This window comes from Nostoc sp. DedSLP04 (genome assembly GCF_034530775.1).
Lineage (GTDB): Bacteria > Cyanobacteriota > Cyanobacteriia > Cyanobacteriales > Nostocaceae > Nostoc.
Window position 1 is genome coordinate 1 of sequence record NZ_JAVRCL010000007.1, and the last position, 57,671, is coordinate 57,671.

Annotated in this window: 54 protein-coding genes and 1 pseudogene (1 of these 55 running past the window's edge); 37 read left to right on the top strand and 18 right to left on the bottom strand. The window is 41.4% G+C overall.

The annotated features are described in order from the left end of the window. Positions 1-204: 204 nt before the first annotated feature. Positions 205-1,020, bottom strand: a complete 816-nt coding sequence (locus tag RMX89_RS05880) for a basic amino acid ABC transporter substrate-binding protein (protein ID WP_322688257.1) — start codon at positions 1,018-1,020, stop codon at positions 205-207. Positions 1,021-1,151: 131 nt separating this feature from the next. On the opposite strand from RMX89_RS05880, the gene RMX89_RS05885 reads away from it, so the two are divergent. Next, the gene (locus RMX89_RS05885) at positions 1,152-2,351 is read left to right on the top strand and encodes a PLP-dependent aminotransferase family protein (RefSeq protein WP_322688258.1); all 1,200 of its coding nucleotides are present in this window, start codon (positions 1,152-1,154) and stop codon (positions 2,349-2,351) included. A 179-nt stretch (positions 2,352-2,530) separates the two neighbouring features. On the opposite strand, the gene RMX89_RS05890 is transcribed toward RMX89_RS05885, so the two are convergent. The 3 genes from RMX89_RS05890 to RMX89_RS05900 all read right to left on the bottom strand — a co-directional run bounded on the left by RMX89_RS05890 (position 2,531) and on the right by RMX89_RS05900 (position 4,825). After that, on the bottom strand, positions 2,531-3,157 hold the full coding sequence (locus RMX89_RS05890) for a J domain-containing protein (RefSeq protein WP_322670449.1): 627 nt from the start codon (positions 3,155-3,157) through the stop codon (positions 2,531-2,533). Positions 3,158-3,421: 264 nt separating this feature from the next. Next, the gene (locus tag RMX89_RS05895) at positions 3,422-4,030 is read right to left on the bottom strand and encodes an ATP-dependent Clp protease proteolytic subunit (RefSeq protein ID WP_322670450.1); all 609 of its coding nucleotides are present in this window, start codon (positions 4,028-4,030) and stop codon (positions 3,422-3,424) included. A 132-nt stretch (positions 4,031-4,162) separates the two neighbouring features. Then, positions 4,163-4,825 carry an ATP-dependent Clp protease proteolytic subunit gene (locus RMX89_RS05900; RefSeq protein ID WP_322670451.1) on the bottom strand — a complete coding sequence of 221 codons (663 nt, stop codon included), beginning with the start codon at positions 4,823-4,825 and terminating at the stop codon, positions 4,163-4,165. A 238-nt stretch (positions 4,826-5,063) separates the two neighbouring features. On the opposite strand from RMX89_RS05900, the gene RMX89_RS05905 reads away from it, so the two are divergent. The 3 genes from RMX89_RS05905 to RMX89_RS05915 are packed head-to-tail and all read left to right on the top strand — an operon-like array spanning position 5,064 to position 8,033. Further along, the gene (locus RMX89_RS05905; protein ID WP_322688259.1) at positions 5,064-6,320 is read left to right on the top strand and encodes a VWA domain-containing protein; all 1,257 of its coding nucleotides are present in this window, start codon (positions 5,064-5,066) and stop codon (positions 6,318-6,320) included. Further along, positions 6,317-7,597 carry a VWA domain-containing protein gene (locus RMX89_RS05910; RefSeq protein WP_322688260.1) on the top strand — a complete coding sequence of 427 codons (1,281 nt, stop codon included), beginning with the start codon at positions 6,317-6,319 and terminating at the stop codon, positions 7,595-7,597. Before RMX89_RS05905 ends, RMX89_RS05910 begins: the two co-directional genes overlap by 4 nt. A 43-nt stretch (positions 7,598-7,640) precedes the next feature. Continuing rightward, positions 7,641-8,033: a hypothetical protein gene (locus tag RMX89_RS05915; RefSeq protein ID WP_322688261.1), complete on the top strand. Its 393-nt coding sequence runs from the start codon at positions 7,641-7,643 to the stop codon at positions 8,031-8,033. An 80-nt stretch (positions 8,034-8,113) separates the two neighbouring features. On the opposite strand, the gene RMX89_RS05920 is transcribed toward RMX89_RS05915, so the two are convergent. Further along, positions 8,114-8,836, bottom strand: a complete 723-nt coding sequence (locus RMX89_RS05920; protein ID WP_322688262.1) for a hypothetical protein — start codon at positions 8,834-8,836, stop codon at positions 8,114-8,116. Between the two features lie 298 nt (positions 8,837-9,134). Next, positions 9,135-9,299, bottom strand: coding sequence for a hypothetical protein (locus RMX89_RS05925; protein WP_322688263.1), 165 nt, complete (start codon positions 9,297-9,299; stop codon positions 9,135-9,137). A gap of 116 nt (positions 9,300-9,415) precedes the next feature. Here RMX89_RS05925 and RMX89_RS05930 point away from each other — a divergent pair, with 116 nt between their 5' ends. Next, entirely contained in the window at positions 9,416-9,802 is a 387-nt protein-coding gene (locus RMX89_RS05930; protein WP_099101545.1) for a VOC family protein, read from the top strand. 106 nt (positions 9,803-9,908) lie between these two features. On the opposite strand, the gene RMX89_RS05935 is transcribed toward RMX89_RS05930, so the two are convergent. Then, positions 9,909-10,478 carry a hypothetical protein gene (locus tag RMX89_RS05935; protein ID WP_322688264.1) on the bottom strand — a complete coding sequence of 190 codons (570 nt, stop codon included), beginning with the start codon at positions 10,476-10,478 and terminating at the stop codon, positions 9,909-9,911. Positions 10,479-10,756: 278 nt separating this feature from the next. On the opposite strand from RMX89_RS05935, the gene bioU reads away from it, so the two are divergent. Beyond that, a complete protein-coding gene (gene bioU, locus RMX89_RS05940; protein WP_322688265.1) occupies positions 10,757-11,776 on the top strand; it encodes a (S)-8-amino-7-oxononanoate synthase BioU in 1,020 nt (339 codons plus the stop codon). A 216-nt stretch (positions 11,777-11,992) separates the two neighbouring features. Continuing rightward, on the top strand, positions 11,993-12,901 hold the full coding sequence (locus RMX89_RS05945; RefSeq protein WP_322670528.1) for an alpha/beta fold hydrolase: 909 nt from the start codon (positions 11,993-11,995) through the stop codon (positions 12,899-12,901). A gap of 86 nt (positions 12,902-12,987) precedes the next feature. Here RMX89_RS05945 and RMX89_RS05950 read toward each other — a convergent pair whose 3' ends face one another. Next, a complete protein-coding gene (locus RMX89_RS05950) occupies positions 12,988-13,353 on the bottom strand; it encodes a BON domain-containing protein (RefSeq protein ID WP_322670464.1) in 366 nt (121 codons plus the stop codon). A gap of 270 nt (positions 13,354-13,623) precedes the next feature. On the opposite strand from RMX89_RS05950, the gene ilvN reads away from it, so the two are divergent. From ilvN to RMX89_RS05965, 3 genes are all read left to right on the top strand, one after another. Beyond that, complete coding sequence (ilvN, locus tag RMX89_RS05955) at positions 13,624-14,142, top strand: acetolactate synthase small subunit (protein ID WP_322670465.1); 519 nt, start codon at positions 13,624-13,626, stop codon at positions 14,140-14,142. Positions 14,143-14,303: 161 nt separating this feature from the next. Next, positions 14,304-14,606 (top strand): type II toxin-antitoxin system Phd/YefM family antitoxin, encoded by a 303-nt coding sequence (locus RMX89_RS05960; RefSeq protein ID WP_322688266.1) that lies wholly within the window; start codon positions 14,304-14,306, stop codon positions 14,604-14,606. Beyond that, positions 14,581-14,895 (top strand): Txe/YoeB family addiction module toxin, encoded by a 315-nt coding sequence (locus RMX89_RS05965; protein WP_322645488.1) that lies wholly within the window; start codon positions 14,581-14,583, stop codon positions 14,893-14,895. Before RMX89_RS05960 ends, RMX89_RS05965 begins: the two co-directional genes overlap by 26 nt. Positions 14,896-14,906: 11 nt before the next feature. On the opposite strand, the gene RMX89_RS05970 is transcribed toward RMX89_RS05965, so the two are convergent. After that, positions 14,907-15,149: a YbjN domain-containing protein gene (locus tag RMX89_RS05970; RefSeq protein ID WP_322684541.1), complete on the bottom strand. Its 243-nt coding sequence runs from the start codon at positions 15,147-15,149 to the stop codon at positions 14,907-14,909. Between the two features lie 183 nt (positions 15,150-15,332). Further along, the gene (locus RMX89_RS05975; protein ID WP_322688267.1) at positions 15,333-20,231 is read right to left on the bottom strand and encodes an eCIS core domain-containing protein; all 4,899 of its coding nucleotides are present in this window, start codon (positions 20,229-20,231) and stop codon (positions 15,333-15,335) included. A 917-nt stretch (positions 20,232-21,148) separates the two neighbouring features. Here RMX89_RS05975 and RMX89_RS05980 point away from each other — a divergent pair. The 4 genes from RMX89_RS05980 (at position 21,149) to RMX89_RS05995 (ending at position 22,528) form a co-directional block, all read left to right on the top strand. Beyond that, entirely contained in the window at positions 21,149-21,481 is a 333-nt protein-coding gene (locus RMX89_RS05980) for a hypothetical protein (RefSeq protein WP_322688268.1), read from the top strand. A 130-nt stretch (positions 21,482-21,611) separates the two neighbouring features. Further along, a complete protein-coding gene (locus RMX89_RS05985) occupies positions 21,612-21,812 on the top strand; it encodes a hypothetical protein (RefSeq protein WP_322688269.1) in 201 nt (66 codons plus the stop codon). A gap of 190 nt (positions 21,813-22,002) precedes the next feature. Beyond that, a complete protein-coding gene (locus RMX89_RS05990; RefSeq protein WP_322688270.1) occupies positions 22,003-22,194 on the top strand; it encodes a hypothetical protein in 192 nt (63 codons plus the stop codon). Positions 22,195-22,327: 133 nt separating this feature from the next. Further along, positions 22,328-22,528, top strand: a complete 201-nt coding sequence (locus tag RMX89_RS05995) for a hypothetical protein (protein WP_322688271.1) — start codon at positions 22,328-22,330, stop codon at positions 22,526-22,528. Positions 22,529-22,895: 367 nt separating this feature from the next. Here the strand turns inward: RMX89_RS05995 and RMX89_RS06000 are convergent, their stop codons facing one another. Next, positions 22,896-24,713 (bottom strand): calcium-binding protein, encoded by a 1,818-nt coding sequence (locus RMX89_RS06000; RefSeq protein ID WP_322688272.1) that lies wholly within the window; start codon positions 24,711-24,713, stop codon positions 22,896-22,898. A gap of 262 nt (positions 24,714-24,975) precedes the next feature. Between RMX89_RS06000 and RMX89_RS06005 the strand changes: the two genes are divergently transcribed. Continuing rightward, entirely contained in the window at positions 24,976-25,392 is a 417-nt protein-coding gene (locus RMX89_RS06005) for a DUF2809 domain-containing protein (protein ID WP_322670472.1), read from the top strand. Continuing rightward, entirely contained in the window at positions 25,370-25,597 is a 228-nt protein-coding gene (locus tag RMX89_RS06010; protein WP_322670473.1) for a DUF167 domain-containing protein, read from the top strand. Before RMX89_RS06005 ends, RMX89_RS06010 begins: the two co-directional genes overlap by 23 nt. Positions 25,598-25,720: 123 nt before the next feature. On the opposite strand, the gene RMX89_RS06015 is transcribed toward RMX89_RS06010, so the two are convergent. Then, positions 25,721-26,332: a glutathione S-transferase family protein gene (locus tag RMX89_RS06015; RefSeq protein WP_322670474.1), complete on the bottom strand. Its 612-nt coding sequence runs from the start codon at positions 26,330-26,332 to the stop codon at positions 25,721-25,723. Positions 26,333-26,529: 197 nt separating this feature from the next. On the opposite strand from RMX89_RS06015, the gene RMX89_RS06020 reads away from it, so the two are divergent. From RMX89_RS06020 to RMX89_RS06035, 4 genes are all read left to right on the top strand, one after another. Further along, on the top strand, positions 26,530-27,231 hold the full coding sequence (locus RMX89_RS06020; protein WP_322688273.1) for an SOS response-associated peptidase: 702 nt from the start codon (positions 26,530-26,532) through the stop codon (positions 27,229-27,231). 107 nt (positions 27,232-27,338) lie between these two features. Further along, positions 27,339-27,860, top strand: coding sequence for a photosystem I assembly protein Ycf3 (locus tag RMX89_RS06025; protein ID WP_322670476.1), 522 nt, complete (start codon positions 27,339-27,341; stop codon positions 27,858-27,860). An 83-nt stretch (positions 27,861-27,943) separates the two neighbouring features. Then, positions 27,944-28,234: an Asp-tRNA(Asn)/Glu-tRNA(Gln) amidotransferase subunit GatC gene (gatC, locus tag RMX89_RS06030; protein ID WP_292856937.1), complete on the top strand. Its 291-nt coding sequence runs from the start codon at positions 27,944-27,946 to the stop codon at positions 28,232-28,234. 71 nt (positions 28,235-28,305) lie between these two features. Beyond that, positions 28,306-28,566, top strand: a complete 261-nt coding sequence (locus RMX89_RS06035) for a MoaD/ThiS family protein (protein ID WP_322670477.1) — start codon at positions 28,306-28,308, stop codon at positions 28,564-28,566. A gap of 82 nt (positions 28,567-28,648) precedes the next feature. Here the strand turns inward: RMX89_RS06035 and RMX89_RS06040 are convergent, their stop codons facing one another. The 3 genes from RMX89_RS06040 to RMX89_RS06050 all read right to left on the bottom strand — a co-directional run bounded on the left by RMX89_RS06040 (position 28,649) and on the right by RMX89_RS06050 (position 32,095). After that, complete coding sequence (locus RMX89_RS06040) at positions 28,649-29,506, bottom strand: lysophospholipid acyltransferase family protein (protein WP_322684531.1); 858 nt, start codon at positions 29,504-29,506, stop codon at positions 28,649-28,651. A gap of 391 nt (positions 29,507-29,897) precedes the next feature. Beyond that, positions 29,898-30,377, bottom strand: coding sequence for a hypothetical protein (locus tag RMX89_RS06045; RefSeq protein WP_322688274.1), 480 nt, complete (start codon positions 30,375-30,377; stop codon positions 29,898-29,900). A gap of 281 nt (positions 30,378-30,658) precedes the next feature. Further along, positions 30,659-32,095, bottom strand: coding sequence for a carotenoid oxygenase family protein (locus RMX89_RS06050; RefSeq protein WP_322688275.1), 1,437 nt, complete (start codon positions 32,093-32,095; stop codon positions 30,659-30,661). Between the two features lie 517 nt (positions 32,096-32,612). On the opposite strand from RMX89_RS06050, the gene RMX89_RS06055 reads away from it, so the two are divergent. The 11 genes and pseudogenes from RMX89_RS06055 to RMX89_RS06105 all read left to right on the top strand — a co-directional run bounded on the left by RMX89_RS06055 (position 32,613) and on the right by RMX89_RS06105 (position 46,001). Further along, positions 32,613-32,777: a hypothetical protein gene (locus RMX89_RS06055; protein WP_322688276.1), complete on the top strand. Its 165-nt coding sequence runs from the start codon at positions 32,613-32,615 to the stop codon at positions 32,775-32,777. An 893-nt stretch (positions 32,778-33,670) separates the two neighbouring features. After that, positions 33,671-33,961 carry a hypothetical protein gene (locus RMX89_RS06060; protein ID WP_322688277.1) on the top strand — a complete coding sequence of 97 codons (291 nt, stop codon included), beginning with the start codon at positions 33,671-33,673 and terminating at the stop codon, positions 33,959-33,961. 514 nt (positions 33,962-34,475) lie between these two features. Further along, positions 34,476-34,733: a hypothetical protein gene (locus tag RMX89_RS06065; protein ID WP_322688278.1), complete on the top strand. Its 258-nt coding sequence runs from the start codon at positions 34,476-34,478 to the stop codon at positions 34,731-34,733. 92 nt (positions 34,734-34,825) lie between these two features. Beyond that, positions 34,826-35,083 carry a hypothetical protein gene (locus RMX89_RS06070; protein WP_322688278.1) on the top strand — a complete coding sequence of 86 codons (258 nt, stop codon included), beginning with the start codon at positions 34,826-34,828 and terminating at the stop codon, positions 35,081-35,083. A gap of 92 nt (positions 35,084-35,175) precedes the next feature. Beyond that, positions 35,176-35,433: a hypothetical protein gene (locus RMX89_RS06075; RefSeq protein ID WP_322688279.1), complete on the top strand. Its 258-nt coding sequence runs from the start codon at positions 35,176-35,178 to the stop codon at positions 35,431-35,433. Between the two features lie 682 nt (positions 35,434-36,115). Next, positions 36,116-37,555, top strand: a complete 1,440-nt coding sequence (locus tag RMX89_RS06080) for an NHLP bacteriocin system secretion protein (protein ID WP_322688280.1) — start codon at positions 36,116-36,118, stop codon at positions 37,553-37,555. Positions 37,556-37,710: 155 nt separating this feature from the next. Beyond that, positions 37,711-37,923, top strand: a complete 213-nt coding sequence (locus RMX89_RS06085; protein ID WP_322688281.1) for a hypothetical protein — start codon at positions 37,711-37,713, stop codon at positions 37,921-37,923. A 263-nt stretch (positions 37,924-38,186) separates the two neighbouring features. Next, positions 38,187-40,469: pseudogene (locus RMX89_RS06090) on the top strand (NHLP family bacteriocin export ABC transporter peptidase/permease/ATPase subunit); the annotation flags it as partial. Between the two features lie 90 nt (positions 40,470-40,559). After that, positions 40,560-43,508, top strand: coding sequence for an NHLP bacteriocin export ABC transporter permease/ATPase subunit (locus RMX89_RS06095; protein WP_322688372.1), 2,949 nt, complete (start codon positions 40,560-40,562; stop codon positions 43,506-43,508). A 444-nt stretch (positions 43,509-43,952) separates the two neighbouring features. After that, positions 43,953-45,506 (top strand): GTP-binding protein, encoded by a 1,554-nt coding sequence (locus tag RMX89_RS06100; RefSeq protein WP_322688282.1) that lies wholly within the window; start codon positions 43,953-43,955, stop codon positions 45,504-45,506. Between the two features lie 75 nt (positions 45,507-45,581). Next, a complete protein-coding gene (locus tag RMX89_RS06105) occupies positions 45,582-46,001 on the top strand; it encodes a hypothetical protein (RefSeq protein ID WP_322688283.1) in 420 nt (139 codons plus the stop codon). Between the two features lie 198 nt (positions 46,002-46,199). Here RMX89_RS06105 and RMX89_RS06110 read toward each other — a convergent pair whose 3' ends face one another. Continuing rightward, positions 46,200-46,694, bottom strand: coding sequence for a GFA family protein (locus tag RMX89_RS06110; RefSeq protein WP_322688284.1), 495 nt, complete (start codon positions 46,692-46,694; stop codon positions 46,200-46,202). A gap of 378 nt (positions 46,695-47,072) precedes the next feature. On the opposite strand from RMX89_RS06110, the gene RMX89_RS06115 reads away from it, so the two are divergent. The 3 genes from RMX89_RS06115 (at position 47,073) to RMX89_RS06125 (ending at position 51,899) form a co-directional block, all read left to right on the top strand. After that, the gene (locus tag RMX89_RS06115) at positions 47,073-47,567 is read left to right on the top strand and encodes a quercetin 2,3-dioxygenase (protein ID WP_322688285.1); all 495 of its coding nucleotides are present in this window, start codon (positions 47,073-47,075) and stop codon (positions 47,565-47,567) included. Between the two features lie 357 nt (positions 47,568-47,924). Then, positions 47,925-49,601 carry an alpha/beta hydrolase gene (locus tag RMX89_RS06120; RefSeq protein WP_322688286.1) on the top strand — a complete coding sequence of 559 codons (1,677 nt, stop codon included), beginning with the start codon at positions 47,925-47,927 and terminating at the stop codon, positions 49,599-49,601. Positions 49,602-50,147: 546 nt separating this feature from the next. Further along, positions 50,148-51,899, top strand: coding sequence for a serine/threonine-protein kinase (locus RMX89_RS06125; RefSeq protein ID WP_322688287.1), 1,752 nt, complete (start codon positions 50,148-50,150; stop codon positions 51,897-51,899). Between the two features lie 163 nt (positions 51,900-52,062). On the opposite strand, the gene RMX89_RS06130 is transcribed toward RMX89_RS06125, so the two are convergent. Next, complete coding sequence (locus tag RMX89_RS06130; RefSeq protein WP_322688288.1) at positions 52,063-52,803, bottom strand: SDR family oxidoreductase; 741 nt, start codon at positions 52,801-52,803, stop codon at positions 52,063-52,065. A 225-nt stretch (positions 52,804-53,028) separates the two neighbouring features. Between RMX89_RS06130 and RMX89_RS06135 the strand changes: the two genes are divergently transcribed. Beyond that, the gene (locus RMX89_RS06135; RefSeq protein ID WP_322688289.1) at positions 53,029-53,985 is read left to right on the top strand and encodes an aldo/keto reductase; all 957 of its coding nucleotides are present in this window, start codon (positions 53,029-53,031) and stop codon (positions 53,983-53,985) included. 59 nt (positions 53,986-54,044) lie between these two features. Here RMX89_RS06135 and RMX89_RS06140 read toward each other — a convergent pair whose 3' ends face one another. Further along, a complete protein-coding gene (locus RMX89_RS06140; protein WP_322688290.1) occupies positions 54,045-54,701 on the bottom strand; it encodes a class I SAM-dependent methyltransferase in 657 nt (218 codons plus the stop codon). Between the two features lie 402 nt (positions 54,702-55,103). On the opposite strand from RMX89_RS06140, the gene RMX89_RS06145 reads away from it, so the two are divergent. Then, complete coding sequence (locus RMX89_RS06145; RefSeq protein ID WP_322684482.1) at positions 55,104-56,186, top strand: peptidoglycan-binding protein; 1,083 nt, start codon at positions 55,104-55,106, stop codon at positions 56,184-56,186. A 561-nt stretch (positions 56,187-56,747) separates the two neighbouring features. Then, a protein-coding gene (gene ftsH4 / locus RMX89_RS06150) for an ATP-dependent zinc metalloprotease FtsH4 (RefSeq protein WP_322688291.1) crosses the window boundary here: on the top strand, positions 56,748-57,671 show its 5' portion. It continues 954 nt past the right edge of the window; only the first 924 of its 1,878 coding nucleotides appear in the window; its start codon is at positions 56,748-56,750; the stop codon falls past the right edge of the window.

Consider the following 57,671-nt stretch of genomic DNA (forward strand, 5'->3'; position numbering starts at 1 on the left):
CTGGGGACTGGGGACTGGGGACTGGGGACTGGGGACTGGGGACTGGGGACTGGGGACTGGGGACTGGGGACTGGGGACTGGGGACTAGAGACTGGAACTGGGAAATAATTTTTCTACTATCCAATCTCCAATGCCCAATCCCCAATGCCCAATCCCCAATCCCCAATGCCCAATGCCCAATGCCCAATGCCCAATGCCCAATTATCAAGAGTCTGGCAATTGTGGAGGTTCAGCGTCAAACCATTTTTGATAAATTTGCTTATAAGTGCCATTGGATAACAAAGTTGCTAAACCTTTGTTAATTGCATCCAAATGCGGTGAATCTTTGGGCGTAGCAATCCCGTAGTATTCTTGGGTAAGCAAATCCGCAACAACTTTGATGCCTTTGAGTTTGCCATTTTTAATCGCATACAAAGTAGCGAAAGCATCGCTAACCACAGCATCAACGTTGCCATTGAGTAAGTCTTGGAAAAATTCTGGCCCAGAATTAAAAGTACTAATTTTGGCGTTGGGGATGGTTTTGGCAAAATCTGCCCCAGTGGAACCAATTTGGACAGCAATTTTTTTACCTTTGAGACTATTGAAGTCTTTAATATTTTGATTGTCTTCGCGGACAGCGATCGCAAGTCCGGCTTTAAAATAAGGTCGTGAAAAAGCAATTGTTTTCAGGCGTTCGGCGGTAATTGTGATTCCACTAATTGCTGCATCAACTCTTTTAGCTTGCAAAGTTGAGATCGTGCCATCAAAGGGCAGACTTTCAAACTGGATCGTAAAATCTGCTACTTTAGCGATGCCTGCGGCGGGCGACGCCAACGCATTCATCAAATCAATATCAAAACCTGCTAACTTCCCGTCAGCTGTTTGAAATTCAAAAGGGACAAAGGTGGGGTCTGTGGCCACCTTGAGAATTTTAACATCTGGGCTAGTAGTGGGATATAAACTTTGACAGGCAATAATTAGTAGTAGGCAGCCTAAGCTTAGAATTAGCTGCTGCCACTTGAAGTTAATTAATTTCACCATAGTAATTTTGTTCTAGCAACCAATTTTTATGATACTTGTCAAGATGTTATAAGAAAGAATACATACGTATGACTTTTTGCTAATTGCCTTTGTGTGTGTTCTATATTCTGACTCTCAATTTTTAATCGCTTATGGCTTCTACCACTTCTGCTTACCAAATTGCTGATTTGTTCGCCGAAAGAGCTAGAAATCTGACACCACCAACTTACGGCACTGAGTTAACCAAAATCATCACCGTCAGCTTTGCCTATGGTCTGGCTGACCCAATTCTCTTTCCTCATGCTGATTTGTCTGCTGCAAGTGCTGCTGTACTGGCAGAAGAAGCTCCGCTCGCTCTCAATTACGGGCCACCTTCAGCCCAACTTTATGAACAAATAATCCTCCGCTTGCAGGCTCAAGGAATCCCTGCCGATCGCGATCGCGTGATTATTGGCTACGGTTCAGGTCAGATTTTGGGCTTGCTACCAGATGTGTTTGTTGAACCTGGTGATGTGGTAATTGTGGAAGGGCCAACCTTCTTGGGAGTAGTTAATAGATTTGTCCAGGCTGGCGCCCGCCTGATTACCATTCCTGTAGATGAGATGGGAATGGATGTAGATGCGTTAGAAGAAACTTTAAGCGACTTGAAAAAACAGGGGATTCGACCCAGGTTTATTTACACTATCCCTACTTTTCATAATCCCACAGGCTCTACTATGCCGTTATCTCGTCGCCAAAAACTGGTAGCGTTAGCGGCTGAGTATGGCGTGTTGGTGGTAGAAGACGATGCCTACAGCGATTTGCGCTTCCAAGGTGAAGTTATGCCATCCTTGGCAAGCCTTGACAAGGATGGGTGGGTGTTATACGTGAATACCTTCTCGAAAATCATTGCGCCTGGTATCCGGCTAGGCTGGGCTTGTGGCGATCCAGCAATTATTGAGCGGTTGGCAATGTTCAAAAGTGAAGGGCCTGTGGGGCCGTTTGTCAGCCATGTGGTTGGTCGCTACTGTGCTACAGGCAAATTAGATTATCATATTCAGGAGCTAATCGCCTACTACAAACATAAATGTAATTTGTTGTTGGAAGCGATCGCTCAGGAGTTTCCCACTGATGTAGTTGCTTTGCGACCAAGTGGTGGGTTTTATGTGTGGTGTAAATTGCCGTCAGACATCAGCGCCAAAGCACTCTTAACTGCTGCCAATGAACATGGCATCAGCTTTCTCCCAGGAACTCGCTGCTACGCCAATGGACAGGGAGATGATGCCATCAGGTTAGCTTTTAGCTTTCAACCAACTAAAAAGATTGTCGAGGGAATCGCTACCTTGGGAGCAGTGCTACGTGGATGGCGGTAATTCGTAATTCGTAACTCGTAATTCGTAATTTGTAATTCGTACCTCGTTCCCAGTCTCAGACTGGGAATGCTCTTTGAGAGGCTCCCACCTCCTATCTTAGTGGTAGCAGCCCAATGAAGACCATTTCCTTTTTACAACCTGGAAATGAGATTTTGGTTTTTAATAAATTTTGTAAATCTTTAAAAAATTTGCTCCAAGCGCTGAAAATCGCGCTGGACTTCATACCAGAGACTTTTATTATGAGGGTCTGTTTTCAAAGCTTTTTTAAGATAAATTCTGGCTTTGAGTAGTTGTTTTTCGGAAATTAGCGCCCGTCCCCAAATTTGATAGGCGATCGCTAACCATTGACGAACTTCTGCATCTGTTGACAAACGATCTGCTAAAGCTTCCGCCAGGGCGATCGCTTGCGGAAATCGTTTTTCTTGCAAAAATCGCTGCAATTGCTCATAAGTCTTCCACTTCAGCCGTTCTTCTATTTCCAACAGATTAGGCGGCTTTGGTTTCCCTGATTCTTGACTTGTCACCGTTGTTACTGGTGTTTTCTGCCTATGCGTTGCCTTAGCGTCATCACGCCCACCAGATGTTGATACCTGAGTTGAATGTGCCACAGTTTCCTCTGGTAGTACCACTGTCATCAGGAGTTTGTACGCTTCTGTCAAGGCAATAAACTTATCTTTGGCTTTGTTGTCATCTGGGTTGATATCGGGATGATATTGCTGCGCCAGTCGTCGGTAAGACGCTTTGATGTCAGCAAAAGAAGCTCCCGATCTTAAACCTAGTAAACGGTAGCAATCTCCAAGATCCATCTTGAGCTATCAGCTATCGAATATTTAGCTATTGGCTATTATCTGTCAGTATCAGCTTCAAGCCCGGACTATTAATGATAAGGGCTAATTTTCTATTTTAAAGTTCAATGTTGACAGTTTGTTTATAAAAGGGCATTGGGCATTGGGCATGGGGCATGGGGCATGGGGCATTGGGCATGGGGCATTGGGGAATTAATTATTCTTCCTTGTTCCTCTGCTCCTCTGCTCCTCTGCTCCTCTGCTCCCCTGCCCCCTACCTCCCTACTAACCAGCTACTACAGAGGTTCGTTCTTCAATCACACGGTCAATTAAACCGTATTCTTTTGCCTCTTCGGCAGACATGAAAAAGTCACGATCCATATCTTTTTCAATTTTTTCTATGGTCTGACCTGTTTTATCAGCATAAATGCCATTGAGCTGGTGACGAATCCGCAGAATCTCTCTAGCTTCAATTTCGATATCGGTTGCTTGTCCACGGGTACCACCTGAAGGCTGGTGAATCATAATCCGTGAGTGAGGCAATGCTAGGCGTTTGCCTTTGGTGCCAGCAGCCAGCAGGAAAGACCCCATTGAAGCAGCTAAACCCACGCAAATAGTCACTACATCTGATTTTATATGTTGCATGGTGTCAAAAATAGCCATGCCAGATGTAACCATTCCACCGGGAGAATTGATGTATAAATAAATGTCTTTACCTGGATCGTCTGAGTCCAGATACAGCATTACAGCGATAATTTGATTGGCAATTTCATCATCAATATCACGCCCCAAGAATATAATCCGTTCTCGGTAAAGGCGATCGTAGATGCTAATCCAATCTGTATATTGTCCACCGGGCATCCGGTAAGGAACTTTAGGAACGCCTATAGGCATAATTTACTCCGTTTTTAATTAGTCAGTCATTAGTCATTGGTCATTGGTCATTGGTCAATTGGTTGTTAACATTAATAATTTTTGGTTATTAACATAAGGACAAAGGACGAATGACAAAGGACAAAAGATAAATTAAAGAACACTGGCAGGAAGTGGAGGATTGGCGAGTTCTTCTTTCTCAAAAACCCGGTCAATTAAACCGTATTCCTTCGCTTCATAGGGTGTTAAATATAACAACCGATCCATGTCTTTAGTAATTTTTTCTGGAGCCTGTCCAGTGGTGCGATGTAAGATATCAACTAACGCCCCTTTATTTACCAAAACTTCCCTGGCGCGAATTTGAATATCCGTTGCTTGACCTTGGGCGTAGCTCTTGGGCTGATGCAGGATAATCGAGGAGTGAGGCAAACTAGCGCGGCAACCTTTTGTACCAGCACTGAGAAGCATCGCTGACATTCCCATCGCGGAACCGACGCAGATGGTGTGGATAGGAGGCTTGATATATTTCATGGTGTCATAGATGGCGAAGGCTTCGGTTTCAAAGCCAATGGGTTCGCCACTGTAACCGGAAGTGCCGGTGGAGTTGATATAGATTTTAATCGGTTTTTCGGGGTCGTCGGATTGCAAAAACAGCAATTGGGCCACGATCAATTCCGTGACAGCAGGCACCAGTGGCATCCCAATATAGACGATTCGCTCCTTCAATAAAAGGGAAGGTAAATCTGGCGGTGGTGTCCGGTAAAAGTTATCGCCGTAATATGGGGCTTGAACAGCCTTGATTGGGGAATTGTCCATAGCAACTGATCGCCTGAAACTATGCCGTTAACTGTAATACATCCTAGCGCGATGCACGCTTCCCTCAAGGTGCGGATTTCTCCCTAATGCTGAAGGTGGCTTCGCATCTGCCAACGCTTGGCTTCTAAGATATTCTGATTATATTAGTGTATTTGTGTTGGATAGGTTTTCCGTAGAGCTAAAGTGGTGCTTTGAAGTTATTTTTTAATATGTATATCCTGAATAGGGACTCTGAGTTATGAAGGTTAATTTGCAGCCTGCCTTGAATGATGGTAATTTGGACGCAAATCAACTGAACAGTCAACGTCAGTTGGGAATTTCGATTTCGGCGATCGCAGAAAATCAAGACCGTCATGTACCCCTAAATTTATGCTTAATTCTCGATCATAGTGGTTCGATGAATGGGCGATCGCTAGAAACGGTAAAAAAAGCAGCGAATCGTCTGGTGGATAGACTTAACCCTGGCGATCGCCTGAGTGTGGTAGTTTTCGATCACCGTGCCAAAGTCTTAGTACCCAGTCAAAGTATCGAAAATCCAGAGAAAATCAAACAGCAAATCAATCGCCTAGCCGCCGATGGGGGAACTGCAATTGATGAAGGGCTGCGCTTGGGGATTGAAGAGTTGGCGAAGGGAAAAAAAGATACTGTTTCCCAAGCTTTTTTATTAACCGACGGTGAAAATGAACACGGTGATAATAATCGCTGTTTGAAATTTGCCCAATTGGCTGCTAGCTATAATTTGACTTTAAATACTTTGGGATTTGGTGACAACTGGAACCAAGATGTTTTAGAAAAAATTGCCGATGCTGGCTTAGGTACTTTATCTTATATTCAAAAACCCGAACAGGCAGCCGAAGAGTTTAATCGCCTGTTTAGCCGCGTTCAAACAGTGGGATTAACTAATGCTTATCTGTTATTCTCTCTGATGCCCCATGTCCGGTTAGCGGAACTTAAACCCATCGCCCAAGTTTCCCCAGACACAATCGAGTTACCACTGCAACAAGAAGCTGATGGACGTTTCGCTGTGCGATTGGGAGATTTAATGAAAGATGCAGAACGGGTAATCTTAGCTAATATTTATTTGGGACAATTGCCAACAGGTGAACAAGCGATCGCTAATGTGCAAGTCCGCTACGACGATCCAGCCGCTAACAAAGTAGGTTTAGTTACACCAAATATCCCAGTTTATGCCCATGTAGTCAAAAATTACCAAGCAGACCCGAATCCCCAGGTGCAACAGTCTATTTTGGCATTAGCGAAGTATCGCCAAACTCAGTTAGCCGAGACGAAATTACAACAGGGCGATCGCTCTGGTGCGGCGACAATGTTACAAACGGCTGCGAAAACTGCTTTGCAAATGGGAGATACTGGGGCGGCAACAGTGTTGCAAACTTCTGCTACTCAGCTGCAATCTGGTGGGGATTTATCTGAAAGCGATCGCAAGAAAACCAGAATTGTCTCCAAAACAGTTTTGCAAGATACCCCTCCTCAATGAAAGTTAAATTGCTCTCGGCGTTAAATGACAATAATGTTGATGTGGCTCAAACAAGTAGCCAACGTCAATTGGCAATGACGATTTTTGCGATTGCTGGTGAGTCCGATCAAAATCTCCCCCTAAATCTCTGCTTGATTTTGGATAGAAGTGGTTCCATGCATGGACATCCAATTAAAATGGCGATCCAGGCGGTGGAAGGTTTAATCGATCGGTTGAAAGTAGGCGATCGCATCTCGGTTGTAGCTTTTTCTGGCACTGCGGAAGTCATTATCCCCAACCAAGCGATTGAAGACCCCGAAAGCATCAAATCTCAAATAAAAAGCAAACTGACTGCTAGCGGCGGTACTGCGATCGCTGATGGTTTGGAATTGGGAATTACAGAACTGATGAAGGGCACAAGAGGCGCTGTTTCTCAGGCGTTCCTGCTGACGGATGGACATGGTGAAAGCGGTTTGCGGATTTGGAAGTGGGATATAGGGCGAGATGACAATAAGCGCTGTCTGAAACTGGCGCAAAAGGCTGCCAAACTTAACCTAACTATTAACACTTTCGGATTTGGCAATAGCTGGAATCAAGATATGCTAGAAAACATTGCCGATGTCGGTGGTGGGACTCTAGCTTATATCGAACGTCCCGAACAAGCTGTGGAGCAATTTAGCCGACTGTTTGGACGGATTCAATCGATTGGGCTAACTAATGCTTACTTGCTGTTATCTTTAGTGCCCAATGTCCGACTAGCAGAATTGAAACCCGTTGCTCAAGTTGCCCCAGACACAATCGAGTTACCTGTGGAAACTGAAGCTGACGGTAGCTTTGCTGTGCGTTTGGGAGATTTGATGCAGGATGTAGAACGGGTAGTTTTGGCGAACATTTATCTGGGACAATTGCCAGAAGGTAAACAAGCGATCGCTCATCTGCAAATTCGTTATGATGACCCGTTGGTTAACGAACAAGGTTTACTTTCGCCCTTGATGCCGGTGTATGCAGATGTAGTGCGGGCGTATCAACCGACATCTAATCCCCAGGTACAACATTCTATTTTAGCATTAGCGAAGTATCGCCAAACCCAGTTAGCCGAGGCGAAATTGCAACAAGGCGATCGCACTGGTGCAGCAACGATGTTGCAAACGGCTGCTAAAACAGCTTTACAAATAGGAGATAAAGGTGCAGCAACAGTGTTGCAAACTTCCGCTACTCGCTTGCAAGCTGGGGAAAAACTTTCCGAAGCAGACCTTAAGAAAACTAGGATTGTATCAAAGACTGTTTTACAGGAATAGTAAAAATCCAGCTTAAGGTAATGGATGGTTGAGATGGACAAGTATGATTCATATCCGTTTTAGTGACGACCATTATGGCGGTGAGATTGATCTATCAGGTACACCGGGAGATTTGAGAAGCATTCGCCAATCGATTCTTGAATTCCTTCAAGCTCAGAATGTGCAAGTTTGTATTCCTGTCAATGAACTTGACCCAGCACCTTATGATTCTTGTTTAAATTCGTTACTCATTCGTAAGAGTGATTGTTCTCTCAAGGTTATGGTTGATGGCAGTTCTTTAAAGATTGAAGGAACACCAGAGAAACTAGAAGTGTTTGCAGACTGGTTTAATTTTGACACTAGTACAGAATCAGGCTATCATCACCACTTTGACTACTACGAAGGAAATGAGTGGGTTGATCCTGCCTCAGTTTCATTAATAATCTCAGTTCAGTAATGTGTACATCGGCAACCGAGCAGACGTGCAATAAAGTTACTAATTGCAGAATACCTGTATTTTTTAATTTGTGGAGTTAGTTAAATCGGTAATACTTGTGTTGTTTCAGGAGGGCATTTAACTACACCATTTATGTATTCTGGACGCGATGGTACACGCCCAAATTCATTACTTCTACAGACAATACTTATTAGTTTCACTTGCTTGTTCCCAGGAATGCGAACTGCAAAGCTCGCTCCAACATACCACCTAAGTTCAAAGCCAAACATACCACCACAGTCGTCTTGAACGCCATAGCTATAAACAGCATCAATGGTTGTCTTAGAGAGAATATTAGTATCTGTTTTAGTATAGTACTGATAACATATTTGTGTTCCAAAAATTGGTGGAGATGAGCCATAGTTAGTTGCTGGTTCGTCAGGAGGTATAAAAAATATTTTGTTCTTTAAGAAGTAGTTTCTTTGAGTTTTAACTTTAGATATAATTTGCTTTTCTGCTTCTTCCTCCAGTCTTGATATTTTTTTATCCATTGCCTTATTTTCATCTTCTTTCTCACACCCACCAACAAAGAAACTCAGCAGAATAATGCTAAAAACTAAAAATTTTAGAGAAGGGTAAATAAATTTATTAGTATAATTACAAATCGGTTGTAACTTTCCTAAGTGTCGCAGATGCTTCAATTTTTCCAACATAAAGTAATGGGTTGAAAAGTTAAATCTAACTACGTGACAATAGTAATCTCTAGGTATTAAATCTATATCGTAAAGAATACCTGAAAGATTCTTGCTGAATGAAGCTTGCAAGCTAACGGCTCAACGATAGATCAACATGAATGCGGAAATTACTTAAATAAACAAGCAAACTGGGGTTTGAGAAAGTAAAAGCTCTTTTTACTTGCGGAAAACACCAAAATGAGAAAGCAGACTGGGGTTTGAGAAAGTAAAAGTTCTTTTTGCTTGCGGAAAACACCAAAATGAGAAAGCAAACTGGGGTTTGAGAAAGTAAAATGCCATTTTGAGTAAGCAATATGGCTTTTTGCTTATTAAATATGAAGTTTTGAGAAAGTAATATGGCTTTTTGCTGATTGAATATAAATTTAAGTTAAATATGCGAAAGTTTAGACATCCGGCAACAACGGTAAACGATGGTGTCAATACCTGCATCACGTAGCAATGCTGCCGCAGAGGGTGGTAATCCTTGCTCAAGCAACAATTTCATAGCGGTTAGGTAGTTCAATGATGCGATCGTCCAAGTAAGACGATGCAAAAATTAAGGTTTGCATTTTCCAGATTAGCACTTTGCGAAAGCCCTGAACTTGCAAAGACTAGCAAAACTCTGCTAAAAGTGCTACAGGTAAATGATTAGTAGCTTGAAAAGTACACATGAAAACCACTGGCATTCATCATGTAGCGATTATTTGTTCTGACTACGATCGCTCCAAAGCATTTTATGTCGAAACTTTAGGCTTTTCGATTATTCAAGAGACTTTTCGCGCCGCCAGAAATTCTTATAAATTAGATTTAAAAGTTGCAGAAAATACTCAAATCGAACTATTTTCTTTTCCAAATCCTCCAGAACGACCTAGTAAACCAGAGTCTTGTGGTTTAAGACATCTTGCTTTTCAAGTTGATGATGTAGAAGAAACTGTTTTTTATTTAAAATCAAAAGGGTTAGAGGTAGAAAATATCAGAGTTGATGAAATTACAGGTAAAAAGTATACTTTCTTTAAAGACCCAGACAATTTACCATTAGAAATTTATGAGCGTTAAAATTACTGCTAACAGGCAAACTTATTATCACTATAGATAATGAAGCGATTGCACCACTGTAATTGTCAATCTCCTGAAATCAAGTTATTTTGATTCTAAGTCAACTTTACAGCATAAAATTTATTTGGTTGTTTGGAGGGCAGTAAATACTTCTACCAAAAGAATCGCCAGTTTCAGCATCCCTTACTTCCACAAGTTTAGCGTTATCAGTACAGACACTTCTACCTCTAGACATTCTCAAATCACCTTGGACAAAACCAGTCACTATCCACACCATTCGGTTGTTGGAAATCGATGATTTGTATAGCCCTGTTTTAGCTGCAAATTCCTCGTATGTTGTAAGTTTTGCTTCTGTGATTTGCATCTTACTAGACTTTTTGATAACACTTTCAATCGTAATAAAACGGCTTGTTGGTAAGCTATTATTTGCAGGATATATTCGTAATTTTGAGTTAAATGGTATTGGTTGATTGACTGGCTTTTTTGTCTGTACTGGTTTAGCTATGACTGTCTGCACTAGCAATAAATTAGTGGTGCTAGCAAATATAAAAGCAGATAATGAAGTTATTCTAAAAATATTAACTGTAGTGCAAATGCGCTTCATAATGCTCAGAATTTTAACAATTTCATACCACTTTAAGCGATCGCTCCCATGAGTGATTGCATCATCACGCAACTCTATTCTGTCAGAACATCAAGTTTAGCTAGTTTTTTTAAGCTTTTTTCTGGGTTGCCAGTTGCGCCCATTGGTTTAAATCTGGTATATTCCCAGTCAAAAAACTCAAAAGCGATCGCTAGTAGATAAATATCTGCAATATCCAGCCAAAGAACCCAGGATAATGAATCATAATTAATCTCTATAGCTTTGAGTTATCAGCCATCAGCCGCTAGTTACCAGCCGGAAGCTGAGATGCCGAATACTCAAGGCTTTGGATTCAACTTAACGAATTGACTATGAATTCTGAACAAATCAAAAATTCTCTAAATATTTCGCCAGCGATACGTGTAGGAGTACTGGGTTTCGGCGGACTCGGACAAGCCGCCGCCAAAGTCGTTGCTGGCAAACGAGAAATGATTTTAGTCGCAGCAGCAGATCAAAAAGGTTACGCTTATGCTGCTGAAGGTTTAAATACTGAAAAATCCGTTGCAACCTATCAGTCCCAAGGTTCAGTGGGTTATTTAGAGCCAATTGGTACATTAACAAATCAAAGTATTCAGGATTTAATCGAAATAGCTGAAGTAGATGGGTATTTTTTGGCTTTACCCAACCTACCTAATGACTTTATTCCCAATGTCGCCAAGGAATTTATCAAATCTGGTTGGCGTGGGGTACTAGTAGATGCAATCAAACGCACTACTGCTGTAGAACAACTCATAGCGATGAAAGAGGAACTGCAAGCCGCCGGGATTACCTACATGACAGGATGCGGTGCTACACCTGGACTATTAACAGCAGCAGCAGCTTTAGCCGCCCAAAGTTACGCCGAAATTCATCAAGTTGAAATTACCTTTGGGGTAGGAATTGCTAACTGGGAAGCTTACCGCGCCACTGTTCGTGAAGATATAGGTCACATGCCTGGTTACACAGTAGAAGCTGCTAGGGCGATGACTGACGCAGAAGTAGAAGCCTTACTAGATAAAACTAATGGCGTGCTGACCTTGAAAAATATGGAACACGCTGATGATGTGATGTTAGAAGTAGCCGGGATAGTAGGGCGCGATCGCGTTACAGTTGGTGGTGTCGTCGATACTCGCAATCCTAAAAAGCCTCTCAGCACTAATGTGAAGGTAACAGGACGTACTTTTGAAGGGAAGATTTCTACCCATACATTTACTCTGGGAGATGAAACCAGCATGGCAGCAAATGTCTGCGGCCCTGCTTTCGGCTATCTCAAAGCTGGTAGACAATTGCACCAACGCGGCATCTATGGAATATTCACCGCAGCTGAAATTATGCCCCAATTTGTTAGGTAAGTACGGGACTGGGGACTGGGGACTGGGGACTGGTGACTGGTGACTAGGAATAAGCTGTTGCGCCTTTAATTTGCACTAATATTTTTAAAATATGATTGTGGGGTGGGCATCTTGCCCGCCCTGATAATGCAAGTTGTATACGTAACAGCTTACCCAATCCCCAATCCCCAATTCTTATAATGGTATTTTAGTGCTGATAAATCGGAGGTAAGTGCGATCGCTACGGTACACTGGCAGGAACGAGTTGGTAATCAAAGAGATTGGATTTGGCGTGGCTGGCAAACTCGCTACACTTACATTCGTCCTAGCCAAAGTCACCCCAATACAACACCGCTAATTTTGTTACATGGCTTTGGCGCTTCCATTGGTCATTGGCGACATAATTTAGAGGTATTGGGTGAGCATCACACAGTTTACGCCATAGATATGTTGGGTTTTGGTGCTTCTGAAAAAGCCGCAGCTAATTACAGCATCGAACTCTGGGTTGAGCAAGTTTACGATTTCTGGAAAACATTTATCCGTCAACCAGCAATATTAATAGGCAATTCCAACGGTTCACTGATATCTATGGCCGCCGCCGCCGCCCACCCCGATATGGTGCTAGGTATGGTGATGATGAGTTTACCAGACCCGTCATTAGAACAAGAAGCAATTCCTCTTGTGCTGCGCCCACTTGTCACAGCAATTAAAAATGTTGTTGCTTCGCCGTTGATACTTAAACCTGTGTTTAACTTCGTGCGCCGTCCTGGGGTGCTGCGTCGCTGGGCACGTCTTGCATACGCTAACCCAGAAGCGATTACCGATGAACTGATCGAAATTTTAGCAGGGCCTCCCCAAGACCGGGGTTCTGCGAGGGCATTTAGTGCTTTATTCAAAGCGGCGATCGGAATTAACTTTAGCCCCAGTGTCAAGACAGTATTACCAACCTTAACAATTCCGATGCTTTTAATTTGGGGACAAAAAGATCGGTTTGTGCCGCCAGCCCTAGCTAGCCAATTTGCCCAGTATAACGAGAAGTTGGAACTGCTAAATCTGGAAGACGTAGGGCATTGTCCCCATGATGAATGTCCAGAACAAGTTAACCAAGCGATTTTAGATTGGATTGAGAGAGGAGTTAGGAGTTAGGAGTTAGGAGTTAGGAATTAGGAGTTTGAATTCTTCCCCTGCTCCCTCATCTCCCTCATCTCCCTCAAGCTTCTGCCTTCTTGCACCTAGCCAATCGTTGCTTGGTTAGTGTCAACATCTGTAGCACCATTTACAGAACGCGCCACAGAAACCATTTTGTTGAGAATTTCTTGACTGGGAACTTTACCTTTCAACACTACAGTGCTACCCGTCTGAGCCACCCAAAGGGTATTAACATCGTCGAGTTGGGGATCTTCATCAAATGCCAACGCTACCCGCTTTGCTAAACCACTTTGATCGTATTCCCCGCTTAATCCCAGACGTTCTGGGGGTATTGATTGCGTAGCACTAGCAACATCACTACTAGGAGCTTGCTGTATAGCCTGTGGAGCCGGATTTACTTCTGCATTTTGAGGTTTTTCCATGCCAAACAATCTTTGTAGCCAACCCATAAAAACTTTTCTCCTATTAGAAACCGATCAAATCTGAGTATAAAAGGTTTGCAACAAATGCTGCATCTGCCAACAAAAAGATATACATTCAATCAAATTCTTGCTTGCAGTAGAATTTCTAAACAATTTCTCGATTGGAAATGCAATGAGTGCAGCTCTTAAGTTTACAATAGGAGGTCGCACTGAAAATTTAGTGCGGTAGTAGGTCTAGCATTGCCCTTAGCTAGTGTCTGCGTTACTCAATTCCTGCTCTAGCCTCTGTTGGCGAAGATGAAACATACCCTTTCAGTTCTCGTAGAAGATGAGGCGGGTGTTCTTTCCCGCATATCTGGTTTATTTGCGCGTCGCGGCTTTAATATTGAAAGCCTTGCTGTTGGCCCTGCTGAACAAGGAGGAGTCTCCCGAATTACAATGGTTGTCCCTGGTGACGATCGCGTGATCGAGCAACTCACTAAGCAACTGTACAAGTTAGTCAATGTCTTAAAAGTCCAGGATATTACCGAAACTCCTTGTGTAGAGCGGGAATTGATGCTTTTGAAGGTGAATGCTAGTACCAGCAATCGCTCAGAAGTGATCGAACTGTCTCAGATTTTCCGGGCGCGAGTCGTGGATGTGGCGGAAGATTCTCTCACTTTAGAAGTTGTGGGAGATCCAGGTAAACTAGTAGCGATCGTGCAAGTATTACAAAAATTTGGTTTGAAAGAAATCGCCCGTACTGGCAAAATTGCCCTAACTCGTGAGTCAGGCGTGAATACTGAGTTACTCAAATCTTTGGAAGCAAAGGTTTAGTTGGGAATTTAAATCAAGACTCAGAAATACTCAAACGCAGCAGAAGTTATAGTGGCAATTGTTACTATGACTTCTATTTAGGGACTAGCAAAAAAGAAATATTCAACTACCCACGAACCGCATAGTTTATAATTTATGTACAACTTTATGTACATTAACTAATGTTGTTTTACAAAATCACATCCCCAACCGATGCGAGAAATGACTTTTTTAAGTTATTAGAGCTGGTAGTAGAAAATCATCAGGTGTATATGATCAACCGTCGTGATGGTGAAAATGTAGCCTTGATTGCTGAATCAGATTTAGTGAGTTTACTTGAGACGGTTTATCTTTTGCGATCGCCTGCTAATGCGCGTCGTTTACTGGATGCAATAGAGGAGTCGAAAACAGGTAACATCCAATCTCAAACGCTAGCAGAACTTCAGCAGGAGTTGGGGATTGAGCAAGAAGAAAAAAAAAGCTGAACCTATTGAAATTAAACCAGTTATTGTTAATCGCAGTCCTGGTTTTAGTTCTCAATTTAAAGAAGATTTAGCTTGGTGGTTTAAGCAGGATTTTCAGAAAGCATCGAAAATATTAGATTTGGTTACGGCTGTAATGCAAGACCCGTTTGAGGGGATTGGTAAACCAGAACCATTAAAATATATGGATGCAGATATTTGGTCGCGGCGAATTGATTTAGAACATCGGCTTGTATATCGGGTGGGAAACACTCAGATTGATTTTTTAGCTTGTCGGTATCATTACGAATAAGGGCTGATTAACTACCTTTCAATTTTAGCGATCGCTTCTTCTGGCGAGAGATTACCATAGATTACGGACAAAATCCCTGGTAAGTATTCATCCATCATCGTGACGTTAGCGTAAACCACCCGTTGAATGAGTGCTGAACTGAGGCGATCGCCTTCCAGATCAATACTAGTTTTGTAGCTAATCTCTCCATCAGCAAAGTCTAGCTCAAAGTTGCCGATAACCATGCCTGAATTAGCTCTAGTTATAAGCATCATTTTCACCAATTTATTCAAGGCTTAGGCAAATAAGCTTTGGAAACACCACGTATAAAATTTAATTGCTTGTCAAAGTCCTCTATGTAGAGTTCGTGGGTTCAACCTGCATAAGTCCTGTTATTGTATAATGCAAAACCTCTTCAAAAAGGCAAAATTTCAGTTTTTTGCGAGAGGAGCTACCAATTACTCTGCACTCCCCAACCCTGAGTCTGGTTTTTCTGCGATGAACACGATACTATGAGGTACCCTGTTTACACCTAGTTTCTCGCCCAAATTTTCTTCCCTCCAACCAGTAAGTTCTTCAGTCGTGAACTTCGTGTAACCTAATTCAATGCGATGAATACCGGCAGATATCTGGCGAATTGAGTGCTGTGCGGCTTGTTCGTCACTCGATGAAGGGTTCTGTTTCTTAAACTTTGCAAACTCTATCTTAAAGTTATTACGATTGCTGTCCGCAAGGGAAATTGAAAGCCGTGAGGGTTTATGACCGAAAGCGTTTTTATAAGCTTTGTTCACTTCCTCAAGGGCTACTTTGGTAAAAGATAATCCTCCTTCGATTTTCAGTTTGCTTACGATTTGATTGTTAATGTTGAGATTGTGAGTCTCAATAACCATATTAGGGCCCTTTTCATCAGGCTTGCCCTCCTCGTTTAGGTCTACAAGCGCATAGCACCATTCGACCCTCGAGTCCCCAACCTGAGCGTAGAGAACAATTTCCCATAAGTTTTTGGTTTTTCGGGGTTCCCCAGGCAAAATGTCTTCCCGACGAATCGTTTTTGTATTTGTCTTTTCTTCCTTATCTGTCTCTCCTTCAGGGTTGATTACGCCCTTGACATGAACAATTTCCCTAATATTGTCTTTGCTATCGATGACGAGTTCTAAAGAGGTCATCTTGTACTTGGACTTAATTCCTGGCAGGCGCTTCTTGACCTGCTCAGAAGATATCTTATCGTCCTCAAGCAGCTTGTCAGCTTCCGCCAAAGCCTTATTAAGGTCAGCTTCCTTCTCCTCTTTGGTTCGCTCGTCCGGTTTACCGCTCTTACTCTTCTCCTTATCCTTATCCTTCCCAAACCCAAGTTTCTTCGCAAACTTCACAGCCTGAGCAATCACCCAATCAACTGCCTTTTCAACTGGACGGCGCAGTTTTTGGAAAATTGCCTGAATCTTGCCAGCAATACCACCCAAGCCCAAAAGACTTGCTAGGAAACTGATGACCACAGGTAACGACTTAGCTAGGGCATTTTCAACCCCCTTAACTGCTTGATTGATCGCACCAGAAGCGATCGCACTGACAGCATCCAAAATTGCGTTAATCAAGCTTGCAATTTGCTGGGCGCGTTCAATGAAAAAGCTGATAATTTGGTAAATCGCCTTGGCAGCTTTCACAAATGCTGAGGCTGGAGTCAGGAGACTGAGAACCCACTCTACCCCTGCAACAATCACGGTTTCAATTACAAAGTCCTTAATCGGTTTAATGACAAGCTCATTGAGATCGCCCATCCGGTCTTGGACAAACTCCCAAATACCAGCTACTCCTTCGCTAGCTAAGACTTTAAATATGTCGAAGCTTTGTTCGAGATGGCCGACCTTTTTCTCACCCAATCGTTTCACAGCTTGTGCCCGAATTACCTGATAGGTGAATCCTAAAACCTCCGATACCAAGCCAAAGATACCTTTGAGGTCAAATTTTTTCGGCATCTCAATACCAGATTCTGCCATCGTGCCGGTCAGCCAACCGATTAAACCTTTTTTCAGGTGCTTGCCGATATTATTCATAAAGTTCAGGAAGCCTTGCTTAAGCGCCTGAATCAAATTACCCAAAAAACCAATCGGGTCTTTAAGGATTTGTTCAACCACACCCGCAACCCTTCCCAACACCTGCATGAGCATTTTGGTCAGTTCAATGATCGTCTTTATAACTCCCACAACAGCATCGAGAGCCTTTTGAACTAGACCTTGATTTGCCGCCTTCATCTCATCAATGCGGGCATCAACAGCTTCCAAATTCTCTTGATATTTCTGCGCTAGAGTCTCAATTAGCTCATTTTCTTTATCTTTGACGCTTTGTTCCAACGCATCAAACTTGCTATCAATGTCTGTTGCTGCTTGTTGACCAACTGCTTTCAGGTCTTGAGGCAATTGGTTAACATAGTTTTGAATTTCCTGCTTGCCTTTGGTAATTTCCGCTTTGGCTTGGGTTAGCCCTTTGCTGATAATGGCGACAACTTTGTTGATCACACCATCCATCTTATCGATGTAAAGCTGCCGACCCTCTCGATAGAAGGCGTTCACCTCTGACGGCATACCGAGCAATTTGTCTATTCCCCATTTTACTGGGCCAGAAATGCCGCTATAGCGATCGCTCTTATAATCGTCCATCCGCTTGCCAACGTAATCCTCGAAGGCTTTTTTGGCATCAGCAGCACCAGCATCAAAGGCTTGTATAACTTGCCCGTCTAGTTCGTTGAGGGTTTTCTCAACTTTGCTTTTGGTCTTGTCATAAATCTTATTAATATCACCAGCAACTTTTGCCCGTGCTTGCTCATCCTTGCTCTTGGCACCCACCTGCTGCTCCCCTACCTGACCCAGGTTTTGGGTACGGATACCGTGCATTGCTTGGAGATGCTGCTGGGCTGTAGCTTCTGCCGTAGCTTGAGCGGTTGCGAGTATCCCTTGCTCTTGTTGGCGATATTGTGGCGGCGCTTCTTGTGCATTGGTTTGGGCGTCTTTCTTGGCTGCGAGTGCCCCTTGAAACTCCGGTTCATTGGAGTTTGCCAATTGCTCCTCGGTAATATCCGCCTCTTTCATCTGCTGGTCAAGTTTTTTACTGTCATTTTGCAATGGTGCTTCGACTTCACCTTGTCCTTTAGATTTGGGTGCGGCTTTATCTGCATCAACACCTGTTGGCGGTGTCCCTGGCTGATTCTTGGGCAGTGGTGTTACTTGTTTAGCCTCAATCCCACTGGCATCAGGTTTTTCTTTAGTTTTTTCTTCTAATTGACCCTGAGAGCTTTTCTGTTCTTCTTTAACCTGACCGCTCAAATCGCCTTTAACAGAGTCCAGTTTATTGTTATTTTTAAAGTTGTCCGCTTCTTCCAAGTTCTTGGGAGCCATATCAGCAATCCGCTCCATCAATTTGGCTTTGAAGGCGGCAGCGTCAAATCCTGGTGTTGGGGCCTGTTGCATCTGTCCAACTTGATTGGCTTGCGCTTTGCTGTCTACTTCATTACCTGGGGGTTGAGCTGCCGCTTGGGCTTCTTGGGCTTTGCTATTAGCAGGTGGGTGTTTTTTCTCAAGTCCTGCAACCTCTTTTGTTGTGCCGACTACCGCTTGAAATGCTGGGTCATCTTCAGGGGAAGTGGGAGCCTTTTTCCCATCAGCTGCATCAGGTAATTTTACTGTGGTGCCGGCTACATTTGCTCTTGGTAATCCAGCGATCGCTTTCCCGGCGTTTCCTCCAGATAAATCTGCGTTTACCTTACCTACATCTGCTCCTTTGCTTTGAGCTTGCTGTTGAGAATCGACCTTTTCTGTATTAACTTTAATATCTTTTGACTCAAGCTCTTTTGGTTGATTTCCCCCAACCTCAACCTGTTTCTGAGTTACTGCTGCACCAACTTTTTTTGTTGGAGGTGGGTCTGTTGCCGCGTTCCCACCATTATCTGGAGGTGTAGCGATAGCTTGATGTTTTTCTGTTGTAGGCTGATTTTGTTGTTCGCCTTTTTCCGTATCAGTTTTGGACTCTAATTTTTTTTGGTTGTCTTCGTCACTTGGTTTTTGGAAATTCTCTCGCAATTGGATAGCTAGTCCATGCCTCGCAGATGTTGTCGGCACTTTTGTCTGGAGTTTATTTTCTTTTGGTGCTACATGAAGAGATTTCGGCTGCACTGCACTGCCATTCTGCTGGACAACGTGCGTCAATTCATGGGCCAGTAACTCCTTGCCTGCATCACTTCCAGGAGAGTATTCGCCTTGACGGAAGAACACATCCTGCCCTGTGGTAAAAGCACGAGCTTGTATAGATTCATTTAAACGATCAGATTGAGCATCAGTATGAACCCGGACGCTACCGAAATCAGCCCCAAATGCTTGCTCCATTGGGTGCTTGATATCATCTGCAAGTGGCTGCCCATTGCCACGTGCTTGTTGGATTGAAGTTTCTAGCTCAGATGTTGCGGCTGTCCTTCCTCCACCCTGACGCTGCACCAAAGGAGTAATAGAATCCGCCAGGGATTTCATTTGTAATTGGTCTTCTTCCTCTGGTAATGCCTCCCGTTGGATAGATTGCACAGGTTCGCTCATCCTCTGCATCACCAATTGGGCGACACTATCAGCCTCCTGCTCATAAATGTCTCCAGGTTGGCTAACTGTCAGTTTTGTTTGTGGACGCCGCAGTGATATTCGACTAATGTCATGTTCTAGCGGTTTGCTTGGGGATTTTACCTCATTCATTATCTGGGATGAAGTACCAAGCGGCTTCATTTGCAATTCTTCTTCTGGTAGTTCCTCCCGTTGTAGCAAGGGAATTTCTCCCCAAGATTTCATTTGTACTTCTTCTAGCAGTTCCTCGCGTTGAATACTGCCCTCTGGTTTCATTTGCAATTCTTCTTCATCAGATAATTTTTCTCGCTGAAGTTTTCCACTCTGTGGCTGATGAATTTTTTGCATCACCTGACGTGCTGTTTGGTCAGCTTCCTGTTCGTACTTATCTCCAGGCTCCCCAATCGTCAGTTTTGCTTGAATTGGTGTTGATGTATTTGGTCTTCTGACTGGAATATTGGCAAAGTTATGACCAAATCGAGTTGCTTTTTCTAGCCGAGAATTCAAAGATCGATCCATCTTGGCTTGCAATACAGTCAGCCGTTCTTGTCCCTCTGGCGTAATCGTCCGATGCTTGGCTTGTAATTCCAATCCAGTTACTTCCATCTTTTCTTCAGCTTCATTCTCTACATCCGTTTGTGTCACGGGCGTAAAAGATGCTTTTTGAGTTTGGCCACCAAACGGTCTATAGGCCAATTGAGAAGTTTGTTCTGGTGCTTGAAAATTAGAAAAGCTGGATGAGGGACTTTTGAGGGATTTCATCGGTTTTGATTGCAACTATTGACGATTAAATTTGTCAAGGTGATTAGTTTTGATTATCATTTACCCAAAATTGCAATTATCAAGATAATTTTAGAACGCTAATCAATTAGAAATAATTAAGATGTGTTACTCCTCGAGATAAGTACTGGCTTGTAAAGAGTCTCACATCGGATAAAGGAGAACACGGCTGCGTATTCTCCTAGCCAAGAGGATAAAGTATCCTTGAATCTGCCTTCTGATATTAGTACTTTCTGAAGTTGCCAATGTTTTTATGCAAAACTGACTCCTAGTGTATAAGTAAAATCAGGATTAGAATTGCTACCAGAGAAATTTTAAATTAGATGATGAAAATATCACCTCCATCAAGATAGTTATCATTGATACCACAATCAAGATAGTCATTACTGGAGTTGAGACTAGTTATCGGTGCGAAACTGCTGAACAAATCAGATATAAAAATTTGTTAATAATCACTAGTTAGTACATATAACTAAGCCAGTTTTAACTATATTATCCCGCTAAATTTTATAGGATAATTAAAAATCATCCTCAAACTTAATTGATAGTAATAACTTCAAGCGAAACTGTGATAACTTATTTTATTTTTGAGAGTATCTCGGCTAATAATAGTTAAATTATGAGCGATAATTTCCCAGGCAACCCAATTGAAAAATTGAGCATATATAGCCGTTCTAAACACCTCTAAAGCTTCAGTAATAGTGTTCAGAGGCTTGTTAGCCCACCTTAGCCTTAAGGGAGTATCCCAGCAAAAATAAAGGAAGAAACTCACGAATAATCTAGTTTTTTTCCCTCTTTTTGTAAAATGGGATGCTCCCGTTTTCTGGCGATATTTTTTGTCATGTTACTATTAAGTCTTAACCTTAGATGTTTAGCCATAGCTAGACCGCAAAAAAGTGATGAAAGGGATAGTCTTTTATATAATAGTACCAGTAGTAATCTCAGCAATCATAGGATTGCTCTGGGCAATAATTTATCTACTGTATAGCCAAAATCTTCAAGTAACTCTCAAATTATTTTTATACTCATTTTTGGGAGGATTGCTTGCTGGAATAGTTGGTTGTTTTATTGGTTATTTAGTTGGTTCGAGGGTATCTAAAGAAGCACCAGGTTCTATCTTTATTGGCTCTGAAGGCTTCGCCTGGTTCTTTTGTATTTTAATTTTCTGGATTATAGGCATTATTTTAGGAGCTGTTTTAGGAGGATTGATTTTCATCAGATTTTATTCATAATCCTTTCTGGATAAATACGTGTTTTTAGCTCTATTCGTGCGTATTTCTTTTATTTTTTGTCGAATTCCGATCGTTACTGTTATGTGTTTAACTAGAAACTTTTACGGTTCATAATACTATACATATATAAATGAAAACTCAAACTATCATAGCAATCGTAACGACTCCAATAGTAATTTTAGTAATGCTTGGAGCGATTTGGGCAATATTTTATTTCAGATATACCCAAAATATTCAAGCAAGTTTTGAATTGTTTTTCTACTTTTTTTGTGCCGGTTTGATTGCTGGAATAGTTGGTCTAATTATTGTTATTTTCTTTCAGTCGATTTAAGTTATTAATCAGGTTTGGGATGGACATTATTAGAAGGTTTTTTGAGAGGATAAAAGGGATAATTTTTTATATAATAGTACCAGTAGTAATCTCAGCAATCATAGGATCGCTCTGGGCAATAATTTATCTACTGTATAGCCAAAATCTTCAAGTAACTCTCAAGTTATTTTTTTACTCATTTTTGGGAGGATTGCTTGGTGGAATAGTTGGTGCTTTTATTGGTCATTTAGTTGGTTCGACGGGATTTCAGGAATTTACAGGTGATTTCATTTTTAGTTCTGAAAGCGCCAGTTGGCTTCTTTGGATTTCAATTTTTTGGATTATAGGCATTATTGAAGGAGCAGTTTTAGGAGGATTGATTTTCATCAGATTTTATTCATAATCCGTTCTGGATAAGTACGTATTTATAGATCCTATTCGTGCGTATTTTTGGATTTTTGTCGAATTTCGGTCTTTTATGTTTGTTATGTGTTTAACTATAAACTTTTACGGCTCATAATACTATACATATATAAATGGAAACTCAAAGTCTCATAGCAATCGTAACGATTTCAACAGGAATTTTAGGAACGCTTGGAGCAATCTGGGCAATATTTTATTTCAGATATACCCAAAATATTCAAGCAAGTTTTGAATTGTTTTTCTACTTCTTTTGTGCTGGTTTGATTGCTGGAATAGTTGGTCTAATTATTGGTTTTTTATTTCGAGGATTGTAGGTTAGTAAAGTATCAGGTTTGGGACGGACATTATTAGAAGGTTCTTTGAGAGAGAGTACGCTAGTAGTAGTTATTTTTTCATGCCCAAATAGCAATAGTCAATAGACATCTTGCAAAAGTAGCTTTTGCTTTCCGGTTGGAGAAAGGTTAAAGGTTACTGGGTTTGGGAAAATTCCATACCTTTACCCTTTAACCCTTCCCCTTTTCCCCACAAATGCCAAGAAGTCTAAAGTCGAAATCGGGATCGTCCCCTGGTTGAACTGTGGCAATCTGGGCTGAAGGATTAATGTTTGAGCCTGATGATAAGCAACCTAACCCTTCAGGACTGGCGAATGTATTGTTTGTACTTTATCCAGTATTTTCCCGCTCATAGAAAAGTGAAGTTGTCACTATCAAGTGTGAGACCCACTACCCCCTGCACAATACCGATGATTTCATCTTGCTCTGCTCCCAGTTTGTCTAAGAATATTCGTGTGTTACTTCCAACAACTTGCAAGCGGTAATCTTGTGAAAATCCGTTGAGTTCAATTCGGTCTTGGCTAGAGTTGAAGTCAGTAATAAAAGCCAAGTCTCCAAAACCAGGATTCGTAGTATTGTTATCGTCGTAGAAAACATTTTCAGCGTCCCCCAGGATAAATCTATCTGCCCCGGCCCCGCCAGTCAAGTTATCAATTTCCCCTAATCCAGGTGGAAGCGGACTACCAGGAAAAGTACCGATGAGGATATCATTTCCAGATCCCCCATTGAGGATATCATTGCCCGGCCCGCCTTGTAGGCTATCATTGCCGTCCTCACCATTGAGAATATCGTCGCCATTACTACCGTCTAGCGTATCATCGCCTACTCTTGCATTTAGAGTGTTATTAGAAGTATTACCAAAAAGAAAATTGTTAAGACTGTTACCTATCCCGGTAAGGTTGCCACCTTCTCTCAGCCTCAGATTCTCCAGATTGGCTCCTAATGTGTAGCTTACAGAAGACCGGACGGTATCTATGCCTGAATTCGCAGCCTCTGTAATGATATCAAGAGTAGTGTCAAAAAAGTAACTATCGTCACCTGCACCACCTTTTAAAGTATCATTTCCTATACCACCATTTAGTGTGTCATCGCCATTATTACCGGATAATTGATTATTTTGGTTATCGCCAACAATGTTGTCATTTGCATTTGTGCCGATGACATTATCAAAGTTAACTGCGGTAAATGACAATGTTCCCAAACCAGGAACGTTATTAGCAGTCAAACTTCGGCTTTGCAGGTTAACGGCGATAGATACTCCAGCTAAAGATTGGGATGCATCGATGGTGTTGTTGGCAACATTAGCATTAGCAATAACCCTTTCTACTTTAAAGAGTAGGTCTTGTCCCAATCCTCCAGCTTTTTGAATGGTTCCGACACCTGACAAGGTAATGGTTTGACCTAGTTGACTGTAGTCTGCGGTATCAATGCCATCTCCGCCATCAATGTTGTCGTTACCTTGACTGGCTTTGAAGGTATCACTGCCTGCATCACCTTTTAGAGTGTCGTTTCCTGTGCCCCCATCAAGTGTATCATTGCCATTATTACCGGATAATTGGTTATTTTGGTTGTCGCCAGTAATGGTATCATTTGCATTTGTGCCGATGACATTATCAAAGTTAACTGCGGTAAATGACAATCTTCCTAAACCAGGAACGTTATTGGCGGCTAAACTTTGGGTTTGTAGGTTAACGGCGATAGATACCCCAGCCAAAGATTCGGATGCATCTATAGTGTTGTTGGCAACATTAGGATTAGCAATAACTCTTTCTACTTTAAAGAGTAGGTCTTTTTCCAATCCCCCACCTTTTTCAATGGTTCCAACACCTGATAAGGTAATGGTTTGACCTAGTTGACTATAGTCTGCGGTATCAATGCCATCTCCGCCATCAATGTTGTCGTTACCCCGACTGCCTTTGAAGGTATCACTGCCTGCACCACCTTTTAGAGTATCGTTTCCTGTACCCCCATCAAGTGTGTCATTGCCATCTCCGCCGCTAAGACTGTCGTTCGCCGTGCCACCTGCGAGGGAATCGTTACCAGCCAAGCCATTCAAGATATCGTTACCGGAGGCAGTATTGGCGTTACCACCACTAGCCCAACCAACTATGGTGTCATTTCCCGAACTCCCATTTATCGTATCAGGATTTGTAGTACCGAAAACCATATTATCTCTCCTAAATTTCTCACTAAATATGTAAGTTCAGCATCAATGAAAGAACTATTTATCAGTTCCATGTAGCTTACTTGTAATTTGCGTAATTTCATGTTAAAAAACATTAACTATTTAGTTAGAAACTTCTCAATAAAAAATATCCAACTACTGGCTGTGGGAGCTTTGTAGCTTCTTATATTTTCTTCCCTAGTACCCAGAGGAGACTTCTAGTCGTTCCGTTGCTAAAATTTTGGATAGTCTCTAGTCTATAGAAATGCTCCGATACCGTAAGCAAACAATATTTATTATTATTTCTGTACTCATCGTTGTACCGATGGGATTTTTGTTTAAGTATTATAACGGCCCTGCTCATCACTGGTTTAATGACTACGGAGCAGCTGTATTTTACGAAATATTTTGGTGTCTGTTCGCATTTTGGTTTTTCAGAAGTTGGGCGGCAGTAATCCAAATTCCTATATGGGTTTTTGTCATCACCTGTATACTAGAATTCTTGCAACTTTGGCATCCGCCACTATTAGAGCAAATGCGCGCCACCTTGATAGGTAAATTGTTACTTGGTACGACTTTTGTTTGGTGGGATTTTCCTCATTATGTATTGGGTTCTGTTTTGGGCTGGTTATGGCTGCGACAATTACACAAAATAAGTTATGCAAAAAAAAGTCAAGGTTAAACCTAATTCAAAACAGCAAAAAATTGAAGAACAACCTGATGGTAGTCTGACTGTTTATTTAAAATCGCCCCCAGTTGATGGTAAGGCTAACGAAGAGTTAATTAAACTACTAGCAGATAAATTTGATGTACCCAAGTCTCATATCAGAATTAAGTCAGGTTTCTCCTCTCGGCAAAAGCTGATGGAAATCGATCCGAATACCTAACTGTTGCTTAATAATATCTTTTGTGAAGACTTTGCTGCTTTCTGAATGCGATCTACATTCCACCCAGGACATTCTCTACTAAAGACAAGAAACGAGAGATAGTAACTTGCTCTCATCTAATTTTTATGCCTTTGTAATACTGATATACCTTGGTTGAGTTTTGACTCTTCCTATCCAAGCTTGGATAGCAGGATATTGTGTTAAATCAAACCCACCTTCATCAGCTACATGAGTATAGGCGAACAAGGCAATATCAGCTATCGTATAACGTTCTCCGACAAAAAAATCTTGAGAAGTTAAGTGTTTATCCATCAAGTTAAGTGCTGCATAGCCTGGTTCGCGTTTTTGTTTGATAGCTTCACTGTATTCTTCAGTTTTACCTAAAATAGAAATCCAAAATCTTGATGTAGCAATAAAAGGCTCATGGCTATATTGTTCAAAACATAACCATTGCAGCACCTGCGCTCGTAAAAAACGGTCATAAGGTAAAAACTCTGTACCTTCACTTAGATAAACCAATATAGCATTTGATTCTGCCAAATATTTCCCTGGCTCGATTTCCAGAACAGGTATCTTACCGTTAGGATTTTTACTTAAAAATTCTGGTGTTCGAGTCTCTCCTTTCAAGATGTTAAGCTCTATCCTCTCAAAAGGCATACCTAGTTGTGTCAATAAAAGACGTATCTTATAACCATGACCAGAAGGTAAAAAATCGTACAGATGCAGTAGTTCCATGTTAAAATACAGTTAGGAATATGTTGAGAAGTAAAGGTTCAAAATACAATATTTTACCAAAAGATTTTCCCAAAACCGGATATTTTTTTTGTATTTAGGTTCTGAACGTACTACAGGAAATTATTCAAGAAAATAAAAAAATGTTATTTATTTCTAGTTTGAGATGTTTAATTTAGTTAATGGTCGAAAAGAAAACTATGTGTGGAAGATTTACTCTAAACTATTCGGCAGCAGGATTATCTGAAGTTTTCCATGTCGAATCAGTTCCAGATTTGGCAGCAGAATATAACATTGCGCCTACGCAAATGGTGGCGACAGTGTTACAAAATGCCGAAAACAAAAAGCGAGAATTTAAGCAGTTGCATTGGGGATTAATTCCGTCATGGGCGAAAGATGCAGGAATGGGAGCAAAGCTAATTAATGCTAGGGCAGAAACTGTTGCCGAAAAACCTGCTTTTCGTTCGGCTTTTAAGCACAGACGCTGTTTAGTGCTAGCTGATGGCTTTTATGAGTGGCAACGCCAACAAGGTAAAAAGCAGCCATTTTATTTTCGTCTCCAAGATGGGCAACCCTTCGGTTTTGCAGGTTTGTGGGAGAAATGGCGATCGCCTGATAATGAAGAAATAATCTCTTGTACAATTTTGACAACGGCAGCTAACGAATTACTCCAACCCATCCACGAGCGGATGCCAGTAATTCTGGAGCCACAAGATTACGATTTATGGCTAGATTCCCAAGTGCAAACGGCCCAAACCCTACAGCAGCTACTGCGTCCTTATCCAGCGCCAGCAATGATTGCATATCCAGTTAGCACCTTGGTAAACAACTCTCGACATAATAGTTCAGAATGTATCGTACCCCTCAGTGAGAAGAACGCCCCCGCAAATCAGTTAAATTAACTATTGAGTGAACTATGGAATTGGGGAGACAAGCAGACAAGGGGATAAAAAAGCGTTTTCCCAATGCCCCATGCCTAATGCCCCATGCCCAATACCCAGAGAGAAATATGCCAAGAACACAAAAAAACGATAATTTTATTGACAAATCCTTTACTGTGATGGCGGATATCATTCTGAAGATTCTGCCAACTAACAAAAAAGCTAAAGAAGCGTTTGTTTATTATCGAGATGGGATGTCAGCCCAAGCGGAAGGGGAATATGCTGAGGCATTGGAATACTATGAAGAAGCTCTAACACTAGAGGAAGATACCAACGATCGCGGCTATATACTCTACAATATGGGGCTAATTTATGCCAGCAATGGCGACCACAACAAGGCTTTAGAACTATATCACAAGGCAATTGAGTTGAACCCACGTATGCCCCAAGCCTTGAATAACATCGCTGTGATTTATCACTACCAAGGCGAAAAAGAAAAAGAAGCTGGAGATAACGAGGCTGGCGAAGCACTTTTTGACCAAGCAGCAGACTATTGGATTCGTGCTATTCGCATGGCTCCCAATAACTACATCGAAGCTCAAAACTGGCTAAAAACCACCGGGCGATCGCAAATTGACGTATTCTTTTAGTCATTAGTCATTAGTTCTTTGTCATTTGCTAAGGACTAATGACCAATGACAAATGACAAATGACCAATGACAAATGACAATTTATGATTGACCAAGAACAAGTTCACAAAGTAGCCAATCTTGCTCGTTTAGAATTGACTCCAGAAGAAGAGGAACAATTCACTACTCAGTTGGGAAGTATTCTGGACTATATCGAACAATTGAATGAACTTGATGTCAGTAATGTACTGCCAACAACACGCGCAATTGATGTCAGCAACATCACACGAGAGGATGAATTGCAACCCTATCCTGATCGGGAAAGTATTCTCAACAGTGCGCCCGAACAGGAAGGCGAATTTTTCAAAGTACCAAAAATCCTCAATGCTGAATAGAATGGCACTAAGAAAAGCTGAAAGCTCGTCAGGGCAAGGTTGCAGGTTTAGGGTGTAGGAAAATATGTTCTATGTCTAAATCTGTAATCACCGTTACCGTCAAATTGTTCGCTGCTTATCAAGAAGCCTTTAGGGTTTCGGAATTAGTGCTGGAATTTCCTAATAGTATGCCAGTCAAAGCAGTATGCGATCGCCTCATAGCTGAACGCCCTGAACTCTCCCAATGGCGCGATATAACCCGTTTTGGGATTAATTTGATATTTGTCGAACCAGATACCTTACTACAAGATGGAGATGAGGTTGTGTTGATTCCACCAGTCAGCGGCGGTTAGGAGTAGAGACGCGATTAACCCTTGTCTGTACAAGAGTTAGGAGCGATCGATTAAAGATTCAAAACTTTTAACTCATAACTATTTAAAGAGAATTGGTCTGAGCAGTTAGCTTTATTAAGTTATTTAACTCTTGTTGCATTTGACTAACAACTAATTCATAACATTCATTGACATAATGGCGATCGCTAGCTGCTTCACGACCGTAGCGTTCAAATACAATTGGCGGACAAACCCGCGTATACATGGGCACTGGTAATGGGATATTGGGCAACGGGCCAATTGCTAATCCCCAAGGCAGTCCGAGATAGATTGGAAAAACTTCTGGGTCGATACCTAATAGCCAAGGCATTCCCCATTCGTGGAGTTGCCGCGCAACTTTGTAGCAGTCAGCGATAACAATAAGTGTATCGTGAGCGCCCCAAGAAATCACAGGCACAATCGGCACATTTTCCCGTAACGCTAACTTGATAAATCCTTGTCGCCCAGCTAAGTAGATTTTATTACGTAAATAATTCGGTCGGAAGATATCTTCGGCTCCACCGGGATAAACTAGCAGACTCGCTCCAGAGCGTAAGGCAGCGTAAGCCATTTTTGGATGAGCAATGATTGCTCCAGCCTTGGCGACTAATTGCGCTAGTGGTGGGCTAACCTGCCAAACTTTGGGATGCATCAAACCATAAACTGGTTTTTCTACACCAAATCTTCGGAACCAGTCGTACATCATCATCACCATATCTGGGGCTGCGAGTCCACCATTGTGCGAGCCAACAAACAAAACTTTTTGCTGGGGTGGAATATTCTCCCAGCCACTAGTTTGAACTTGGAAATAGTACCGATAGAAAAAGCCAACTAGGGGCATCAGAGATTCTATGAACTTTGGATCTCGCTCATCCAAAGACCAACCGAGTTTTTTGTTTAATAAATGTTGCTTTTTTGACATTGAGGCATTCTAACAGCATTGGCAAAGTTCAAACAATCCCTTGTTTAGATATAACTCAATACGGATAGGTTAAGACTAAAACTTTGTATTAAAGTCAACATAGACGCATAGAGGTTGATTTTACTTAACGTAAGTTCGATGAACCTCTCCCGGACAACCTCTCTCTCCCACGGGGAAAGGGAGGAGCAACGAGAAATTAGGGTTTTGGAAAGGTAAAAAAAGGCTTGTCGAACTCACGTTTACTTAATTGCGATCGCTTAATCATTAGATATTTGGTGAAATTAAATATTGCATTATCCATAACCCTTGTAGAGACGTACCACTGGTAGGTCTCTACATTCTTTTTCACTCATATTTTTATACCAAATCGCGACGATTAATTTGGTGATGTCTATGGAGTAGTTGTTGGTTTTGAACGCTGCTGGTAAAAACCTACAACTTTTTGAAGATATGTAGCAGTAAATCCGCTGTTGCAGCCTGTATAGTTGCCAGTCATCCACCAACAACCGACGCCACGCACAGCAGCAATTTCATTATTATTAGTGGCGAGAAATTGCTTGTTTAACTCACGGCGCGTGATGCAAGATACAACTTGACGTGCCTTGGCAGGACTGTTTTCAAACTGCATTGGTGTTAGTTCTTGTTTAAGACAATATTTCGACCAGCCTTTTAAGGTTTCTGCTTTAACTTGCCATTCACTATAAAGTCCATCATTTGCGGTGCCGGTCTGCGGTGCAGCTAGTCGCAGCGCCTCTACCATTGCCGCGACTTGGGCATCAGAAACCTTTTGTTGTGCTTGAGCTAACAATGATGACAGTCCAAAGCTGACAATCACTCCGCTAAGTAGTAATGCTATCCGGTTTCTCCTCATGATTTTGGACTTATTTTTAGATACCAATATGTAGGATACTACGTTTTTACACTTAGCAATTATCAAAGATTAGGTGAATTGGGGATTGGGGATTGGGGATTGGGGATTGGGAATTGGGTATGAAGAAGAGACAAAGGTAGACAAGTCAGAGGGGGAAGACTTGGGAGAGACTTGTTCAATAATTCCTCCTTGTCCCCCTGCTCCAACTCATAACTCATAACTCATAACTCATAACTCATAACTCATAACTCCCCTACTCCCCTGCTTCATTCCCCAAATTGTTAAGCTGGGTTCCAAGTGCCGTGGAAGCTGTGGGGAATGACGTTAGGTAATCCTAGTTTGCAAACTGGTTCTGCATCCAGGCGATCGCTATCAAATACCCAAACTTCACTACTATGAGTATTAGCATCGTATACAACAGTTAGCACCCAGCCTTGCTCGGAGTTTTGGACATCTTGGGCATAGATGGGTTCTGAAGGATAGCGGTTTTCTCCTAAGTCTGCTTCGGTGAGGGTTTCAGTTTTGTAGTCGAAGCGGGCGATCGCACCAAACCATTCTTTGTCTATATCCCCTCTTTGGGGCATTAATGATATGTAAGTATAGCGCCAAGGTTGCCCAACTTGCGATTGCTGCACTACAGGAAATTCACACTTGCGGTTGACAACTTCCTGCATTTCTATAACTTTACCAGTTTGGGGATTGAGGCGAACTTGCCACAATGTTCCTCTAGTAACTGTGTGCGTCTCACCACTTGCAAATTCTCTGAGATATTCATTAGTTTGGTGAAAATCTGCATATCGCACCATGTCCAAAACCACGGAACCGTCTTTATCTTCACAACCATTGCCAAAATGCCAATTGAACCAAGGATCGGTTTCGCCACGACTAACTAAAGATAAGTTTTCGCGATCGAAGATTAACACCTGGGTTCCTAATTGAGGTTCCCACAACAGAGATTCACTAAAGGTAGTCACACCTAGCAAAAGTGACAGCATTTTCATCCGCATCGGTGGCATAAAAAACACCAGATACCTTTGAGTTAAAACAAAATCATGCATTATCGAGTAGCGATCTAGCTTAAAAGCAGTTTTTTGGATAATTTTGCCAGTAGCATCGCTTTTGTAGAGATTCAGTTGTACGGAACTGCCGATACTGATTCCAAAGTTAAAAATCTCGCCTGTTTGGAAATCGCGCTTGTAATGAGCAGAATAAGGTAATCCGTTATCCAAAGCACCTAAATCATCCAATCCCTTCGTTTCTAAAGTTTGCAAATCAAGGGCATAAGGATTGGTTGCTTCCCATAAAGCCAACAATTTATCAGGTAAAGCCAACACTGAGGTATTTGCTGCATTCTTGATTTGTTGCCCCCAGCGCTTCCAGATGGGGCCTGGCGGATGCATCCCATAGACACCATAAAGAAACCTATCTGCTTGAGTTTCAGCTTGATATTCTGCTGTTTGCACATAGCGATAGACTCCGCTAGCTCCTGCATCTGTGAAATGGATGCCGAGAATTGCCCCATCTCCATCAAACCAGTGTCCAACGCGATTACCACCGCGTTCTAGCCGTGCGGGGCCATTGCGGTAAAGAGTGCCACGCAAGCCATCTGGAATTTTACCAGAAATAATTGACAGTTGAGTAAGGGGAAATTCTTTTGCTGGTTCTGCGAGCGCACCAGCCCAAGATTTATTTATTGACTTTTTGGTAATAGTCTGCATATTCAAATATTGCCTGAATTGATCTAGACCGATTCTGACATTGTTGCAATTTTTGGCATTGCAGAGAAAGCGGGATGATTTAGCACCTGACAAAATTCCTTCCCTGCATCCTCTGCCAAACAATACTAAATTACTAGTTGAAAACTAAAAAATCAGTCTTTTGATATAAGCTATATTTATTTTTATATGCTTGCTGTAAGTAAATTGTACAAACTGTTGTTTGTAAATCTACCGTTTTACATAAAAACTCAAAGCAGATCGACTAAACAGGCAAAATTTTATATAAAACATCTTACTTTGGTATGAAACTATACGTTTTATCAGGTGTTGGACATCTTAAAAATGCTAGGAAGAAAAGTAAGAAAAGTGGGTTTTAAAAGTAAGAAAAGTAGGAAAAATAGGAAAAGTAGGAAAAGTAGGATCTTTTATAAAAACCGTTGACAAGCTTTTATAAAAGTTGATATTTATAAGTACATCCAAGGCACAAATGCCTACGCACTTTTTTTTGGAGAAAATTATGACTAACGTTAATGAATTGACACAACCCAACAACCAAGAAGCTATTTTGGAGGAAATTCATGAGGAAGAATTAGAAAAAGTAGTGGGAGGTTTTCTCTCATTAGGAATAGGATTAGATGTATTAAGACTAATAGCACTAAATGTAGGAGTAGAACTAGGATAGGACTATAAATCGGAATTTGATTTTTGAAAACATACTGAGACTAAAAAGCCCGTTTTATCAGGGTTGGCTCTGAAATCTTGTTCAGAAATCAGATATGAGTTCTATATCGATGTGTTTTTTGGACAGCTTTCAGGGCCTCTCTAAGGTAGTCGATCGGCCAAATTCGAGGAAAAGTAAAGTCCAAGAAATTACATTTCTTAGATATGAGGTGAATTGGAGCGAACCAATATCATAAACTCAAGGTGATTCTTGAAAGGTAAATAAAGGCAGGAAAGCAACTATTATAAAACTATTAGTCTACAAAGGTTATTGTCTTTATAAAAGTTTGTTGATCGGCAAAAATACTACAAATTCACCTTTGTTCTCGCTTAACCAATATTTAGCATAACCTCAATTATACACTCCTCAGTGTTTAGTATTACAACCAGAAGTCAGAATATTCTGACTTCTGAGTTTTTTCATGTCACTTCTGTGTTTACAAAGAATCTATTTGTGCCAGAAATCTAAAGTTTGAATTGAAATTAAAAATTTGAGTTGAGATTTTAGCGATTCAGTGCCGTACTAAAAATGTGTGATGCTGCCAACATTAGCAGTAGTTTGGCAAACATCAAACAAATGTTTTTACAGCTTTTATTGATAATTCACGTTTGTCGGATGGCAAAGACTAGACGACAATTTTTTTTGATGAAAAATCGTAATATTAAGCTTGTATATTTTAGAAACTTAGTAATAAAACTAGAAAAAGTTAGAGAAATGAAAATTAAAAAATGAGAAAAGTAAGTTAGTTAGGAAAAGTAAGATATTTTTTATAATCTGTTGACAAATTATTAAATAAGCTGCTATTTGTAAATACATCTCAGACACAATATGTCTGCATACTTCTGGAGAAATTTATGACTACTATCAATCAAGTGAGTTTCAAATCTATCTGTAATCGAAAAGTTATTGTCGAGGAACTGATAGATAATGAATTAAAAGGAATAGTGGGAGGTGTTAGTATTGTTTTGGATTTTTCATCACAGATCAATGCGATTTCCACTGACGGTACTGATGCTGTTATTCAAGACTCCAATCAGGACATTGTGAATACGAAAATTAAGCAAAGAACACGCACAAGAAGAAGATTCACACTGATAAATGGAGTTGGACAAACAATAGATTCAACAGTGACTTCAGCCATTTAGCATTCACAGTAACTCAAATTAAATTCACGGTTTATGTACCCAATTGAAGGTACGTATCCCCAACTTCTAAATAAGTTGGGGATATTATTTTTATGAATAATTTAAGATGTTATTTGTTGCTTATTCAGTAAGTATTTGTAATACCTATAGTTGTTTTAAAAAACTTTATTTTTAGATACAGCTTTGACTTATCTTACCTTTTTTTAACTTGAACTAATACCGATATTTGATATTTCTTAAAAGAATAATCTTTAAAAACATTTCTAGCAACTTCATCATTTCTTTATATAAAATATTTTCAAAAACCTGTATTGTTTAAACATAGTGAAATTCCAAAACAAAACCAATAACAAATTGTCGTCAGCACATTGTATTAGTGTGTTTTAACAATAAGTTTGATTGTAAAAATTGCTAGATACTTATTATTTTAAGCATCTAAATATTTTTATTAATTGGTTAACTAACATCAAGATTTCACTATTTCAAAACCATTTTGTACAAGGAAGGAATTTCTATGTCAGTTGTAACACTTGAACAAGAAACACTCGCAGTTATGACCGAATTAGCTGATGAAGAAATCAGTGGAATTGTCGGCGGTGGACGCGGTACAGATATCGATAACAGAACCAAAGTTGGCGTTAATGCCAAAGGTAAGAACGTACAAGTATCCAATCAAGTTGGTAACGCATCAGCAATTGGTAGAGGAGATGCTAAGGTTTATCAAAATTCAAATCAAGTGATTGATAATAGCAGAGACCGTGTGTACTTCTAGTACTAATAGGTACTAGGTTATCTCCATAGTAGGCTCATGTTGAGTTACTATTTCACTGTTCCAAAACCATTTTGTACAAGGAAGGAATTTCTATGTCAGTTGTAACACTTGAACAAGAAACACTCGCAGTTATGACCGAATTAGCTGATGAAGAAATCAGTGGAATTGTCGGCGGTGGACGCGGTACAGATATCGATAACAGAACCAAAGTTGGCGTTAATGCCAAAGGTAAGAACGTACAAGTATCCAATCAAGTTGGTAACGCATCAGCAATTGGTAGAGGAGATGCTAAGGTTTATCAAAATTCAAATCAAGTGATTGATAATAGCAGAGACCGTGTGTACTTCTAGTACTAATAGGTACTAGGTTATCTCCATAGTAGGCTCATGTTGAGTTACTATTTCACTATTCCAAAACCATTTTGTACAAGGAAGGAATTTTGATGTCAGTTGTAACATTTGAACAAGAAACACTCGCAGTCATGACCGAGTTAACTGATGAAGAAATCAGTGAAATTGTCGGAGGACGCGGAGGTGTAGATATCGATACCAAGGCTAAAATTGACGTTAAAGCCAAAGGTGGAAACGTACAATCAAATGTACAAATTGGTGTTGCAATAGCAATTGGTGGAGGAGATGCTAAGGTTTATCAAAAATCAAATCAAGGGATTGATAATAGCAGAGGCCGTCTATACTCCTAGTATTAATAAATACTAGTTTATCTCCATAGTACGCTCATGTTGAGTTACCACCTCAACCAAAAGTCACTTTAACAGTGTTTGTATTGCCAAAAATTTCTATATGTATGATTTGTATCATCATTACAAATCAAAACAGCACTAAGCTAGCAAGTATGTAAGTTATGCATTATTTCGTTAGGACAGTTATTAAACAGTAATCCTTTGCCAATTGCTACGAACAACTGACAAAGGACTACAAACGACCCTTACGAATAAGCTACAGACATCTTATAACATAGTGGTCTGGCTATTATTGGCATCACAACCCTTTACAACGTTACACGAACATTGGCGGGTGTAAGCCGGATAATAACGAAAGGTCAAAAGGTAAGCGACCAATCATTATTGTCCCTTACTTCTTACCCACCCGTCAATGTTTTCATATAAAAATTACAAAATCGTTACTCTAACAGAAGTTACTCTCGTCTACGCAAAATCGCAAAATTTAAAAATAAAAAATTTGATTTTCTCAGCTTTCGACCTTTCATCAGATGGTAGGTTGATTTTTGCATCTGAATTATTAGTATGTCAAAGCAAACAAAACATATCCGCCTTCCGCTAAAGATAGAAGGTAATTTTTTATTCAATTGTCAGCCTAATACCCAATTCCTTCTGAATGCAATGCAAATTGGGATGATTTATAGTGATTAATCAAAAAAGTGACTTATTCCGCAAAGAAGCTTTAGAGCGTGCTTCTTCGCCGGAAGAACTAGATCAAATTATGCAGGTAGTCAGCCCGAAAAAGTGGCTACCTCTAGTTGCTGTTGGTTCGTTGGTGGCAGCGGGGCTGACTTGGAGTTTTTTAGGTCGAATCCCAATTACGGTGACGGGTACTGGAATAATAGTCTATCCCAGTACAATTACTTCATTCCAGTCACCGATCGCAGGTAAATTGCGAACAATCAATGTCCGGGTTGGCGACTATGTAAATAGAGGAGATGTGCTGGCGACGCTAGACCAAAGCGAACTGATGAAACAGCTACAATTAGTACGCTCTAAATTAGGGCAACTACAAACAGAAGATAGCGCTGCTAACTTAGTGCAAGGACAGCGGCAAAAGGCAGACAAAGAAGCGATTAAACAGCAACGCCAATCTTTGCAGCAAAACCTCCAGGCGGTACAGAAACTCACCCCGATTTTAAAAGAGAAAGGGCTAAATTCGATTCAACGCGATCGCGCCAATCAAACCCAAAGCTTACAAGCACTGCGGGATCTCTTACCTACCTTCAAACAGAGATTGACTAACCGCCAGCAGCTATTGAAGGAGGGAGCAATTTCTGGCGATACAGTCTTACAGTCGCAGCAAGACTACTTAAATGCTGTCACCCAAATTAATGAAGCCGAATCGCAACTCAAGCAACTGGATGTCAAGGAAGCAGATGCTCAACGACAATACCTAGAGAATTTGAACTCAATTAAAGATTTGGAAGCGCAATTAAAACAACTAGATAGCAAAGAAGCGACTGCGGCGCAACAAGACTTAGAAACTGTAACCAACCGCAAAAAAGAAATCCAGGAAGTCCAGCGAAATATTGTTCAATTAGCACTGCAACTATCAAGCAACAGCTTAGTCAAGAGCAGTTACTCTGGACGAATTTTAGAAATCTCCGCAAGTCCCGGACAGGTTGTTTTACAGGGTACACCCATAGGTGCGATCGCTGCACAAAAGCGATCGGCTCAACCTGTGAGTGTGGCATTTTTTCCCGTTGGTAATGGTAAGCAAATTCAACCAGGGATGAAGTTACAAGTCACACCTAGCACAGTGCAACGCGAACGCTTTGGTGGCATCATCGGTGCAGTCACAGAAGTCTCAGCCTTTCCCGTGACTAAAGAAGGTGCATTAAGTGTAGTCGGCAATTCTGAATTCGTGGAAGCTTTGATGTCACAAGGGCCACAGATGCTAATTACTGCACGACTGCAACCAGACAATTCGACCTTCAGCGCCTACAAATGGTCTTCTTCCCAAGGGCCACAGATGAAAGTCACTTCTGGAACTACCACCTCAGTACAAATCACTGTGGAAGAACGCGCCCCGATTACCTTTGTCCTGCCGATTCTGAGATCCTGGAGTGGCATTTCGTGATATTGGCGATAAGAGGAATGAGGAAGAAATTATTAAAAATTTTACCGATCGAATCAACCTTGAGGCTGTACTAGAGTGCGGAAATTACTTAAATAAGAATGCCTTTTGGCGTACGGAGAAAACAATGTATCTAATTATTTGCGGAAAACACTAAAATGAATACGCGATCTACTGAAATGAGAAAGCATTTAAGCAAAATGAGAAAGCAATATGCCTTTTTGCTTGCTGAATCTACTGAAATGAGAAAGCATTTAGGCAAAATGAGAAAGCAATATGCCTTTTTGCTTGCTAAATCTACCCAAATGAGAAAGCATTTAAGCAAAATGAGAAAGCAATATACCTTTTTACTTATTAGACCTCTTGCATAAGTCGAATCGACCCCCCTTAATCCCCCCTTATAAAGGGGGGAAACTTGAAGTCTTGCTCCCTCCCCTTAACAAGGGGAGGGTTGGGGAGGGGTGATTCAAGGATTTTTGCAAGAGGTCTATTAATTTGGCTTCATCAATACAATCAGGACTTCCGAAGGGAAAAGTAGTGTAATACAGCAATTTTAGTCATGTTGAAAAATAGCTAAAAATTTATGTTTAAACGCTTAAATTAAGCCAAAATCCAAGTTTTAAAAAATATTTTTATGTTCTGGCAAAATCTGCAAAATATATTAGGGCGCTTGCCAAAAAACAAGCGGTGTCATACTCCTACTCTGCTGCAAATGGAGGTAGTAGAATGCGGCGCTGCTGCTTTGGGAATTATTCTCGGTTATTATAATCGCATTGTCCCACTAACAGAACTGAGGCAAGCGTGCGGTGTCTCGCGGGATGGAGTTAGTGCCTTAAATATCTTGAAGGCTGCCAGAAATTATCGACTCAACGCTAAAAGCTTTAAAACCAACTTAGCTGGCTTGTCGCAGTTAAAATTTCCCTACATTGTATTTTGGAACTTTAACCATTTTTTAGTAGTAGAAGGAATCACCAAACAGCGAGTTTATCTCAATGACCCTGCTACTGGACGGCGCATCGTCTCCTTGGAAGAATTCAGTGGCGCTTACACAGGTGTGGTGCTAGTTCTAGAGCCTGGTTTAGAGTTTCAACGCAAAGGACGCAAGCCTAGTACAATCTTAGCTTTGTGGTCGCGGTTGCGAGGCTCCATTGGCGCATTACTTTACTGCGTGCTGGCAGGATTTTTGTTAGTAATTCCGGGACTGGCGCTACCTGCATTTTCCCAGGTATTTGTAGACAATGTATTGATTGAGCATCGGTATGAGTGGTTGCGTCCGCTAATTTTAGGCATGATCTTTACAGCCGGACTCAGTGGATTTTTGACGCTGCTACAGTTGCAGTTTTTGCGTCAAATGAAAATTAAGTTGTCCGTGGGTATGGAGAGTCGGTATCTCTGGCACATTTTACGCCTACCCATGAGTTTTTACGATCAACGGTATGCTGGGGAAATCAGTAGCCGTATGGAACTCAACGACAGCATCGCTAATATGCTTTCGGGTGAATTAGCGACTACAGCGATCGCAACAGTATCAGTATTTATATATGTAGTAGTGATGCTGCAATATGATGTTGTACTAACTTTAATTGCGATCGCCTTTGTCGCGATCAACCTTGCCGCCTTACAGTGGGTGAGACGGCGGCGCACAGATGCCAATATCAAACTCATCCAAGAACAGGGAAAAGTTCGCGGCGTAGAAATTTCTGGTCTTCAGAGTATGGAGACGCTAAAAGCATCTGGGTTAGAGTCAGATTTCTTCTCTCGCTGGGCGGGTCACTATGCCAAAGCCATCAACACCCAGCAGGAATTAGAGGAAACAAACCAGACAATAGGTGTTTTACCATCTTTTCTGTCAGCGATCGCTTCTATGCTGCTTTTAGCTGTAGGCGGTTTGCGAGTCATGGATGGAGCCTTGAGCATCGGTATGTTAATAGCTTTTCTCGGCATGATGCAAAGGTTTTTCGCCCCAGTAAGTAATCTCATCAGCTTGGGAAGCGAACTCCAAGAGATGGAAGGTAATCTGACTCGCCTTGATGATGTCTTGCGTAATCCCATCGACCGGCAGTTGGAACAGGGGAGCAGCACTTCGGCTACGCTCAGTGACCGGGGGGCAGGGGAGCAGGGGAGCAGGGGAGCAGGAGAGAAAGAGGACAATTGCAATCTTTCCCCTCTGCCCCTCTGCCCCTCTGCCCCCTTGCCTAAATTACAGGGATATGTTGAATTATGCAATGTGACATTTGGCTATAGCCAAATTGCCCCGCCGTTGATTGAAAATTTTAATCTTTTGCTCCAGCCAGGGCAGCGAGTTGCCTTGGTGGGTGGGAGTGGTTCTGGTAAGTCTACTGTTGCCAAACTTTTATGTGGGCTGTACGAACCGTGGCAGGGAGAAATTCGATTTGACGGCAAACCTAGAGAGCAAATTTCTCGCCAGATACTAGCCAATTCTATTTCTGTCGTCGAGCAAGAGATTTTGTTATTTGCTGGCAGCGTCAGAGACAACTTGACGCTTTGGGATACTACCATACCTGAGAGTCATCTCGTCCGAGCTTGTCAAGACGCAGCGCTTCACGATGTCATCCTTTCACTGCCAGGAGGCTATCATGCTGACCTTTTGGAAGGTGCTACTAATTTGAGTGGTGGTCAGCGACAACGGCTTGAAATTGCCCGTGCTTTGGTGAATAATCCCAGTATCCTGATTATGGATGAAGCCACCAGCGCCCTGGATGCCGAAACAGAAAAGAACGTCAGTCGTAATCTGCGGTTGCGCGGTTGCACTTGTATCATCGTGGCGCATCGACTCTCGACTATCCGAGATTGTGATGAAATTATTGTCCTCGATCGCGGCAAGATAGTCCAACGGGGAAGCCATGCACAATTGCAGCAAGTTGAAGGGCCGTATTTACAATTGATTCGTAGTGAAGAAACAGAAGAGGCGGGGGAGCAGAGGAGCAGGGGAGCAGGGGAGCAGGGGAGGCAGGGGAGCAGAGGAGTAGGGGAAGAAATTACTCCCTTGTCTTCCTCATCCCTCTTATCGTTTGCAAATCTCAAAGGACAACACTATCGTTTTCAATGCAATGAATCGCTACTGCTAGATGACCCGGAGACAATTTGGCTAGTAAAATCTGGTTACTTGGCGCTATTTGCGATCGCAGTTAATGATGGCATTCCCGAAGGCACTCGTCGCTATTTATTTAGTAGCACAGCCGGACAGGCGATGTTTGCGATCGCACCAAGTTTAAAGGGTAAGCAGCAAGAGGTTTTAGCAGTATCGCTTGAGGAGACAGAAATTCTCAAAGTATCGAAAGCAGACTTTAACCAGTTGTTTGCTGACGCTAATAGAGAAGTAGTAACTCTGATAGAACGCTGGATTTATCAATTAGGTTCGGTGCTTGCTGGGATCGCTACGCCAACGATACCAACATCGCTGCCAAAAATCCGCCAGTTCTCTTTAGTCGAAGACCAAATCTTCCAGCCGCATCAAATATCGTGGGTGCAAATTCTTCAAGGGCGGGCTAGATGGATGGGGTTTGCAGAATTGCCGTTAACTTCTGCCTCTGGAATGTTGCCTTTGGCTGAAAATATCTGGTTGCAAGCAGATAACACTATGGAGTTGAAAAGTGTTAACACCGCAGACATAGAAGATATCGATTCCTTGTTAAGTGGTTTGTCCCAACTACAAACTTACTTCCTCCACTGCATTAACCTGCTGCAACGGCAGGAGATGGATGCAGAATTACTGAGATTTCAAGCCAGGGAACGTCTTGAGAGCCAAGTGATGCAAGAGACGTTAGCAGAATTAGCATCTGTATTGCCACAGCCAAAGTCAGACAGACTAAATAATATAGGATTCAGTAGTAATCTTGATGCAACTGACCCAAATCAAGCCTTACTAATTGCTGCTGGTGCTGTAGGACGAGCATTAGGAATTAAGATTCGTCCGCCAGCTGCCTCAGAAGATTCTAATCGAGTCCAAGATCCTGTAGAAGCGATCGCCCGTGCTTCGCGTATCCGCTTGCGACGAATTCAGTTGCGGGAGAACTGGTGGCAAAAGGATTGCGGGGCGATGTTGGCATTTACGCTTGTCGATAAACTACCAGTGGCACTATTACCAGTGTCTGATACACATTACAAACTCTACGTTCCTGGAGAACAAACACCTATCTCTGTCGATGCCAACATAGCAGCAGCCCTAGCTAAGACTGCCTACGCATTCTATCGACCTTTACCTGATAAAAAACTGAAAACTTTTGATTTACTTCAGTTTGCCCTCCAAGGACATTACAAAGAACTAATTATAGTTTTAGTAATGGGAATTACCATCAGTCTGTTAGGAATGCTGACACCTCAAGCTACAGCTATCCTAATCGACAAAGCAATCCCAGATGCCGATCGAGGCTTGTTGAGCCAAATTGCTGTTGGTTTGGTGGCTGCTGCCTTTGGCGGAACACTGTTTCAACTAGCCCTTGGGTTTGCCACCATTAGGCTAGAAACTTTTGCCGATTCCTCCACCCAAGCCGCAGTCTGGGATCGATTGTTAAACTTGAAGGTTTCCTTTTTTCGCTCTTACTCAGTTGGTGACTTGGATTCTAGAGTCACGGCTATTACTCAAATTCGCCAGCGACTGGGTAACACAGTCTTAAAAACAATCTTCTCCAGTTTGTTTTCCTTATTGAATCTGGGATTGTTATTTTACTACAATGTTTCCTTAGCTCTCATAGCTTGTGCAGTGGCACTGGTAAATATTGCCGTCACTATCATCTCTGGTGTTCTTATTGTCCGTAAAGTTCGCCCATTACTAGAGCTACAAGGACAAATTTTTGGCGTGATGGTGCAGTTAATTAATGGAGTTGCCAAACTCCGAATCGCCAAAGCTGAAACCCGCGCCTTTGCTTACTGGGGTAAACAGTATACGCATCAACTAAAATTAATGCTGAGTACCCAAGGCATTGAAGATAGCCTCGCCGTCATCAATCAAGTATTACCTGTGTTAACCACTGCTGCCCTCTTCTGGTTTGCTACTAGCTTAATTGGGCAATCCCAAACTCCTGGAGGAGGTGGTTTATCCACTGGCACTTTCTTAGCATTCAATGTTGCTTTTGGCACGTTTATTAACGGAGCCACTAGCTTAAGCAGCACAGTTGTGGAAGTTTTGCAAGTTTTACCCTTGTGGCAACGGGCGCAACCAATTTTGCAAGCTGAACCGGAAATTAGTTCTGCTCAAGCAGATCCGGGTAGGTTATCGGGCAAATTAGTTGTAGATCGGGTAACTTTCCGCTATCGCGATGATGGCCCCTTGACGCTGGATAATGTCAATATTCGTGCTGAACCAGGAGAATTTATTGCCATTGTTGGGCCTTCTGGCAGCGGCAAATCAACTTTATTGAGATTACTTTTGGGGTTTGAATTTGCCAAATCTGGCACGATTTACTACGACGGGCAAGACTTAACTTCATTGGATGTCCATGCTGTACGCCGTCAATTGGGTGTGGTACTGCAAAATAGTCGGTTGATGTCAGCCTCTATTTTCGAGAATATTGCCAGTGGTGCCTTGGTGACGATGGACGAAGCTTGGGCAGCAGCCCAGATGGCAGGTTTTGCAGATGATCTTGCAGCAATGCCGATGCAGATGCATACAATCGTCAGTGAGGGAGGTAGTAATCTTTCTGGTGGACAACGACAACGGTTGTTGATTGCTAGGGCGTTGGTGTTGAAACCCCGAATTTTGCTATTCGATGAGGCGACTAGCGCTTTAGATAACAGAACCCAGGCAATTGTCAGTGAAAGTTTACAACAATTAAAAGTAACTAGGGTTGCGATCGCTCATCGCCTCAGTACTATTCAAAACGCTGACCGAATTTACGTACTTGCAAATGGCAAAGTAGTGCAGCAGGGTAGTTTTGTTGAACTAGCAAATCAATCAGGGCTATTTGCACAACTGATGATGCAACAGTTGCTTTAATATCATGTCCGCTTGATTGCTTATTAAACCCGAAGAACCCCACCCCGCCAAAGCTGTGCTTTGTCTCCCCTCCCCGCAGGCGGGGAGGGGCTGGGAGTGGGGTGCAATGACTGTGGAAATCATAACTAATTACCCGGACTTGCTTTAATATCATGTCCGCTTGATTGCTTATTAAACCCGAAGAACCCCACCCCCAGCCCCTCCCCGCAGGCGGGGAGGGGCTGGGGGTGGGGTTCTTTTATGATGAGTAATTTGGCGGACTTGATATAACTGTGTATTGGGAAGATAGTAAATAACTGAATTAACTTCGCTCCTATTTAAGCTTGCTCTCGTAATTTTTTTGAGTAATTTATTCTTTGCAAATCTCCTACTCTGGTAAAAAATGCTGAAACTATTAAGATTAGAAGCATCTGCCTATTGAATATTCACTAATTTTTCCCAGCCATGCCTCTGTCACGCCTAGTAACGCTGATTGTCGGTCTGATCGTCATTTTGGGGCTAGCCCTATGGCTAATTGATTCCCTCTCACGCCTCTATTGGCAATTATCCTATTCGCCGTTGCTAGGCAATTTACTGCTGTTGCTGCTGATTCTCCTGATTGGAGCCTTGGTTGCCGCTTTTGTTTATTATGTATTGGTGATTAGATCGGGAGAAAAGCGATCGCGTCGCAATCCGAAGCGAGCGACTGCGGCACAAATTCCGGCTGCTAAATCTGACGCAGCTTCTACAACTCTCCAGGCTGTACGACAACAGGTAGCGCAAATTCAAGATGAAGTCACACGCCAAGCTTTATTAAGTCGATCGCGAGAGATTGAAGCGAACTTAGCACGGGGTGAAATTCAAGTAGTGGTATTTGGTACGGGGAGTGCTGGTAAAACTTCTCTAGTTAATGCGATTATGGGACGCATGGTCGGTCAGGTAGATGCACCGATGGGTACAACTCAGGTTGGAGAAACCTATTGTCTGCGGTTGAAGGGATTAGAACGCAAAATTTTAATTACAGATACGCCGGGGATTTTAGAAGCAGGAGTGGCAGGAACGGAACGGGAACAAATGGCGCGAGAACTGGCGACAGAAGCAGATTTACTGTTGTTTGTGGTAGATAATGACTTACGACGCTCAGAATATGAGCCGTTGCGGGGGTTGGCAGAAATTGGCAAGCGATCGCTTCTAGTTCTCAACAAAACTGATTTATATACAGATGAAGATAAAGAATCCATCCTTGCGAGATTGCGTCAACGGGTACGGGGATTTATTGCTACTAATGATGTGGTAGCGATCGCTGCTAATCCCCAACCTGCACAACTCGAAACTGGCGAAACCTTCCAGCCAGAACCGGATATTGTCCCTTTGCTGCGGCGCACGGCTGCTGTTTTACGTGCTGAAGGTGAAGATTTAGTAGCAGATAATATTCTTTTGCAATCTCTGCGATTGGGAGACGAAGCGCGAAAACTCATCGATGGGCAGCGTCGCCGTCAAGCTGACAAAATCGTAGAACGGTTTCAATGGATTGGCGCTGGTGTGGTATCAGTCACGCCAATACCAGTTGTAGATTTATTAGCCACAGCCGCAGTCAACGCTCAAATGGTTGTGGAAATTGGTAGAGTGTATGGCTGTGAATTGAATATGGAACGGGGACGAGAATTAGCTCTTTCTTTAGCGAAAACCATCGCTAGTTTAGGCATTGTCAAAGGAGCAATTCAATTATTATCTACAGCCTTGCAACTCAATGTTGCCACCTTTATTATTGGTAGAGCAATTCAAGGCGTAACAGCAGCTTATTTAACGCGAATTGCCGGTAAAAGTTTCATTGAATATTTTCGTCATGACCAAGATTGGGGTGATGGTGGAATGACAGAAGTTGTACAGCGACAGTTTCAAATTAATCGCAGAGATGAATTTATTAAAGCTTTTATTCAAGAAGCGATCGCACGGGTAGTGAAGCCATTACAAGATAAATCTGAGGTGGTTGAACATGATGAAGAAGTCAATAGCTAAATATTGTTAGTTTTATGACCACAAGCGATATCATCTGTGTGTAGTGTTATACGCTCACTAGAAATCAGGAGTGCAATGAAGCTTCAGCAACTAGTAATTGTCAGTACAGTATTTGTTTTGGCGGCTGTGCCAAAAATTACGTTTGCAGATGAAGTGTGGAATAGCGGCTACGGCAGGGTGGTCTATCAAAGCGATCGCGGTAAAACTGCTATATGGACTTATCCAGGAGGAACTATCTTCATTGAAGGGCTAGCTGGAGTAACGAGCAATCGTGGAATTTATCATGGCTATTGGGTTGGTAACTCCAATGTCAAATGTGATACGTCACGAGAAGATGGGTCAGGCAAATTGAGCAACACCTGGGGACGATTTTCAATCCGCTTTCTAGTTCCTAATTTTCCCATGCCCTGGGAAGCAAGATGGAGCTATTGCGAGGGCGAACCTACTTTCTCTTGGAACGGAACCCCGCCAAAGCAAGCTTCAGTTCAACGTTAAAGTTTATTGACTTTTGTGGCTAAAATTCCCCAAACCTGACTGCAACCATTTGAGTTGATGACTGATATCATGTTCGCCTAATTAGTTATAATTCTTGCATCTGTGCAAAAACCAAAAAACCCTATTTCCCCCTGCTCCCTGCCCCCTGCTCCCCTGCGTTCTTAATGATAAGTCTTTCACCGGACATGATATCATACGTCATCGTGCAGGTTTCGACGCTTGCTTGGCGTATTCTTCTATCAGGAAAGCATAGTCTTCGTAATTGGGCAGGGTCTCGAAACTATGAACCGCAGAGGTCATCGCCCATAGCAGCTTTTCCCTCGTCCAAGTTTCAATGAAAGGCGTGAACCATGACGCATCGTCCAGCATCGTCGCACGAAGGTTGACGAACTCATCTATTCCTTCCGGGTGAGTAAACATCCAACTCATGCAGTGCGGGCAGAAGTAATGGCGGGTCGCGCCGTGCAAACCGCCAATGGTCGGCTGACCTTTCAGTATTGAGAACCCAACGCTTGGAATCGCAACACTTAAAGAAAAAGCGCTAGCGGTCATTCGCTGACAACCCGTGCAGTGGCAAGCCATCGTCAGCAGAGGCGGGGCACTTACCTGAAACCGTATCTGTCCGCAACGGCATCCACCTTCCCAGGGTAAATTCCAGTCGTTCACGATCTGCCGCCTCCGTTCGCTATTCATGTTCCATTCATAATTAACAATAATATTTCATGGATTATCTGCAAATACAAAAAAGGGAAGAGAAAGCAATATGCAATTGAATAGTGTTATCGCAAATCGTATCCAACATTGGGAAGTATTTTGCAGCAAATCGACGCGCGATTTTTTCGTACTTGTTAGGCAACCCCATAGGCAGAAAACAACTAATTCTTTAGATAGAAGCCTCCGGTAAATATCAGTTTTAGCATGAAATAATTATCCTAATTAATTTTCGGAAAACAATAGTGGGTAGCGCATTGGAGCTTAATTACTGGGCTTTTGAATCATGGCTAGGCTGTATTTTAATTATTTGTGCAAGCAGGGCAATCTGTTTGTCATAAAACTTAGGAGATGATGAAAATGACAATTAATCATGGGATCTTATCGCAACTAGGTGATGGTGATAGTTATTCAGTAGCAGGCGATGTAACCACCTTTAAAGCTACGAGCGAACAAACTGATGGCAAGTATGCACTGTTTGAAGTAGTACTTGCACCCCAACTAGGCCCGCCGCCACATATTCATAGTCGAGAAGATGAAGCATTCTACATTCTTGAAGGTTCGATTGAGTTTTATCTTGATGAACAAACAGTTGTAGCAACTCCCGGAACCTTCTTACATTCTCCTAAAGGTCAACTCCATAGTTTTAAAAATATTGGTTCTGCTCCAGCTAAAATGCTGATTTTGGCTACTCCAGGTGGAATAGAAAAGTTTTTTGCACAAGTCGGAACTAAAGTAGAGAATTCATCAGTTCCACCGTTACCTATAACTCAAGAAGTGATTGAAAAAATATTAGCAACTGCTCCAAAATATGGAATTACAATTGTTCTTCCTGAAACTGATAATTCTCCATAGAAATCAAACTTTAAACCCGAAACTTTTTCGGTTTTAAGGATTATTTAGTTAATCTGAGATTAGATATAATTTATATCAATGTGAGGCATCAACCCCCCTTGTTTCATTACACTACCATAAACTTCCGACTATCCAACGCTGGCTCATACTTGAATGGCACGCTTGAATAACTTTAAGCTATGGTGAATAAGGCTATAGCTTTTAATGACCATCAAGCAGTAATGGTATGGGTCAGAGTTGGCTTATAGATAACTCATATAAGTACTGAGTTCACTCAGTATCTAAGCAGGCTGACCCGATATCACCAAAAAGCGATCGCGATATACTGAATATAAATTGTGAAAGGAAATAGACCTAATGACCTATCCTGATAATCAGAGTCTGCCAGACAATCAACCGTATAAAATTTACGAATTTAAAAAAAATAATCAAGAAAAAATACCTGGTTATTTAGTAGTTAGTACTGCGAAACTGAACGTTGAGACAGAAGAAGACAATTCTCATAGATATTTCTCATCAGTTGCGAATAAAAAGTTTTTTAATATCAATGATGGAAAAGCTGAACCTTCAGCCCAAGAAATGATTGAGAAAATTTCTAAAAGTTTGCAATCAAGCCCCGACCCAGAAATAATTATAAATATTCATGGATATAGTTCTACACCATCGGATACAGAGACGGGGTGTAAAAAGATTTATGAATATGTTAATACGCATATTGAACAACCAAATAAATATATTTTTATCGGATACAGATGGCCATCAGAAAATCCTATAAAAACGGATGAATCTGGTTCCTTTAGACAAAAGTTAATCAACGCACTTTCTTCTCTACCAACTTTACTAGCTATTAATTTAGCTTTAGGACTAACAATTAGTGTATGCTCTGCCATAGCTTTATTATTCCTAAATATTGTGAGTAATAGTGCTGTCCACTTTTTCACAGCGATGTTAATTTTATCTGGTATTGTATCTTCAATTATCTTTACATTAATTATTCTCAGGATATCTACTTATTTTCGTGATATTTACAGAGCAAGTAATTATGGAACTACAGATTTAGTTGAATTGATCAGACAGTTAGATTACACAGCAAAACTTCCCCCAAATAAGCGTATTAAATTATCTTTTATTAGTCATAGTATGGGGTGTTTTGTAGTAACAGATGTAATTCGGATTCTCTCTGATGTTTTTGATGTTAAATCTATTAATAAAAAACCGAATTCGGATATTGGTAATGTATTTCGATTAGGCAGACTTGTATTAGTTGCACCTGATATCCCTGTAGAAAGTATCTTGCCAGGACGTGCTAATTTTCTTCGTTCTTCTTTACGTCGTTGTGAAGAAGCTTATATATTTTGTAATGAAGGCGACCTAGCATTACGATTTACCTCTACTGCCGCAAATTATTTTAGTTTCCCAGCGCGAACTCGTATTAGTGGGTACAGGCTTGGTAATATAACAGTTAAACATTTCAACAATAAAAATGATTCAGTGGGTCATACACCCAGATATGGAGTTGTTAATTTACACAAACAAGACTATGGCAAAGGTTACAGACTTGATAATCCTTATAAATATTTAGAAATTCGTTCTTCTAGTAGCGAACATAGAAAACTTGAAGAGATAACTGAAATGTCAGAAAACTTGGTACAACCCGCAGATTTATTTACATATTTTGACTGTACAGATTATAAAGATGACCGGATGAAGCAGATCGGAATAGTTAGTTCTGCCATCCAAAAGCCAGCGATAAATTTTGGGAATTATATTTTCCTCACCTTGGCATTTATTCGGAAGTCTTTTAAGAATACAGATCCTCAAGGTGTTGATACCCACACGGGCTATTTTGAAGGTGCTTTTACTCAAAAAGCTATCTATGAATTAGCTTTTTTAGGATTTCAAGGATTTTTGCAATCTTTGTCAATTGAAGGAGGTGAGTCCGAGCAAATTAGTATTTTTTCTCAAAAATGCCACGAAAAGCAAATTCAAGTGATTCTTGCGCCGCAAATATATCAACAAAAGACTCAAGATTAGACAAGAAATTGCTAAGTCAAGGGGAAAAAGTAAGTAGGTCGGCGTAAATAATTATTGGGATAAGGGAGGGGGCAGGGGGAGAAAGAGTTTAAGGCTTATTTACTTTCCTTCACACAGTTTGGTTTTATTTAGGACTTACGCATCGTACATAAGTACTAAACACAATTTGGGTATTTTAGCCATGTTTTGCATCCAGTGATCGCAAATGTCGGAATAAATCAGGGTTATCTGAAGCCTCTGAAAAGACTAAATACCGTAATACACGTTTTGGTTGATTTGTATAGTGCGTAAATCCTATTATTGCACCGACTTACTTAAAAGTTAAGAAAAATTGTAGGTTGGGTGAAGCGAAGCGCAACCCAACAAAGGCATTTTGTTTGCGAAGTATTTTTTTCCTAAAAAAATGTTTTTTATACGCAAAAATACTTAAAAAAAATTAACTTATATTTTAGTGTCAAAATTCTGGTTATTTATTTCTAAAGTATTCCGGAAACAGGAGGGAATGTCAGAAAAACTAGATAAAAGGACTTACTGAGTAACCAGGTCATGACCCACCACATAATCGGTAAATTACTACAAGGGCGTTACCAAGTTGTCCAAAGCCTCGGTGCAGGGGTGTTTGGACAAACATACATTGCTGTAGATGTAGATTATCCAGAGAATCCCAAATGCGTTATTAAGCAGATTAAAGTTAGCAGTTCCGAATCTGGCTATTTGGAGATGTTGAGGTTACTGTTTCTGACTGAAACCCAAACCCTCAAGCTTCTAGGAAGCCATGACCAAATTCCTGAATTTATCGCCTGTTTTGAAGAAAACGAGCGATTTTATATAGTGCAAGAGTGTATTGAAGGACATGCGCTGACTGCGGAATTGCCCATCGATAGCCAATGGGGCTGTCTGTGGAGTGAGAGCGAAGTTGTAAAATTTTTAATAGATGTCTTAGGTATTCTAGAATTTGTTCACTCTCAAGGCGTTATCCATTGCGATATCAAGCCGGAAAACTTGATTAGACGTACTGTTGATAACAAGTTAGTTATGATTGACTTTGGCTCAATCCAGTCGATCGATTTTGGCATAGGTGCAGAATTGCCCATTTATAGAATTCCCGTCACTTCATTGGGATACATACCGCCAGAACAATTTATTGGTCAGACACAGCCCAACAGTGATATTTATGCTTTGGGTATGATTGCTATTCAGGCTTTAACAGGACTAGAACCACTACAATTAAAAACCGATCCTTCTACTAATGAAATTTTTTGGCGTTCTCAAAACACGCCAGTTAACGATTATTTAGCTGCTGTTCTCAGCCAAATGATCCGCTACAATTACCAAGACCGCTTTCAGTCTGCGGGTGAAGTGTTGCGGGTACTCAAACAAATAATCTGGGAACCTCAGTCATCAGAAACATTAGAAGAAGATTCTCAATTTTCCCTAGAAGTAGCGAAAAATTCTACATCTGGAAAATTATCCCCATTATTAACGGGAATGAAAGTAGGATTGGCAGCTAATTCTTTAGTGATGGGATTTGGTGTATATTCTTTAGTTAATACTGCACCTGCATATTCAGAAACAGATACATTATATAAAGCAACAAAAGAATATCAAGCAGGGGATTTGGAAGAAGCGATCGCACTCGCTAAATCAATTCCTTCTCACAGCAATGTTTATCCAGAAGCGCAAGCCACAATTGAAGAATGGCAAGAACAATGGCAAGTAGCTGCACAGCAATACGAAATAGCACAACTAGCTTTTCAAGAGAACAGATGGTCAGATGTTCTTCATGCTGCTGCCAAAGTTCCAAAGATTGCATATTGGCAATCTAAAACAGATAAAATAGTTCAAAAAGCATCTGTCAACATTGAATTACAGACGCAAGATTTATTAGCAAAAGCTTACGAAAAAGCTGCTGACAAAGATTTTTCTGCCGCCTTACAATATCTACGTCAAATTCCTCAAGAAAGTCGTGCCGGGGCTTTAGTTCAAGACAAGTTAGCTGAATATAATCGAAAACGGCAGATCAGAGCAGCCTACTTTTTACAGAAAGCCTATAAAAAAGCATCTATTGGTGATTTCGATCGAGCTGTAAAATTTCTCCGAAATATTCCCCAAGATACTTTAGTTTATGCTCAAGCTCAAGTCAAATTGAATGAGTATACTCAAAAACAACGCGTAGTAGCTGACTATCAAAAGATAGCTTCTGCAAAAAGAACAAATTTATTTGTTCCGAAAAAGTCAGTTACTAAAATTGAATCTCTTCAAGAAGTAAATTACTTGCAAGAGGTTAATATTCGGTAGGTTTGGTAATTCGTAATTCGTAATTCGTAATTCGTAATTCGTAACACTTTGTACGTTTGCGTAGTATGTCGCAAACAGACACTGCACTTAGCTTGCTTTCCCGTAGAGGTACGATGAGATAAGGGAATAAGGGAAATAACCCATGCCCAATACCCTCTAGTTTTTACCAAGGAACCACACCGTTTTCATCAAAAAATCCTCCGCTAGAACCATCATCAGGTAGAGTAGCGAGTCTCACTGCTGCGATCGCACCCTGCTCAACAGTGCGATACCCTTGGTATTGATTAATGTCAGTTGCTGTAAAACCAGGATCGGCAGCATTGATTTTAATTGGGGTATCTTTAAGTTCGGCAGCCAATAAAACTGTGATTGCATTCACTGCTGTCTTGGATGAGTTATAAGCAAGAAACTTAAAATCAGCGAATTCGTAATTGGGATCGGAGTTCAGAGTCAGAGAACCTAAACCACTTGATAAATTCACTATTCGCCCTGCTTTTGATTTCTTTAAAAGTGGCAACAAAGCTTTTGTAACTGCAAACACTCCAAATACATTCGTTTCATAAGTATGTCGTAGTGTTTCAATATCAACTTGGCTAGGTGGAAGGCGATCGCCATCACTTACTATTCCAGCATTGTTCACGAGAATATCAAGTTTTTCAAATTCGCTCTCGATTTGTTTAGCCGCAGAGTCGATTGTTTTTTGGTCGCTCACATCAAGTTGAATTGTTTGGGCATCGATCTGGCTAAGACGAAGTTTATTCGCCGCTTCTTCACCACGTCCTATATCTCTTGAACCAACAAGAACAGTAGCACCTCTAGAACCTAATTGGCGGGCAATCTCATATCCAATACCTTTGTTTGCGCCTGTAATCAGCGCAACTTTGCCTTTTAAATCTTCTGACATATTGCTTCTCTATTTTGCTCGGCACTGACAACTTTTACTATCTTTGAGCAAGTTTAGTGTATAAGTAGTGTGTATCAACACAATATTTGAGATTTAGTAATCCTACACAAGTAGCGATCGCCTGTCATATTTGCACCAGTACTAATTCACACCTCAGATAGCTGTTGAGAAAATATTTGCAGCTTAAAGTAGCAATTGACTCAAAAATTCTTGCAGAAGGTAGATATGCAAACCAAACAGCTTGGCAATTCAGAGCTTAACATTACCCCAATCGGCTTTGGTGCTTGGGCGATTGGTGGCGGTGAATGGGCTTTTGGCTGGGGAGAGCAAGATGACCAAGAATCGATCGCGGCGATCGATCGCGCTCTTGACCTCGGCGTTAATTGGATTGACACAGCAGCTATTTATGGTTTAGGGCATTCTGAAGAGGTTGTTGCTAAGGCGCTCAAAGGTCGATCTAGTCGCCCTTACATTTTCACGAAATGCTCAATGGTCTGGGATGAAAAGGGCGAAATTGCTCGCAGTCTGAAAGCGGATTCTTTGCGGCGGGAGGTTGAAGCCAGTCTGCGCCGACTAGACATTGAAACCATCGACCTTTACCAAATCCACTGGCCCAACCCTGACTCAGAAATCGAAGAAGGCTGGACAACTTTGGCCAAGCTCAAGGATGAGGGTAAGGTTCGCTATATCGGAGTTTCTAATTTCAATGTCGAACAGTTGAAACGTATCCAAGAGATTGCACCAGTTACGTCATTGCAACCGCCTTATTCGCTGGTGAAGCCGGATGTCGAAAAGGAGATTCTGCCTTTTTGTAAGGAAAATAACATAGGTGTGATTGTTTATTCACCTATGCAATCTGGTTTGCTTACAGGAAAGATGACACCTGAGCGAGTTGCTAATTTCCCAGATAATGATTGGCGCAAAAGCAATAGTGAATTTCAGGAGCCACGTCTATCTCGTAACCTGAAGTTAGTCGAAGTGTTGCAACACATTGGTCAACAACACGATCGCTCTCCAGGTGAAGTGGCGATCGCTTGGACTTTAAATAATCCGGCGGTGACTGCGGCGATCGTTGGCGGACGCAATCCTAAGCAGGTAGAAGGAATCATTGGTGCTGGAGAATTTCGCCTCAATCAGCAGGAACTAAATGATATTGATACTTTCCTGCGCGAGAATCCATAAAATCTCTGCTGGAAAACCTGATAAACCCCACGACTTAAGCCGGGGGTTTATTCATACTTTTATTTTGTTGCTACGCCGATAATATGAGGACTAACAATTGGCAATTGCGCATCAAATCGCTCATAATTGATGCTACTAAAACCAGCCTTTCCTAATGCTATCCAAATTTCTTTATCTGGATGACAACCATCACCTATTGCTTTCCCAATTGGACTAATTGTGTTTTGTACTTGTCGCAATAAACTTCCTTGAGGTGCGGCGACATGTTCAATAAATAAGAAGCGTCCGCCTGGTTTAAGTACTCTTAAAATTGCCTGCAATGTATAATCTATATTCGGCACATAGCATAAAAATAATGTACTAACAACAGTATCGATGCTGTTATCTTCGGCATCTAACCATTCGGCATTACCAATGCGGAGGTCGATATTTAAACCCAGTTTTTCTGCTTGTTTTTGAAGAGAAGAATGCCTATGTGAATTTGGCTCGATTCCTATCCAATGGATATCTTTAGGATAATAGGGTAAGTTAGCGCCTGTTCTGGGGCCAATTTCTAAAACTTTACCTTGGAGATTAGCAAAAAGAGAACGTTTGCGATCGCTGACAATTTTATCATATTTGCTACTACTTGAAGCCATCATCCAGGCAAAAAAATGTTTACCAAGGTTTGCAAAAATATTATTTTTTGAATCTCCAATAATTTGGTTTACAGTCATTATCTACTTCCTAATTTTTGAGCCGAGAAATTGGGGTGCTAAACAACCATTTGATAGCCTCAAGGTACAATACTTGGTGTTTGTTGTACCTCACCCATTAGACTCACCTGATAGGATGAATTTAATTAACGTATTACGTGTAGCACTGGAACCGTAAGATATTACAGAAAGAACAAAAGGATAGAGGCGTTTATATATACGATGATGAGCGATCGCCTGAGAAAATCTAATATAACTGCGGATGTTATAATCCAAAGTGGGTTTTGCAAAATAGCGTTTATTGAACTCCAATCGCTCTCATGAAGTACGAGATACCAAATTGGCAGCGGTAGTAACTTAAATTATACGACGAATAGTGACAGAGAAATTAACTCAAAACAATTGTTTCATCCAAGAAAAACTATGAGCTTTAAACTTCAAGCTTTGCAACTTCCGACTCTCCAGAAAAAATCCGAAGGGCCAATTGTAACTGCTTGGCAGAAATTTCTTTTAGATTATGACTTCCCGATTGCTGCCGTTGATGGGGATTTTGGGAATATTACAACTCAAGCAACGCGTGATTATCAGACTAGTAATGCTTTAACAGTAACGGGAATTGTCGATACAGCTACTTATAAAAAAGCGCTAGAGCAAGGTTTTGCAATTTATTTTGCTATCTACACCGATGCCGGGAATAAATTCTTAACCTATCTTAACTTTGGAGTAAATGAGGTCAAAGATTTACAAAAAAGTTTAACAGCGATCGGTCGTTTGAATCCGCCGTTAGTAGCTGATGGAGACTTTGGCCCCAACAGTACAAAAGGACTAGCCGAAACTTATAAAATCAGAGACGTCAATTTTCGAGCCGAGTTAGCTCAACAGCTTTCTAATACAACAAAAACCAAGCTTGGCATTGATTTGGAGTTGGCTTTAGACAACATAACTGAATATGCCAAAAGATTAAGACAACGACTGAGTGGAAAAGCCTGGGTTAATTTTTTCCCAGACAGCGACTCAATCGATGATTTAGCTTCTCCCTTTCGTCAAAAAGTACAAGCTTTTGAGCAAGCCTTAAAAAATGCCGGAGCAAATATCGATATATCTTCAGTATTTCGCCCTTCAGAACGAGCTTATTTAATGCATTATGCTTTTCGTATTAGCAATAATGAAATTGCTGCCAAAGATGTTCCACCGATGCCTAATGTAGATATTAATTGGCTACATTACACCAATGCTGGTTCTGTCCAAGCTGCTAAAGAAATGGTGTCTGCTTATAATATTGCTTTTCGACCTGTTCTTACCTCTCGTCATACCCAAAGATTAGCAATTGATTGGGAAATTACTTGGTCAGGAACCTTAAATATCAAAAACGCTAACGGAACGACAGTTAGCATTAATCAGCCACGAACGAGTTATGAAAATTCTACTTTATGGCAAGTTGGGCGTTCTTACGGTGTGATTAAATTATCTAGCGATCGCCCCCACTGGTCACATGATGGACATTAATGGCTAGAGGAACCGCATATATGGAGAACGCAGTTCCAAAGTTCAGAGTAGAATGACTTGATAAAAATTCCAGATTGGAACAAGGAAAACTCCACAAAGGCTTCAAAATAACTCTTTGTGGGGGATTTCTATTTGCATCTCCCAATCTCTGCATATTTTTTGAGTACGGTAAACCGTATTTGCTCGTTAGTTCCCAAAGATTAATTAAATTGTTAAGTTTAGTTACATAAATAAGTAAAAAAATACTGCAAACATTGCTAAATGGGAGACATTATGAGAAACAATAGTATACTTGAAGACCCAGACAAGCCGAACAACTTTGCCTTATCGTTAGCGAGTCTTCTCCCAAAGAGATGTAAGGGCTAACGAGCATCATGAGCCTTACAGCCCATCGTAGACATTGCTCAGATGCGAATATACCAGCATTTTTGACCAGTCTTTAATCAAGTTTCTCAAAGCGTTAAGGAAAATGAGAAACAGAGGAGAATGGGTAAAACCAATGCCCAATGCCCCATACACAATTTTCAAGTTAGTTTCATTATTTCAGGATTGGTAACATTTATGGGAATTAAAGAACAGCCTAAGTCACCTCGGTTTCGGATCGTCGCTAATATATTACTGGCAGTATCAGGGCTATTCTTGCTCTTAAATTTATTTTTGCCTAATTTATTTGCTTCTGGCCCGACTGGTGTTCCTTACAGCTTGTTTATTCATCAAGTACAGGAAGGGGAAGTCAACCGCGTTTCCGTTGGTCAAAACCAGATCCTCTACCAAATAAAAACAGAAAATGCCGAGCCGGGTCAGGTGTTTGCAACTACACCCATCTTTGATTTGGAGTTACCCAAACTCTTAGAAGAAAAGGGAGTTGAGTTTGCTGCTACACCGCCACCTAAAAATACTTGGTTTACAACCCTCTTAAGTTGGGTGATTCCACCACTGATTTTTATTGGGATTTGGCAGTTCTTTCTTGCACGTGGTGCTGGTGGCGGTGGCCCTCAAGGTGCCCTTTCCATTGGTAAGAGCAAAGCTAAGGTTTACGTTGAAGGCGAATCCGCTAAAATCACCTTTGCAGATGTGGCTGGGGTAGAAGAAGCGAAAACTGAGTTAGTGGAAATTGTAGATTTCCTCAAGACTCCGGCACGGTTTACGCAAATTGGCGCTAGGATTCCCAAAGGTGTGTTGTTAGTTGGGCCTCCAGGTACTGGTAAGACACTGCTAGCGAAAGCCGTAGCAGGAGAAGCAGGAGTTCCATTCTTCAGCATCTCTGGTTCCGAGTTTGTAGAATTGTTTGTCGGTGTAGGTTCTTCCAGAGTGCGGGATTTGTTTGAACAGGCCAAAAAACAAGCTCCCTGTATTGTATTCATTGATGAATTAGATGCGATCGGTAAGTCTCGTAGCAGTAACGGCTTCTACGGTGGTAACGATGAGCGCGAACAAACCCTCAACCAATTACTAACTGAGATGGATGGGTTTGCAGCTGGGGAT

What these genes read in the sequence shown, in the direction of transcription:
- RMX89_RS05880 (WP_322688257.1), bottom strand. Translation starts at nt 1,020, where the DNA reads ATGGTGAAATTAATTAACTTCAAGTGGCAGCAGCTAATTCTAAGCTTA.
- RMX89_RS05885 (WP_322688258.1), top strand. Translation starts at nt 1,152, where the DNA reads ATGGCTTCTACCACTTCTGCTTACCAAATTGCTGATTTGTTCGCCGAA.
- RMX89_RS05890 (WP_322670449.1), bottom strand. Translation starts at nt 3,157, where the DNA reads ATGGATCTTGGAGATTGCTACCGTTTACTAGGTTTAAGATCGGGAGCT.
- RMX89_RS05895 (WP_322670450.1), bottom strand. Translation starts at nt 4,030, where the DNA reads ATGCCTATAGGCGTTCCTAAAGTTCCTTACCGGATGCCCGGTGGACAA.
- RMX89_RS05900 (WP_322670451.1), bottom strand. Translation starts at nt 4,825, where the DNA reads ATGGACAATTCCCCAATCAAGGCTGTTCAAGCCCCATATTACGGCGAT.
- RMX89_RS05905 (WP_322688259.1), top strand. Translation starts at nt 5,064, where the DNA reads ATGAAGGTTAATTTGCAGCCTGCCTTGAATGATGGTAATTTGGACGCA.
- RMX89_RS05910 (WP_322688260.1), top strand. Translation starts at nt 6,317, where the DNA reads ATGAAAGTTAAATTGCTCTCGGCGTTAAATGACAATAATGTTGATGTG.
- RMX89_RS05915 (WP_322688261.1), top strand. Translation starts at nt 7,641, where the DNA reads ATGATTCATATCCGTTTTAGTGACGACCATTATGGCGGTGAGATTGAT.
- RMX89_RS05930 (WP_099101545.1), top strand. Translation starts at nt 9,416, where the DNA reads ATGAAAACCACTGGCATTCATCATGTAGCGATTATTTGTTCTGACTAC.
- bioU (WP_322688265.1), top strand. Translation starts at nt 10,757, where the DNA reads ATGAATTCTGAACAAATCAAAAATTCTCTAAATATTTCGCCAGCGATA.
- RMX89_RS05950 (WP_322670464.1), bottom strand. Translation starts at nt 13,353, where the DNA reads ATGGGTTGGCTACAAAGATTGTTTGGCATGGAAAAACCTCAAAATGCA.
- ilvN (WP_322670465.1), top strand. Translation starts at nt 13,624, where the DNA reads ATGAAACATACCCTTTCAGTTCTCGTAGAAGATGAGGCGGGTGTTCTT.
- RMX89_RS05960 (WP_322688266.1), top strand. Translation starts at nt 14,304, where the DNA reads ATGTTGTTTTACAAAATCACATCCCCAACCGATGCGAGAAATGACTTT.
- RMX89_RS05970 (WP_322684541.1), bottom strand. Translation starts at nt 15,149, where the DNA reads ATGATGCTTATAACTAGAGCTAATTCAGGCATGGTTATCGGCAACTTT.
- RMX89_RS05975 (WP_322688267.1), bottom strand. Translation starts at nt 20,231, where the DNA reads ATGAAATCCCTCAAAAGTCCCTCATCCAGCTTTTCTAATTTTCAAGCA.
- RMX89_RS05980 (WP_322688268.1), top strand. Translation starts at nt 21,149, where the DNA reads ATGAAAGGGATAGTCTTTTATATAATAGTACCAGTAGTAATCTCAGCA.
- RMX89_RS05985 (WP_322688269.1), top strand. Translation starts at nt 21,612, where the DNA reads ATGAAAACTCAAACTATCATAGCAATCGTAACGACTCCAATAGTAATT.
- RMX89_RS05995 (WP_322688271.1), top strand. Translation starts at nt 22,328, where the DNA reads ATGGAAACTCAAAGTCTCATAGCAATCGTAACGATTTCAACAGGAATT.
- RMX89_RS06000 (WP_322688272.1), bottom strand. Translation starts at nt 24,713, where the DNA reads ATGGTTTTCGGTACTACAAATCCTGATACGATAAATGGGAGTTCGGGA.
- RMX89_RS06005 (WP_322670472.1), top strand. Translation starts at nt 24,976, where the DNA reads ATGCTCCGATACCGTAAGCAAACAATATTTATTATTATTTCTGTACTC.
- RMX89_RS06010 (WP_322670473.1), top strand. Translation starts at nt 25,370, where the DNA reads ATGCAAAAAAAAGTCAAGGTTAAACCTAATTCAAAACAGCAAAAAATT.
- RMX89_RS06015 (WP_322670474.1), bottom strand. Translation starts at nt 26,332, where the DNA reads ATGGAACTACTGCATCTGTACGATTTTTTACCTTCTGGTCATGGTTAT.
- RMX89_RS06020 (WP_322688273.1), top strand. Translation starts at nt 26,530, where the DNA reads ATGTGTGGAAGATTTACTCTAAACTATTCGGCAGCAGGATTATCTGAA.
- RMX89_RS06025 (WP_322670476.1), top strand. Translation starts at nt 27,339, where the DNA reads ATGCCAAGAACACAAAAAAACGATAATTTTATTGACAAATCCTTTACT.
- gatC (WP_292856937.1), top strand. Translation starts at nt 27,944, where the DNA reads ATGATTGACCAAGAACAAGTTCACAAAGTAGCCAATCTTGCTCGTTTA.
- RMX89_RS06035 (WP_322670477.1), top strand. Translation starts at nt 28,306, where the DNA reads ATGTCTAAATCTGTAATCACCGTTACCGTCAAATTGTTCGCTGCTTAT.
- RMX89_RS06040 (WP_322684531.1), bottom strand. Translation starts at nt 29,506, where the DNA reads ATGTCAAAAAAGCAACATTTATTAAACAAAAAACTCGGTTGGTCTTTG.
- RMX89_RS06045 (WP_322688274.1), bottom strand. Translation starts at nt 30,377, where the DNA reads ATGAGGAGAAACCGGATAGCATTACTACTTAGCGGAGTGATTGTCAGC.
- RMX89_RS06050 (WP_322688275.1), bottom strand. Translation starts at nt 32,095, where the DNA reads ATGCAGACTATTACCAAAAAGTCAATAAATAAATCTTGGGCTGGTGCG.
- RMX89_RS06055 (WP_322688276.1), top strand. Translation starts at nt 32,613, where the DNA reads ATGACTAACGTTAATGAATTGACACAACCCAACAACCAAGAAGCTATT.
- RMX89_RS06060 (WP_322688277.1), top strand. Translation starts at nt 33,671, where the DNA reads ATGACTACTATCAATCAAGTGAGTTTCAAATCTATCTGTAATCGAAAA.
- RMX89_RS06065 (WP_322688278.1), top strand. Translation starts at nt 34,476, where the DNA reads ATGTCAGTTGTAACACTTGAACAAGAAACACTCGCAGTTATGACCGAA.
- RMX89_RS06070 (WP_322688278.1), top strand. Translation starts at nt 34,826, where the DNA reads ATGTCAGTTGTAACACTTGAACAAGAAACACTCGCAGTTATGACCGAA.
- RMX89_RS06075 (WP_322688279.1), top strand. Translation starts at nt 35,176, where the DNA reads ATGTCAGTTGTAACATTTGAACAAGAAACACTCGCAGTCATGACCGAG.
- RMX89_RS06085 (WP_322688281.1), top strand. Translation starts at nt 37,711, where the DNA reads ATGAATACGCGATCTACTGAAATGAGAAAGCATTTAAGCAAAATGAGA.
- RMX89_RS06100 (WP_322688282.1), top strand. Translation starts at nt 43,953, where the DNA reads ATGCCTCTGTCACGCCTAGTAACGCTGATTGTCGGTCTGATCGTCATT.
- RMX89_RS06105 (WP_322688283.1), top strand. Translation starts at nt 45,582, where the DNA reads ATGAAGCTTCAGCAACTAGTAATTGTCAGTACAGTATTTGTTTTGGCG.
- RMX89_RS06110 (WP_322688284.1), bottom strand. Translation starts at nt 46,694, where the DNA reads ATGAATAGCGAACGGAGGCGGCAGATCGTGAACGACTGGAATTTACCC.
- RMX89_RS06115 (WP_322688285.1), top strand. Translation starts at nt 47,073, where the DNA reads ATGACAATTAATCATGGGATCTTATCGCAACTAGGTGATGGTGATAGT.
- RMX89_RS06120 (WP_322688286.1), top strand. Translation starts at nt 47,925, where the DNA reads ATGACCTATCCTGATAATCAGAGTCTGCCAGACAATCAACCGTATAAA.
- RMX89_RS06125 (WP_322688287.1), top strand. Translation starts at nt 50,148, where the DNA reads ATGACCCACCACATAATCGGTAAATTACTACAAGGGCGTTACCAAGTT.
- RMX89_RS06130 (WP_322688288.1), bottom strand. Translation starts at nt 52,803, where the DNA reads ATGTCAGAAGATTTAAAAGGCAAAGTTGCGCTGATTACAGGCGCAAAC.
- RMX89_RS06135 (WP_322688289.1), top strand. Translation starts at nt 53,029, where the DNA reads ATGCAAACCAAACAGCTTGGCAATTCAGAGCTTAACATTACCCCAATC.
- RMX89_RS06140 (WP_322688290.1), bottom strand. Translation starts at nt 54,701, where the DNA reads ATGACTGTAAACCAAATTATTGGAGATTCAAAAAATAATATTTTTGCA.
- RMX89_RS06145 (WP_322684482.1), top strand. Translation starts at nt 55,104, where the DNA reads ATGAGCTTTAAACTTCAAGCTTTGCAACTTCCGACTCTCCAGAAAAAA.